This window comes from Bacteroides sp. An322, assembly GCF_002161765.1.
Classification (GTDB): domain Bacteria; phylum Bacteroidota; class Bacteroidia; order Bacteroidales; family Bacteroidaceae; genus Phocaeicola; species Phocaeicola merdavium.
In genome coordinates this window covers 1-57,671 of record NZ_NFIN01000010.1, presented here as the reverse complement: position 1 = coordinate 57,671, position 57,671 = coordinate 1, and the positions used below count along the sequence as shown (strand labels likewise).

The following is a 57,671-nucleotide window of genomic DNA, read 5'->3' as shown; positions in this document are numbered from 1 at the left end:
GCTATAGCCGACGGAATTACATTAAATACAGAAGCGTTTGCCAAAGCGATAGATGCTGTTGCGCAACAAGGAGGAGGAACCGTAACAGTACCTGCAGGATTGTGGCTAACCGGTCCGATTGTGCTGAAAAGCAATATTAATTTGCATTTGGAAGAAAATGCATTGGTACTCTTTACAGCCGACCATACACAATATCCCATTATCAAAACTTCATTCGAAGGACTAGAGACACGCCGTTGCCAATCGCCTGTATCTGCCAACGGGGCTGAAAACATTGCCATTACCGGTAAAGGCGTAATGGACGGAAACGGTGATACCTGGCGTCCGGTAAAAAAAGGGAAAATGACTTCAAGCCAATGGAAAAAGCTGGTCGCTTCGGGCGGGGTGCTTAATGAAAAAGGCGATGTTTGGTATCCCAGCGAAGGGTCTATCAAAGGGGCAAATGCTTGCAAAGAATTCAATGTACCCGAAGGCATCGAAACCGAAGAAGAATGGAACAGCATCCGAGACTGGCTCCGCCCTGTATTGCTGAGTTTCATTAAATGCAAAAAAGTATTACTCGAAGGCGTAACTTTTAAAAATTCACCCAGCTGGTGCCTTCATCCGCTTTCATGCGAAGACCTTACCATATATAATATAAGTGTATCGAATCCTTGGTATTCGCAAAACGGCGATGCCCTCGATATCGAGTCTTGCAACCGTGTATTGGTACTTGATAGCAGCTTTGATGCCGGAGATGATGGTATATGCATCAAATCGGGCAAAGATGAAAGCGGACGATTGCGCGGTGAACCTTGCCAAAATGTCATTATCCGTAACAATGTGGTGCTTCACGGACATGGCGGATTTGTGGTAGGTAGCGAAATGTCGGGAGGCGTGAAGAATATCTATGTAGATAATTGTACGTTCTTGGGAACCGATGTAGGTTTACGTTTCAAGAGTACACGTGGACGTGGTGGAGTTGTGGAAAACATTCACATCAACAACATCAATATGATTAACATCCCGAACGAAGCCCTCATCTTCGACTTGTTCTATGGTGGAAATGCACCGGGTGAAGGAGATGCTCCGGGCGCACCGAAAGAAGAAGCCGTTCCGCCTGTTACCGAAGAGACTCCGGCTTTCCGTGATATATTCATCAAGAATGTTACCGCAAAAAATGTGGGACGTGCCATACTTTTCAACGGACTCCCCGAAATGCCTATCAAAAACATTTTCCTTGAAAACGTAACGATTTCCGATGCAAAGGACGGTGTAACCTTAAACCGTGCCGAAAATGCGACTCTGAAAAATGTGAAAGTTATTACTACGAAAGGAGAAAATAACTTGAAAATGATGGGTGTAACCAATATTACCATAGGAAACAAGAAATATGCTAAAATCGGAAACAAAACCGAATCATATAAATTCTAACCTAACAATTGAGTAAATTTGTCAGTTCGAGCGTATAAATAATCAAACTATTTCAAAGGACACAGGATATTATAGGGATAATAACTCAATGTATTCTGCGTCCTTTGCATTATATACAATCTTACTATCATGAAAACATTTACGACCCTCTGTCTGGCATTACTGGCGGGAAGTTTTTCCGCTTTTGCCCAAAACAATATAGGAAAAAAAATACAGGTTATTATAGAAAACCCTTGGCTAATAGAGAAAACCGATGAACCCGTCGTAATAGACTTGCATACCTTAAAAACAGATTTTACGGTAAAATCAGCCTTCGTATCCGACGGCACTTCAGAAGTGCCGTCCCAACTGGATGATATGAACGGCGATACCCGTGCCGATGAATTGGCATTCGTTATCAACATGCCTGCAAAAAGCAAGAAAACGCTTACCGTTACCCTCTCTCCCCAAAAGAGCGATAAGAAATATCCCGCACGTGTTTATGCTGAAATGCTTTTCCGTACTTCCAAGAAAAATAAATACGCCAAAGGGTATGCTATCTATGCTGACGGAAATGCCAACACCTATAATATACAACATCACCACGGCGTAGCTTTTGAAAGTGAATTAGTGGCATACCGCATTTACTTCAATGAAAAGCAAACCACCGATCTTTACGGCAAATTCCATAAAGGGCTGGAAATCGAAGAAAGCCAATTCTATCCCACCGATAAGCAACTGAAGCAAGGCTTTGGCGATGATGTCATTAAAGTAAATAATAGTTGCGGATCCGGAGCACTTCGGGGCTGGAATGGCACACAGACCACGATGATTCAACCCGTAGCCATCCGTGGGCAACGGATTCTTGCCAACGGACCTATACGTACTGTAGTAGATGCCGAAGTAAAAGGCTGGCAATACCAAGGCAAAGAATTGAACATGATAAACCGCTATACCCTGTATGCCGGACACCGTAATGCACAGGTGGATGTGATTTTCGATGCTCCGCTTACGGATGAAGTATTTGCCACCGGTGTGCAAAACATTACCGGACATGCTGATATGTTTTCGGACCATGAAGGCCTCGTGGCTAGTTGGGGAACAGATTGGCCCGTAAACGACACCGTTAAATATAAAAAAGAGACCGTAGGACTTGCCACTTATATCCCTAAGAAACTGGTGATAAAAGAAACCGCTGATAAAGAAAATTTCCTCTATACCGTAAGTGCCCCCGGACAAAGTTCATTCCGCTATTATACGACATTCACTTCGTGTAAAGAGACTTTTGGATATCCCACCAAAGAAAAATGGTTCGCTTATGTACAGGAATGGAAGAAATATTTGGAACAGCCTATTAAAATACAAATAATCGAATAATCAAAAAAAATAAATCCATGAAAACGATTTTACTCTCAATTCTGTTAGGAAGTTGTATGCTTCCTACGCTACAAGCTCAAGACAATTATGTATCGAAAGTATGGGTGGCAGATCAAGGAGACGGGACGTATAAGAATCCCGTACTTTATGCCGACTATTCCGACCCTGACGTTATCCGCGTAGGTGAAGATTATTATCTCACTTCATCCAGCTTCGGATGTTTGCCCGGACTTCAAGTGCTTCACTCGAAAGACCTTGTAAACTGGAGTATTGTAGGTGCTGCGATACCTCACTCATTACCTCCTGTTTCTGATACAACTCCTCAACATGGGAATCGTGTATGGGCTCCTTGCATCCGTCATCATAACGGTGAGTTCTACATCTTTTGGGGTGACCCCGACCAAGGCATTTTTATGGTGAAAGCCAAAGACGTGAAAGGTCCATGGAGCGAACCTGTATTGGTGAAAGCCGCAAAGGGAATCATCGATACAACTCCGCTTTGGGATGAAGACGGACGGGTCTATTTGGCACATGCATACGCCGGAAGCCGTGCCGGACTGAAAAGTGTCATTGCCGTGTGTGAATTAAGTGCCGATGCTACCCGCACGATAAGTCCCTCACGTATCGTATTCGACGGACACGAAGCTCACGAAACTTGCGAAGGTCCTAAGTTCTATAAACGAAACGGATATTATTACATGTTCTTCCCTGCTGGAGGAGTGCCTACCGGTTGGCAAGTGGTAGCTCGTTCGAAAAACGTATATGGTCCATACGAATGGCGCACCGTAATGGCGCAAGGCGATAGCCCTGTTAACGGGCCTCACCAAGGCGGATGGGTAGATACTCCTTCGGGCGAAGATTGGTTTATGCATTTCCAAGATGTAGGTGCCGCCGGACGTTTGGTTCATCTCCAGCCTATGAAATGGGTAAACGATTGGCCCGTTATCGGTGAAGATAAAGACGGAGACGGATGTGGCGACCCTGTATTGACATGGAAAAAGCCGAACGTGGGAAAGACCTACCCGGTTTGCACTCCGCAAGAAAGTGATGAGTTCAATACCAATATTCTTGGCTTGCAATGGCAATGGAATGCAAATATCAACGATAAATGGCATTTCTGCGATGCAGAACACGGACACTTGCGCCTCTATTCTTATCCGGTAATAGAAAACTACAAGAGTCTGTGGGATGTTCCCAATATGTTGCTTCAAAAGTTCCCTGCTCCAAGTTTCAAGGCAACCATGAAACTGAAGTTTGCTCCTATCGCCAAATACAAAGGCGAACGCACTGGGCTGGTGGTTATGGGTATGGACTATGCCGGGCTCATTCTTGAAAATACGGAAAACGGATTGGTGCTCTCGCAAGTAGAATGCAAAAAGGCAGACCGTGGAGGAACGGAAACCGTCAATGCTACTATACCTTTAAAAGAAAACGAAATATACTTACGTGCTGAAATCACTTCTACTGGTGAAAAAATCAGCAAAAGCGAAGGCGGACATGACCTTGTCGTAATGTGCCAAATGAGTTATAGCACGAACGGAAAGAAATTCCAAAAACTAGGCAAACCGTTCCAAGTAAAAGAAGGCAAATGGATAGGTGCCAAAATCGGTACTTTCTGTACCCGCCCCGCTATCGTAACCAATGACGGAGGATGGGCAGACATCGACTGGTTCCGAATCGAAAAATAGCAAATAATTAAGAAGAGGCTGTCTCAAAATAGAAATAAGCTTTCATTTTGAGACAGCCTCTTCTTTTTCATCACTCAAACAATGATTTATACCAAATTATAGCTTCATTAAATACGCTTTAAACGAAGTGAAGTCTTTCGACATCGGTATGCTTTGCTTCGTGCCGCGCATAAATGCTTGAAGTTTTTCAGGGATGCTTACCTGAGTGCCGATGATAGATTCTACCGTTTGCAAGAACTTGGCGGGATGAGCCGTTTCGAGGAACACGCCCGTTTCACCCGGCTTCAGGCCTTCAGCCAACGCACGATAACCACACGCTCCATGAGGGTCGAGCAGATAACCGGTCTCTTCGTATGCTTTCTGCACCGTCTCGCGGATTTGCTCGTCAGTATAAGTCTCACCGCTGATTTCACTCGAAATAGCTTCATGACTCCCTCCGTATAGGTCAAGGATGCGGGCGAAATTGCTGGGATCTCCTACGTCCATGGCATTGGCAATAGTAGCTATTGAAGGACGGGGAGTGTACACGCCGGTCTTCAGATACTGGTAGAAAATATCGTTGCGGTTATTGGCTGCAATGAAACGCTTGACGGGAAGTCCCATCCGCTTGCCGAAAAGTCCTGCGGTGATGTTCCCGAAATTCCCGCTGGGCACACAGATAACCAGATTATCTGCCTTGCCCAACTTCTTCATCTGAGCATAAGCATAGAAATAATAGAACGCCTGAGGCAAAAAGCGCGCCACATTAATAGAGTTAGCCGAAGTGAGTTGCATGTGCGCTTTCAGTTCTTCGTCCATGAAGGCATTCTTCACCAACGCCTGGCAATCGTCGAACGTGCCGTCCACTTCAATAGCGGTGATATTCCGCCCCAAAGTGGTGAATTGCTTCTCTTGTATCTCGCTCACTTTTCCCTTCGGATAAAGCACATACACATGGATGCCTTCCACACCGAGGAAACCATTTGCCACTGCGCTTCCCGTATCACCCGAAGTAGCGACCAACACATTGACCTGCTTCTTTCCTTCCTTGCGGATGAAATAGCCCAAGAGGCGCGCCATAAAGCGTCCGCCCACATCCTTGAATGCCAACGTGGGTCCGTGGAAAAGTTCCAATGAATAGATGTTATCCTTCACCTTCACCACTGGAGTATCGAAACTCAAGGTGTCGTACACAATTTGCTTCAACACATCTGCGGGCACATCTTCGCCGAAGAAAGCATCCGCCACGCGGTAGGCTATCTCCTGAAACGAAAGGTTTTCTATCTCCTCGTAAAACGATGCGGGCAAAGGTTTGATTTCGCGGGGCATATAAAGACCTTTATCGCCAGCCAGCCCGCGTACTACGGCTTCTTCTAAAGTAGCATCGGAAGCCTGCTTATTCGTACTGTAATATTTCATATTGTTATTGATTACGATTTAAACTAACGCAGAGGCGCAAAAGCGCAAAGGATAATTTTTTAAGAGAAGGCAAAGCACACAGAGTAAAAGCAAACGTCTTAGCGTACTTTGCTTACTCTAAAATAAATACTTTGCGTTTTTGCGTCTCTGCGTTTGATTATTGATTCATAAATAGATTCATAAACTCGTCTTTCTCTAACATACCATATCCGCCCTTTTGGCACGATACCTCATCGTATGCCTGTACCTCGTCCGGCTCGATGCCCGGATAATAAATGAGGAACGGTATCGGCTCTGCCGTATGCGTGCGAAGCTCGCAAGGAGTCGGATGATCGGGAAGCACGGCTATCGCCACCGGCTCGTCCCAGTCCTTCACCGCTTCCCAAATGGGCTTTATGGCACGCTGGTCTAAGTATTCGATGGTCTTTAGCTTCAAGGGGATATCGCCTTCGTGTCCTGCTTCATCGCTCGCCTCGATATGCAGATATACAAAATCATCGGTCTTCAAGGCATCAATGGCGGCTTGCGCCTTGCCTTCGTAATTGGTGGTATAAAGTCCCGTAGCGCCTTCTACATCGATGCAACGCAATCCGGCATAGCGTCCGATGCCTCGGATAAGGTCGACCGCCGTAATCACCGAACCTTTGCGGATAGCAGGGTACTTATTCGATAAAGCCTCCATCTTCGGGCGATAACCGGGACTCCAGGGCCAAATGCTGTTAGCCGGATCTTTACCTTCGCTCACCCGTTTCAGATTAAGCGGATGTTCCGCCAATAATTCTTGCGACTTCAAAATCAAACCGTTCAATAAATCGGCGGTTTCTTGCGCTTCGGGAACCAATGCCTTTACTAAATTCGAACGGAAAGGTTGCAACGGAATGTCGTGCGGAGGCACACAAGCCACGTGCTTGTTCCCGCCTTTCACCACCAACAAGTGGCGGTATTGCACGCCAGTATAGAAATGGATGCGGTCATTGCCCAAACGTTCTTCCAAGAAATGAATCAGTACATCCGCTTCTTCGGTGGTGATATGTCCTGCCGAGTGATTCTTCAACATATCCCCTTCAACACAGACCAAGTTGCAACGCATCGCCATGTCATCGGGAGCCAAATCGACTCCGATGCTTGCGGCTTCCAATACACCACGCCCTTCGTACACCGTAGGGAGGTCATATCCCATTACCGACATATTCGCCACTTCGCTTCCCGGATGGAAGCCGTCGGCTACGGTCTTCAGCATACCCGTGCGTCCCATCCGCGCTAACATATCCATATAAGGCGTATGGGCATATTGCAATAAAGTCTTGTTTCCCAAGGAAGGAACAGCCCAGTCCGCCATTCCGTCTCCCAATATAATCAGATGTTTCATGTTGCTTTTTTAAATATTAGCAATGCTCATAATATCGGCAAACACACCGGCAGCGGTCACACCCGCACCTGCTCCATAGCCTTGGATGAGCATCGGATATTCATTATATCGTTCGGTGGTCAAAAGGATGATGTTGTTGCTTCCGGCTAATTCGAAGAACGGATGATGACGGTCCACCTCCATCAATTCCACCACGCCTTTACCGTCCTCGAAACGTGCCACGAAACGCCAACGCTTGCCTTCACGCTCCACCACCTTGCGGCGTTCCTCAAAGTCTGCATCGAGCGAAGGAATCTTGCGCCAGAAATCATCTAATGAACCTTCGAAGAAGCTATCGGGGATAAAGAGATGTTTCTCTACATCTTCCTGATTCAGGCGATAACCTGCCTCACGTGCCAAAATAACCAACTTGCGCACCACGTCGGTCCCGCTCAGATCGATGCGCGGGTCAGGTTCGGAATAGCCTTGTTCCTTTGCGTTCCGTATGGTTTGGCTCAAAGGCACGTCAGCACTGATTTCGTTGAAGATATAGTTCAGCGTGCCGCTCAATACGGCTTCTATCTTCAGTATCTTGTCTCCGCTATTAATCAAGTCGTTAATCGTATTGATGACCGGAAGCCCCGCTCCCACATTGGTTTCGAAAAGGAACTTCACGCCCCGATGGCGGGCTATCTGCTTCAGCTCGGCATAAAGCTCATAATCCGAAGAAGCCGCTATCTTGTTTGCCGCCACCACCGAGATGTTATGCCCCAAGAAGTCTTTATACAAGGAAGCGATTTCCTCGCTTGCGGTACAATCCACAAAGACCGAATTGAAGATGTTCATCCCGATTATCTCATCGTGCAACACCTGGGTCGATGAAGGCATGCCCTTCTCTTCCAAGTCTTCGCGATAATGGTCTAAGTCGATTCCCGCACGGGTAAACATCGCCTTGTGGCCATTGGCTATCCCCACGATTTTCAGGTTCAGCCCGCGTTCTTGTTTCAAGCGTTCCTGCTGGCTATGTATCTGGTCTATCAAGCTACGCCCCACCGTACCGATACCGCAAATGAAGAGATTCAGCACTTGGTATTCGGAAAGAAAGAACGAGTCGTGTATCACGTTCAAGGTCTTACGGAGCGAACCGCCTTCCACTACAAATGAAATATTCGTTTCCGAAGCGCCTTGTGCACAAGCTATCACGTTGATGCCGTTCCGTCCCAAGGTGCCGAAAAGCTTTCCGGCAATACCCGGTGTATGCTTCATGTTCTCGCCTACGATAGCCACCGTGGCAAGTCCGCCTTCGGCTTTCATCGGACTGATTTCGCCCATTTCGATTTCTTTAGCAAACTCTTCATCGAGCACCTTGCAAGCCAATGCCGCATCTTCATTGCGCACGCCGATAGAAGTGGAGTTTTCCGAAGAAGCCTGAGAAACGAGGAACACACTGATGCCGTTCTCCGCCAAGGTCTTGAAAATACGATAGTTCACGCCGATAACGCCTACCATACCCAACCCCGTCATCGTGATAAGGCACGTATTGTTAATAGACGAAATACCTTTGATAGCTTTCGAAGAATGGTCGGCCTCTTGCTTCACGATAGTGCCCGGAGCATCGGGATTGAACGTATTCTTTATTAATATAGGTATATTCTTATGACACACAGGATAAATCGTAGGCGGATAAACCACCTTCGCACCGAAGTTACAAAGCTCCATCGCCTCTACATAACTCAGTTCGGTAATGGGATAAGCGGTGCTGATGACACGTGGGTCGGCGGTCATAAATCCGTCCACATCGGTCCAGATTTCCAACACATCGGCATCCAGTGCCGCGGCAATGATAGAAGCGGTATAGTCCGAACCGCCCCGTCCCAAATTGGTCACCTCACCCGTCTCCTTATCAGTCGAGATAAATCCCGGCACCAAAGACACACGCGGAATTTCGCGGAACGTTTCACGTACCAAGCGATTGGTCAGTTCCGAGTCGAGAATATGCTTGTTATGTTTCTTCTCGGTCTTGATGAACTGGCGCGAATCGAACCATTGCGCCCCCTCGATAAGTGTAGCCACAATGATAGAAGACAAACGCTCGCCATAGCTCACGATAGTAGCCGAAGTCTTGGGCGAAAGGTCGCGTATCAGGTAAATGCCTTGGAAAATGTCCTTCAATTCACTCAGTAACTCGTTCACACAATCAAGAAGCAGCTCGCGCTTCTCGCCCGCGGGAATCACCGTATATACCATTTCGATGTGGCGGTTCACGATTTCCTTCATCTCCTTCTCGTAGCCCGAATCGCCCGATGCCGCCATGTTCGATGTCTTTATCAGCTTGTCGGTGATGCCTCCCAACGCCGAAACCACTACGATTACCTTATCATCTATCGCCTCAACGATTTTCTTTACATTCAACATGCTATTGACGGACCCTACCGATGTTCCGCCGAATTTCAATACTTTCATACGATTTGTTTCGATATAATTAATAATCGCACACAGATGACACTGATAAGACAGATTTTCACGGATTTAAATTATATCTGCGACCATCCTTTGAAATCCGTGTCATCTGTGTGCGATGAATGATGAACATTTATTTATTGAATTATAAAACACGAAGAAATGCCTGAGTCCACAGGCGTGTATCACGTAGAAACACATATATACAATCACTCAACCCCGAGGGGTCATCCCTGTGGCGGATGTATAAAGGGACATACGCCCCGTGGCACACATCAGATTGATATGAAGATTGTTTCGATTCATGTATAAATGTTTTGTCGTTCGCAAATATAGTAACATTTTTCCATAAACAAGCATATTCGGCGTTTTTTTTGCAATAATCTGTCAAAGTTCCCGTCTGCAAGAGAGAAATCAACTGATAATCCTCCCAGTCCTACCCTAGCAGGACTGGAGTTTTCACCTAGTCAGGACTCGAATTTCATCCGGGTAAGATTGCAATCCTACCCTAGTAGGATTAGAGAAGAACCTAGAAGCAATCGGTTCATGAAGCATATCTCCTTATTTACACAACAAATAAAACAAGTAAAATATCATATCAAATCGCAAAAAGAAGGATGTTTTCAGAAAATTATTTACCTTTGAAGAAATAATACTCATCAAACAGAGCGTCATATTGAACAAAAACGTTATCTTTGCATTGTCTTGGTCGGATGAAAAGACCGGACAGACATATAGAAAGCGTTTTTGCTTTATCCTAAAATCGAAATCTGGAAAATTTTGCACTTAGAAGGATGAAGACAATATGACGCTCATTCTGTTTGCATGTTAACGGTACAGCCTATGTTGTATCCGATTGCATAGCATACGGCGTGAGTATTGTTTCTTTATTCATTTCTAAGTAGGCTTTTTCCAGATGCCCGATTTTGATGAATGCGGACAAGTCCTCACGCCTTTCTTTTGTTTATTTTTTCGCTGACTTCGGAGGATTTATAAGCATCCTTATCTCACCTATGAAACCCAAAGTATGGCTGCTTATGTCGCTGATAGCCTTAGGCATCACGGCATGCGAGTATGACGACAGTGCCCTGAAAGCAGATGTAAACGACTTGAAAGACCGCATCTCAGCCCTTGAAGAGCAAGTGAACCAAATGAACGAAGACATCGTATCTCTACAAGACATTATCCATGCCTTAGACCAAAACATCAGCATTTCGCAAGTAGAGCAAACGGATGAAGGATATATCCTGCATCTGACCGACGGAACCAGCATCAATTTATATAACGGGAAAGAGGGAAGCAGTGGAGCCAATGCACCTATCATCGGCATAGCCCAAGAAAACGGAATCTACTATTGGACATTAACGACCGATGAAAAAACTACTTGGCTAACCGATGAAGCAGGAAACAAACTTCCCGTAAGCGGAGCTTCAGGCATCACACCGCTTTTAAGCATAGACGAAAAAATAATCCTCTGGAAATTGTGTATTTGCCCTCTTCTTCACAAGAATATTTTGGCAAGTACGATCAAAGAAATAAATTCACATTTTGGGGCGAACAAGATTTTTATGGAAAATATCCAAGACCTTATCACATAGATGGATACCAATACCCCGAATTCATCTACAAATAAAGTAGCCTTCTAACCAAGCAATCCTCCCGAAAGCATCCGCATCAGACACTTTCGGGAGGATTTGTTTTTATAAGCGTATTACTATTACAACGGATAAAGCTTGATAAGACGAAACATATAGCTGCGTTCCCAAAGTAATATAAGTGCATCGGCGGTACGATTAGTAATCGTCATGCGAAGTAAGCTATATATACGTCAAAGAACCTACCTATTCATTCTGACTTTTATCACGTCCATATCGCACACATGATTGGATTACCTCCCCTAATCTCGTCAAAATATGACGAGATTAGCTTACGTATTCATATCAAACAACACCCTAACGGGTATAATGCATATAAGTTTTATTGATTTTATACCCGAAAAGGTGTAAAGCAAGAAACTTTTCTTATATTTGCACCTTAAAGGGTATAATTTATGAAACAAACGACTTTATCTGTATTCGTAAAGGCAATGCGCAAGCAATACAACCTTACGCAAGTAGACTTGTCCGAAAAATCAGGGGTGGGCTTGCGCTTTGTACGCGAACTGGAACAAGGCAAGCAAACCATCCGACTGGACAAAGCAAACCAAATACTAAATCTTTTCGGTTACGAAATAGGCGCAGTGCCGATAAATAAAAATGAAGAGCAATGAAACAAGCTATTGTATTTTTACGTAATATCAAAGCCGGCATACTGACAGAGGACGAAAACGGCTACACTTTTCAGTATGATGCAAGTTTCTTAACATCGGATAAAGCGGAGGCCATCAGCCTCACTTTACCATTAAGCGACAAACCATTTCAAGATAAAGTGCTCTTCCCGTTTTTCGATGGTCTGATTCCAGAAGGCTGGCTACTGGATATTGCAGAAAAGAACTGGAAAATTAATGTCCGAGACCGAATGGCACTGCTTTTAGCTTGTTGTAAAGATTGTATAGGAGCAGTAGGTGTTGAACCTCTAACCATTGAAGAAATATAATTATGGCGAAATGTCTATATTGTTATAAAGAATTGGAAGAAGGTGAACTGGATTTCCATAAATCTTGTTCAATAAAAATATTCGGAAGCCCTATCGCCCCGAAATTGCCATACACACGCGAGAATCTGACCGATCTTGCCAAACAAGTCATACGTAGCCAAACGACACTGACCGGAGTACAAGCCAAACTTTCATTAGACATCAATAAAGGCGGGAAAAACGAAGAAGAACGTTTTACTATTGTCGGATTATGGGGACGTTATATATTAAAACCTCAAACCGACCGTTTTGAATGTCTGCCCGAAACGGAAGACTTGACTATGCATTTAGCCGAACTTGCCAGAATAAAAGTCGTGCCTCATAGCCTGATCCGTTTTGCCGATGGAGAACTTTGCTACATTACCCGACGGATAGACCGTACCGACAAAGGAGATAAATTAGCCATGGAAGATATGTGCCAACTTACGGAACGCCTAACCGAATATAAATACAAAGGTTCATACGAACAAATAGCCAAGACCATACAAAAGTATTCATCTGTAGCCAAATTAGACCTGATCAATTACTGGGAACAAGTCATATTCTCATGGATTACGGGAAATGCCGATATGCACTTGAAAAACTTTTCTTTATACAGCAAAGAACGAGGCATTTATAACCTTACCCCTGCATACGACCTGATTTCCACAGCTTTGGTCATGCCGGAAGATACTGAAGAGTTAGCTTTGACCTTAAATGGGAAAAAACGGAGACTTAAGAAATCCGACTTTATAACAGCAATGCGGGCATCCGGTCTGGAAGACAAAGTCATAGAAAATGTCTTCCACAAATTCCAAAAAACACAAGACAAATGGATGAAATTCATCAACATTTCGTTTCTACCTGATGAGATGAAAGAAAAGTACAAAGATATTATAAACCGGAAATTAGAAATAGCCAATTCTCCCAATTAGATTGCACCCTTTCCTACGAAAATCTGCACAAACTATTGCAAGAGAATAAAAAATCTCCTATTTTTGTTCACAAAACGTATTGATAAACATTTAAAAGCAACAAGAATATGGCAGATTCTAAAACAATCCTCAGCGCAGCTGAAGAGAAAATGGATATGGCAATCATGTATCTGGAAGACGCATTGGCACATATCCGCGCAGGAAAAGCCGATGTTCGTCTGCTGGACGGCATCCGTGTAGATTCTTACGGAAGTATGGTTCCTATTAATAATGTAGCGGCGGTCACTACCCCCGATGCGAGAAGCATTGCTATCAAGCCGTGGGATAAGAGCATGTTCCGCATTATCGAAAAGGCAATTATCGACTCTGACCTGGGCATTATGCCCGAAAACAACGGCGAGATTATCCGTATCGGTATTCCCCCGTTGACCGAAGAACGCCGTAAACAACTCGCCAAGCAATGCAAAGGCGAAGGAGAAACGGCTAAGGTGAGTGTGCGTAACGCACGCCGCGACGCTATCGATGCCCTGAAAAAGGCAGTAAAGGAAGGCATGGCGGAAGATGAACAGAAGAACTCGGAAGCCAAACTCCAAAAGACGCACGACAAGTATATCAAGCAAATCGAGGACTTGCTTGCCGCTAAGGATAAAGAAATCATGACGGTATAATTCCCTATTGGAGAATATGACAAAATAAAAAATTGAACACAGAGACACAAAGACACAGAGAAAAAATTTTCTTATAAATCAACGGATAATAAAACTCCGTACCTCTGTGTCTCTGTGTTTTTTAAAAAACATTTCACTTGGAAAAAGGATTAGTCATTAAAAACACAGGAAGCTGGTATGTGGTGAAGACCGAAGACGGAAGGCAAATCGAATGCAAGATTAAAGGCAACTTCCGCCTGAAAGGAATCCGCAGCACCAATCCAATTGCTGTAGGAGACCGTGTGCGTATCGTTCTGAACCCCGAAGGCACCGCTTTCATTACCGAAATAGAAGACCGCAAGAATTACATCATCCGCCGGGCTTCGAACCTCTCCAAGCAATCGCACATCATTGCTGCCAACCTTGACTTATGTATGCTGGTGGTGACCGTCAATTATCCCGAAACATCCACGATCTTCATCGACCGTTTTCTGGCTTCCGCCGAAGCCTATCGAGTGCCTGTGGCATTGGTATTCAATAAAACAGACCTTTACTCGGAAGATGAATTACGGTATCTTGATGGATTAATCAACCTTTACACACACATCGGATACCCTTGCTTCCGCATTTCCGCTCTGAATAACGAAGGCATCAATGAAATAAAGGAAGAACTGAAAGGAAAAATCACACTCTTTTCCGGACATTCGGGTGTAGGCAAATCTACACTTATCAACGCCATTCTGCCCGAAGCCAACCTAAAGACCGGAGAAATATCCACGGCTCACAACAAAGGGATGCACACCACGACTTTTTCCGAAATGTTCCCCGTAGAAGGCGAAGGATACATCATCGACACACCGGGCATCAAAGGATTCGGCACCTTCGACATGAAAGACGAGGAAGTGGGACATTACTTCAAAGAGATTTTCGAGTTCTCCGCACATTGCAAATACGGGAACTGTACCCACCGGCATGAACCGGGATGCGCCGTACGCGAAGCCGTAGAGAACCATTACATCAGCGAATCGCGCTATGCATCCTACCTTAATATATTGGAAGACAAGGAAGAAGGGAAATACCGTGCAGCCTATTAAGTCAAGCAGGCTGTTCTGTTTCCAACTTAATCGGTGTAGTGTTTTCTTTATAAGCAGCAAATCCTTTCACTTTCACCCGTTCTTTCTTTTCCTCTTCACCAATAGCCGCATTGCCCAATTGGTTCATATTATCTTTAATAGCATTATGTGTATCAAAGAAAAAGTCGAGCAACATCTTCAGATGGTCTTCCAATTCCCCTTCATTGGGAGTGAAATACGTGTGGCATCGCGAATGAAGCCCAATGGTTTTCCCATCTTCATCCGCCATATAGACCGTAGTGATTAAAGAATTCACATTCACCAGATTAATGATTTCTTTCAATACCGGAAACGCTTCATTATCTGCATTAATAGAGCCCCACCACGGATTCCATATCATAATGAACCGGTTTTCTTCTTCAGCTGCAATATAAAAATCATCCCCTTGATACTTGAAAGCTATTTGCCCTTCTTCGTTCACTTCGGGTTGGCACCCTATCTTTCTCAAAATATTAAGCACTAAATCTTTTGTACTGATTTCATCCAGTTCATCCTTAGTCATTTGGTCTAAACGTTCCATACGTTTCCGACGTTCGTGCATAGCACGCAAAAGAAACAATACAATAGGCCATAATGCCAATGCAATAACGGCTATCAAAAAGGTAATTTCAGTAATGTTGTTCATAAAGCATACAGATTTGAAGTTGACACACCTAAAGATACGAATAATCTTGATAAAGATTAAGTTTCGGACTTCTTTTATACTTTTTTAATTCAAAAACATGCAGCAAAAGAGCAATGGATTTGTTTTATAGATGTAAATTTGAAAAAAGGAGGAAATTATGAAAAAGATTTTTTCAGGCATAATGCTATTTATGCTATTGTTTGTAACAAATGTTGCACAAGCCCAAGAAACAGAACGTGAACTTACCCGTGAAGAGAAAAAAGCAATGCAAGCGAAATTGGACAGCCTGCTTTTCGAAGAAGCCAAACAAGCCTTGAACAACAAACAGTTCACTTTGGAAGCCGACCAAGTCGTATTCAAATACGGACAGACAGCTTATGTCAATTCGAATACCAATTTCGTATCTGTTGATGGTGAAAATGCAGTGGTTCAAGTTGCATTTAACATTCCCATAAGTGGTCCGAACGGATTGGGAGGCGTAACTGTTGACGGAAAAGTATCATCTTACGAAGTAAAAACCGATAAACGCGGCAACTTGCATTTAAGTATGAATGTAATGGGAGTAGGCATCTCGGCAAGAGTAGATATTGACCTAATGGCAAATTCAAACAATGCCGTAGTGAATATCTTACCCAATTTCAACTCAAACCGCTTAACCCTAAACGGGACATTACTTCCATTGCATAAGAGCAATGTGTTTAAAGGACGTTCAATTTGAATTTTAACAACAAGTGACAGATTATGAAAAAGAAAAGTTTATTATTAACAGGCATAGCCGCACTCATGCTGGCGGCATGCGAAAAAGAACCCGATATGGGACAACTGGACGCCGACTTAGTGGTATATACAGACCATGACAATGGCGCGGATTTTAACCAATATGCTACTTATTATTTGCCGGACAGCATTCTGGAGGCAGGCGAGGTACGCGCTTCCTATTGGACTGACGAAAATGCACAAGCACTTATCAGCGTAGTGGAAAATCAAATGAACCGCTTAGGATATACACGCATTACTGACCCTTCTCTGAAAAACAAGGCAGATATAGGCGTGCAACTATCTTATCTTGCACAAACCAATACCGTAATTTCCAGCGGATATTGGAATGGTTGGTGGGACCCTTTCTACTGGGGAGGCTATTGGGGCGGATGGTATTATCCGTATCCGGTGACATATAGTTACGATACACAAGCCTTAATCCTTGAAATGGCAGACCTGACCGGACGTGAAGATGAAAACCAACGTTCGATACCGGTAATATGGTATGCCAGTGCTTCAGGATTCCAATTCGGAAACAACCGTGTAAACATGCAATTACTGACAGACGGAATAAACCAAGCGTTTAACCAATCGGCTTATTTGGGCACAGACAAATGATAGGAGGGAAATAATATGAAAACATTTTTAAAAAAGATAGCGTTTACATTCTGTATATTTTCGATGTTCGCTTTACAAAGCCGGGCACAATGGGATGCGGAGAAGATGCATCTCCAAATCGACTGGCAAATGAATGCACCTTATTCTACAGACTTTGCAGATAAAATCAGCGGCTGGGGCATGAACTTTGAAGCGGTTTACGATGTTGCCCCACGCTGGGCTGTAGGAGCTTTTATCAATTTTCATACCAACCATAAATACGTAGGCAGACAAACCTTACAACTTTCATCCACCGAATCGCTTACAACCGACCAGCAACGTTCTGCTTATCAGCTACCTTTCGGTATCACCACTTCGTATAATCTCTACAACGGTAAAGTAGTCAAACCTTATTTTGGTGTAAAATTGGGTGCAGCTTACACCCGCTACACAACGTATTATGGCACCGGAGGCGTATACGACAATCCATGGGGATTTTATGCTTCGCCTGAAATTGGATTGAAAATATTTCCATTCAAAAGCAGGCGGCTCGGTTTTCATGTAGCAGGCTATTACAGCTACATGACCAATCAAGCCCAAACTTTAACGGGTGAAGGAATAGACGGACAAAACAATGCGGGCTTCCGCCTCGGTGTAATCTTCTAAGCGATGAACGGTTAATAGTTAATAATGAATAGTTAATAGCGAAGCTTTCGATTAGAGGAAGGAATACCCGTTATAACTATTCATTATTAACTATTCATTCTCTGACGCAGGAGTCATGTCACCTTCTACGTAAAGGCGGATAACTTCTTGTTTAGCATTGGTGCGCAAAGTAATACTTTTGCGGAAGTGTCCCGGAAACTTGCCTGCACCGTTATATGTAACAGTAATTTCCCCACTTTCACCCGGTTTAATGGGCTCTTTAGGATATTGAGGAACAGTACATCCACATGAAGCAATGGCCTGATGAATCACCAAGGGGCCGTTTCCCGTATTCGTAAACTTGAATTTGCAAGTCACTTTCGGACTATCAGCCGAGAAAGAGCCAAAGCTATGTGAAGTCCGGTCGAATTTGATTTCGGCAGTACCAGCCGCATAAGCAACCAACATAACCACTGCCAAAAGAAAAGTTGTAAAAATCTTTTTCATATATGATTTTCTTTTAAACTTCTCCAAAGGTACAGTTTTTTCAACTATCCTATTGCATCGCATTGCCAATTTTCAAGTTTTTTAGTATGTGAGATAAAATATTCAGCAAAAAACTTGCATATTTAAAACAAAACCTCTACCTTTGCACTCGATTTAAGAAAATAGTGATTAACATCGCGGAGTGGAGCAGTTGGTAGCTCGTTGGGCTCATAACCCAAAGGTCGTCTGTTCGAGTCAGGCCTCCGCAACCATTTGATTTAACATCGCGGAGTGGAGCAGTTGGTAGCTCGTTGGGCTCATAACCCAAAGGTCGTCTGTTCGAGTCAGGCCTCCGCAACAAGGGAAAGGGAAAACGAAAGTTTTCTCTTTTTTACTTTTATAAAACAGTAAGTCAATATGACTTCCTTTTATTACCCTTCTATTAATCATTAACCATTTAATTATTATGGCACGGATTTACAATCAATTAACCGAACTTATCGGTCACACTCCCCTACTGAGACTAAACCGACTGAATGAAAAATACCAAACCAAAGCTTTTATACTAGCCAAACTAGAATACTTTAATCCGGGCGGTAGCGTCAAAGACCGTGCAGCATTAGCCATGATAGAAGATGCAGAACAAAGAGGGCTTCTTCAGCCTGGAGCCACCCTTATCGAACCAACAAGCGGAAATACAGGCGTAGGCATGGCATGGATTGCTTCGATAAAAGGATATAAAACCATACTTACCATGCCCGAAACCATGAGCATAGAACGAAGAATGCTATTGAAAGCAATGGGTGCGCAATTGATATTAACTCCTGGAAACGAAGGTATGAACGGAGCTATCCGAAAAGCCAATGAATTACAACAAGAAATTCCCGGCTCTATCATCTTAAAACAATTTGAAAACCCCGCAAATCCAGCAGCACATTTACACACTACAGCAGAAGAAATATGGAAAGACACTGACGGGAAAGTAGATGTATTTATTGCCGGAGTAGGCACAGGAGGTACTTTGAGCGGCGTAGGAAAAGGTCTGAAGGTACATAACCCACAAATAGAAATCATTGCTATAGAGCCAGACTCTTCTGCTGTCCTTTCGGGAGATAAAGCCGGAAGTCACAGCATCCAAGGTATTGGAGCCGGATTTATTCCCAAAACATACAATTCAGATGTAGTAGACAAAATCATCCGAGTAAAAAATGAAGATGCCCTCCAAACCGAAAAAGAATTAGCAGCTACAGAAGGATTATTAGTAGGAATTTCATCAGGTGCAGCCATTTATGCAGCTATCCAATTGGCAACCCAATCAGAATATGCAGGTAAAAACATTATTGCCTTATTGCCTGATACAGGAGAAAGATACCTTTCTGTAATTAATAGTTGATAGTTTATAGTTGATAATTGAAAGTTGGAATTAATAGCCCGCAAAATAAATACTATAAACTATCAACTCTCAATTATCAACTACTTAAAGAGTTTTTCAATATCTTCTTCTTTTACAACCGCAAGCACCACTTTCCCGTCTGGTGTATAAGTAGGAGCAGAAAGTGCAAATAGTCTATCCACAAGATCGTTCATTTCTTCAGCAGTCAAGACCTGACCCGGAACAATTGCAGAAGCTTTTGCTAATGAAAGTGCCAGTGCCTCTTGAACGGCTTCCTTAACATGCCCCCCCTTTTCAATAGCCGATTGTACCAATTCCATAACTAATTTTTCAGGATTCAACCCTTCAATGCCAGCAGGAACACCATTAATAGCATAAGAGCCTCCACCCAAATTGCTCAAATCGAAACCTAATGCTTGCAAATCATCTTTAATTTCCTCCAATACAGGGACTTCTGAAGTTGAGAAATGCACCATTTCCGGGAAAAGCAAACGTTGTGAAACATATTGTTTATCAGTTAATTGATGCATATATTGTTCATACAAAATACGAATATGAGCCCGCTGTTGGTCTATAATCATCAACCCAGATTTTACTGAAGTCAAAATATAACATCCCTTATACTGATAGTGTTGAGTTATATTTTCCTTAACACTCTCCTCAGGATGTGCATCATAAAGTGTTGTCTCTTCAACAGGTTGCTCAACAACCTCTTGCCCTCCTTCATGTTTCCGTTCCAAACCTGTAAAAAGAGGTTCCCAATCGGCTGAATGCTTCCGGTATGACGAAGCAGCTGAATAAGAAGATGGAGGTACGGAAGACGAAACGTTAAAGGGATTATACGAAGGATCGAACGATGTAGAAGGAGGCACAACTCCTCCTTGTTGCATAGGTTCAAACGTAGGTATTTCTGGCATTCCTTCCGTATCGAAATCAATGGAAGGCACAGCATTGAAACGCCCTAAGGTCTCTTTTACAGCAGCAGAAAGGATTTGCCAAACAGCTTGCTCGTTTTCGAATTTGATTTCAGTCTTAGTAGGATGAATGTTTACGTCAATATGCGCCGGTTCTATTTCAAAATAAATAAAATAAGACACTTGTTCACCCACAGGAATCAAATGCTCATACGCATCAGCTATTGCCTTATGAAAATAAGGATGACGCATATATCTTCCATTTACAAAAAAATATTGGCGGGCTCCTTTCTTGCGTGCTGTTTCAGGTCTACCAATAAACCCGTATATTCGAATCATACTGGTAGTTACATCCAACGAAAGCAATTCCTGATTCAGCTTTTTACCAAATACATTCATAATGCGTTGCCGCAATTGGATAGCAGGCAAATTCAACATTTCCGTTCCGTTGTGGTGAAGCGTAAAAGATATATCCGGATTAACCAACGCAATACGTTCAAATTCAACCAGAATATTACTCAATTCCGTCTGGTTTGATTTCAAGAACTTACGTCGCGCAGGCACATTATAAAACAGATTTTTTACACTGAAATTACTTCCGCATGGACATGCTACCGCCTCTTGGCTTTCCACTTTCGAACCAGCTATAGTTAGTTGAGTCCCTAAAGCTTCCCCTTCCTGACAAGTGCGCAATTCCACCTGTGCCACAGCAGCAATGGAAGCTAAAGCTTCTCCTCGGAACCCCATCGTATGAAGAGCAAACAAATCAGAGGCTTCCCGTATTTTTGACGTTGCATGACGCTCAAAAGCCAAACGTGCATCAGTCTCCGACATGCCTTTCCCGTCATCAATGACTTGAATACATGTTTTTCCAGCATCTGTAATCAACACATCAATATGATGTGCACCTGCATCTACTGCATTCTCCACTAATTCTTTTACCACAGACGCAGGACGTTGTATCACTTCACCTGCCGCAATCTGATTAGCTACCGAATCGGGCAACAAACGTATGACATCACTCATATAGTCTTTTGTTTAAAACGAAAATTCACCTGTCACTAAATAATGCAATATAGAGTAACACCACAAATATATTCATGGTGATAGGCACACGGTTTTCTTATTATAAACAGTCCCATACGCTATTCTTTCTTTTCATCAAACAGATGTTGGTTAGGCAATTCTACCGGTCCACGGACATTCTTCTTCAATTGGTCTTCTGCTTTCTTGCTTCGCCAATTGAAAATATCTGCTTTATTCAACGGACGTATATAATCGAACCATACAAAGTTCTCCAATTTATCTTTTCCTTTTGGAATCTGAAGCATCGGATACAAAGTCCCATTTGATTGCGGACTCATCACCATACGTTCCAACTTCTGGTTCTCCAAATAAATTTCCAATTTACTGGTTTCAGATACGTTCATCCCAATCAGAGTACTATCCGAATCCATCGGATAATAAACCAAACGTACAGAACCGATTACTTCGGTCTTATACATTTCTCCATCACGGAAATAAGCTTTCATTTCTTTTCCGGTTACCTGATTATACATAGTTGAATCAAGTTCTTCCACCGACAATGACTGATTGATAATATGTGCCCAATCAATTGTGCTATCATTCATATAAATACAAATCTTCTCGCCTACCAATTGCTGGTTCTTATTCCAAAGAATCGGATCATGATACATCGTCAGACAACTGTCTTTTGTGGAAAATACCAACGAATCTGCAACTCCTTGTACATCTGTACGGTAAAAACGTACTTTATGGAATGCCTGCATTTCACGGAACATTGTATCTGTCTCCAAATAAAAGGTACGCATCATCAACGTATCACCATGCAAAAACAAACTATCTCCTTGGGAATAATCAATACCTACTGCCTTATCGGTGGCAAAAGCAAACTTAGTCTTTTCATTATAAAAGCCGTATTCGCCCGTCATCATATTCTTATTAATCGTATCAGTCATCACCATGTTCCGGAAAGCTTCTCCTGTACCGGCATCACGGTCATAATAAAGCGTATCTCCGGTCAGTTGTTTCCCTTCATTGGTCAAAATTGAACGATTATATAAGTAAGCCTTACCAGTAACCGTATTATAAGTGCCTAATTCCGAATAAATATGATTATTGTCACTATCAATATCCGACGGACCTACGATATCCGCTATCTTTGTTGCCGTATTATATTCCAACGTATCTGAAGTAAGAGTAAATTGGGGATTAACCAATTGGACGTCATAGTTGAATACCGATTGCTTAGTACTAGGGCTATATTGTCCCCATTCTGAAGTCAATACATTTTGTTCATCCATCAATGTCCCTCCATCAAAGAAATAACCTAAATTATACACCCGATCGTAATTCAAGCTATCGGTCAACAAGGTCGTATTCTTATTCTCCATCCGCACATTCATGCGCACTTCGGCTATTTGTGTATTCCCGTCATAATACAAACGGTCTCCATACAAGAAGAGCGTATCTCCTTGATTCATTTTTACATTACTGAATGCTTCAAATGAACTGATTTTATCGTAATAGTAAGCACTGTCACAATACATATATACACTATCATGACGGAAAACCACATTGCCCACTACCACTTGTGCATCGGGATGACGGGAATCTTTACGCAAGATATCCGAATGAATCAAATAGACTTTACTTTTTGCCTGTTGTTTTTTAGGAACCGGTTGTTTTTGTGCTATCGAATCATTCTGACGTGAAACGGTTTGTTTCTGAACAGGCTTTTGTGCCAACAGACAAAAGCCGAAAAGGCATAAGGCACACATTAAAAGTGCCCTATGCCCATTAAGCGTATGTTTTTGGTTTCTCTTTTTCTGCATAATCTACGTTTCCGTATCATTGTTTAATCCATCCCGGATATTTGAAATCACATTTCCGCCAGTTGGGATTGATGCGCACGTATGTATTCTTTTGCTTGTCTACAATCCATTTTTGAAGTTTTTCTTCACTTCGCTTGGCGGTTACCATACTTTTCAGCCGCTGATAATCTTCGGTAATGGTAGCCTTATGTCCGTCAATCCGGTTCTTCAATTTCACAATGGCACACACTTGCTTTCCTTTCGAATTAATCATCGTAAAAGGTTTTGAAATCTCACCGATTTGCATGTCTTCTACCACTTTGGCTACATCTTGTGAAATTAAACCTGCTAATTGCTGCATCTCGAAACGGGAAGTATTCGATTGAGGATTGGCAAGCAATCCGTGATTGTTACGCGTATCCTTGTCTTGCGAAATCCATGTCGCTGCATCATCAAACGTAAACTTCTCTTTCCGGATATCATCCGCTATCGAATCCAAACGAGCCAAAGAAGCGTCAATGGCTTTCTGGTCTACTTTCGGACGCAACAGAATATGACGGTAATTCACACGGTCGCCCCGTTTCTCTATCAACTGGGCAATATGAAAGCCAAATTCCGTTTCAAACACTTTGGACACTTTCTTTGTATCGGTCAGGTTAAATACCACATTGGCAAATTCAGGAACCAATTCACCACGCCCGGTAAATCCTCCTTCCCCTCCACGGCGTGCCGTTCCAGGGTCTTCCGAATAAAAACGAGCCAACGTAGAGAAAGAAGTTTCGCCTTTATTCACACGGTCGGCATATTCACGCAATTGCGCTTTCACCCGTTCTATTTCAGCTTCCGGTATTTTAGGCTCTTGCGTAATAATCTGCACTTCTACCTGTGTAGGCACGAATGGAATACTGTCTTGCGGCAACTTATTGAAATAATTGCGCACCTCAGCCGGAGTCAGTTTAATATCACCGACAATTTCCTGTTGCATCTGCTGTACTGTCAACCCGTCACGGATATTCTCACGCAACATCTCGCGTATCTGCGTATAGGTCTTATTGTAATATTCCTCCATTTTTTCTCTGGAGCCAATCTGTTCAGTCAACCAAGCAATCTGCTGTTCCACTTTTTGAATGACATCTTGGTCGGATACAAAAATACTATCCAACTCCGCTTGATGCAAAAACAATTTCTGTACAGCCAATTCCTCAGGTATCACACAATAAGGGTCTCCATCAAAATGCCGGTTCTCATATTGTGCGTTCAATCGTTCGTTCTCTACATCCGATTTTAAAATGGCTTCGTCACCTACCACCCAAACCACTTCATCGATGACATTGTCCTGCGCAAAAGCAGAAACACCCGCCAACGAAAGAAGCATACATACATAACACTTAATCAACTTAAACTTACTCATTGTCCGGTTTATAATAAATTATGTCATTATTTTCTGAAGCTTCTCGATACAAATCATTTTTCATTTGATTAATGAATGCCACCCGCTTCAGATTAATTATCATTTCTTTAATCTCATTTTTCGCATATTCTAACGGAAGCGGATCTCCTTTCGGCAAAAACTGTTCTACATGCAAAAAATAGCAATAGACAGTATCGCGGACTTCCACGTTTTTATTCCGTTTTAAATAATCCATATCTGTTTCCAATGCCTCTAACGGCATCTTTAATGCAAATTCAGACACAGGCCGCCAACGGTCATAAAAATACTCATAACTCACAGCATGAGCGATACTGAACTTTTCCAAACCGTCTATCGCATCTTGTGTATTCCGTTTATACCAATTGCGTACCCGGTTCAGATTCCGTGTTTGAACAGGCACTTTCATGAACAAACCTTGAATATAAGGCTGTTCTGCCCGGAATTGTGCAGCATGAGCTTCATAATAAGCTTCAATTTCTTCTTCCGACACTTCAGTTCCCAACTTTTGCCTTACCAATTCTTCTTGATAAGTATGCATAATCAAAGCACGCCTATAAGCAGCAACTTGTTGGTCTATCTTCTCATTATCCGGAATATTGCCTTCCGCTTTTCCGTAAAGCAACACATCTTCCACCCAATTCCGAATATAGTCTTCGGCAAACCGTACACTATCCTTATCGTGAATGCCAACTGGCAAAGCTGCATCCAAATCTTCTTTATACAAGAATGCATCGCCTACTTCCACCAACGGCGTTTTCCCTTGATGGTTGAACGAACCAGAACATCCGCTCATGACTAGCAAACCGATAATCAAGCAACCTATTCTATTCATCAGCTATTTTGTCTGAATTGGCGAACGAAGATACATTATTAATTAATTACTTCCGCTACAATTAACGGTTTTTATATGTCAATTGAGAGAAATTCGAATTTTCTTCCTGTAATTTTTTGAATTGTTCCAATTTCTGCACCCGATGATAATCCTTTTCCACCCGTTCACGCACATCCTTATAATCTTCCGGACCTTTTTTCAAACGCTTGCCCATAACAAACACATACGGATAACGGATATCCCGAGGAAGTTCTCCACATTTGAACGCCAATTTATCAACATAAACATTCTTGCCTATCTGAAACAGCCCCATTTCCATTACGGCGTCCGATTCCGGATTTTCTTGTTTCCATAGGCTAAAAGCCTTTGTCCACTGTGCTTGCGGGAGTTTCTTCAAACGTTTACGGATACGCGAAGCCATTTTCTTATTTTGACACCGGATTACCGCCCCTTTATAATGCGGAAGTTCCCAAGCATATTCTTCTTTATTCGCATCAAAATAGGATTCTAAATCCTTTTCATTAACAACAGGTATCGGATTATGCTCATCCCAATATGCTATCAGCAAACGGTCTTTTACCCCCTGTAAATGTGTTTTCAGCAAAACATCATCAACATTTCCTGCTTTCCATTGGGCATACAAATCTGTTTTTAATGCCGGATTCCTTTTCCCTAATTTATCTACGTACAAAACCAGATAAGGATAAGCTTCTTCATAACTCACCGCAGGCTTCCGGTCTACCAATCTGACAATATGTACGCCTAATGGAGACAAAAACGGTTGAGTATAATCCCCTTTGTTTAAATCTGCCAAACGCGAAGAAAATTCTTGCAACAGCCCTACCAAAGGACGCCATGTAAGATTGGAAGTTTTTTTCATGAACAATTCAAAAGGAGTGCCCTGACGCAAGCACGCATAAATTGAATCCATCCGCTGACAAGCATCTTTCACATCCCGCCTCGTCGCATGTTGGGGAAGATTAATTGAAATCTTTTCCACCTTTACCCAACCTTTCATTGAATAACGCTCTACGCTTTCCCGATAAAGTGTATGAAGCAAAACATCCATCCGATTGGCATCTACCATTAAATCTTTCAACATCTTTCCTTGCATCACCCTGCAATAATGCCGGAATTCCGGAAGGGTATCCCATCCACGACGTTCAGCATCAGCTACTTTTAGACGAGCTAACTCTTCATCCAATTTATCGGCATAAACGCTTAAAGCGGTAAACAGGAAAAAGACAGAAAGAAAAAAACAGCGGAATCGGTCCATGCGTTATCAAAATAAAAGAGACTATTTCTAAACAGAAAATGATTATCAAAAAGAAATGTCATTCTGAACGTAGTAAAAAATCTCGTGTACATCAGCTTGTGTATCCGAGATCCTTCACTACGTTCAGGATGACAAAATGAAAGTGGATTTTTTTAATACACCCTCATACGAAATCAATCTTATCCTTTATACCGGACGGCTATAGTTAGGAGCCTCACTGGTAATCGTCACATCGTGCGGATGGCTCTCCAATACACCGGCATTGGTGATACGGGTAAACTTCGCGTTGTGCAACTCCATAATGTTATGCGCACCGCAATAACCCATACCCGAACGCAAACCGCCGACCAACTGGTAAATCACTTCATACAAAGTACCTTTATAAGGCACACGTCCTGAAATGCCTTCCGGAACCAGCTTCTTCACATCCGTAGTCGTGCTTTGGAAATAACGGTCTTTCGAACCGTTTTCCATTGCTTCCAGCGAACCCATACCACGGTATGATTTAAATTTACGTCCGTTGAAGATAATGGTATCGCCCGGAGATTCTTCAGTACCTGCCACCAGCGAACCAATCATCACGCAATATCCTCCTGCAGCCAAAGCCTTCACGATATCGCCTGAATAACGCAAACCACCGTCTGCAATCAAAGGCACGCCTGTTCCTTCCAATGCTTTAGCTACGTCATAAACGGCACTCAATTGAGGCACGCCGACTCCTGCAACCACACGGGTCGTACAAATAGAACCCGGACCGATACCTACTTTTACCGCATCTGCTCCAGCTTCTACCAAAGCCTTAGCAGCTTCACCTGTAGCGATGTTTCCTACTACGATATCAATATCAGGGAATGCCTTCTTAGCTTCTTTTAATTTCTCAATCACGTATTTCGAATGTCCGTGAGCCGTATCAATCACAATGGCATCGGCACCCGCCTTTACCAAAGCCTCCATACGTTGAAGCGTATCATTGGTCACACCTACACCTGCAGCTACACGCAAACGGCCTTTCGAATCCTTGCAAGCCATCGGTTTGTCTTTTGCTTTCGTGATATCCTTGTAAGTAATCAAGCCGATTAACTTGCCATTCTCGTCTACAACCGGCAATTTCTCAATCTTGTTCTGCTGAAGAATATCCGATGCCGTTTCCATATCCGTACCCGGAGCAGTAGTCACGATATTTTCCTTAGTCATCACTTCATCGATACGCTTGTTCATATCGCGTTCAAAACGAAGGTCACGGTTGGTCACGATGCCCACCAGGTAATTTTCGTCATCCACTACAGGAATACCTCCGATTTTATATTCCGCCATGATACCCAGCGCATCTTTTACGGTAGAACCGCGTTTGATAGTCACCGGATCATAAATCATACCGTTTTCAGCACGCTTCACAATAGCCACCTGACGTGCCTGTTCTTCGATAGGCATGTTCTTGTGAATAACGCCGATACCGCCTTCGCGTGCAATAGCAATAGCCATTTGCGCTTCGGTAACCGTATCCATCGCCGCCGTTACAAACGGGATTTTCAATTCAATGTTGCGTGAAAACTTAGTCGAGAGTTCGACTGTTTTGGGTAATACTTCTGAATAAGCCGGAATCAACAGTACATCATCGTAAGTCAATCCGTCCATTACAACTTTATCTGCAATAAATGACATAGAATAAAAATACTTTAGATTTTATTGCGTGCAAATGTACACATTTTTTTTGAATTAGAAAAGAAACCGTCCTTTTTTAAGGAAGAATTAAGAATGAATAACTTCTTCCGCTGCTTGTGGACGGTTTTTCCCTTTCTTTAGCCTACCGCTTTTACGTAAAGCTTCGGTAATAATCCACTGTAATTGTCCGTTCGTACTACGAAACTCATCAGCTGCCCATTTTTCTATGGCATCCATCGTTTCCGCATCCACTCGCAAGACAAAACTTTTAGTCGTGCTTTCTTTCTTTGCCATAGGATTCCAATCATAAAATAAAGTTTTTATCCAGCAGATTAATGATTCAATGTACCGGCGTTCAATACGGGCTGGGCAGATTCGTCAGCACATAGAACTACCAACAAATTACTTACCATCGCTGCTTTCTTGTCATCATCCAATTCTACAATCTGGTCTTTTTCCAATTTGTCAAGTGCCATGTGCACCATAGACACCGCCCCTTCCACAATTTTTTCGCGTGCACTAATAATAGCAGAAGCCTGTTGACGGCGAAGCATCACTGCCGCAATTTCAGGAGCATAAGCAAGGTAATTAATACGTGCCTCTACTACTTCCATTCCTGCCATAGCCAAACGTTCATTTAATTTTTGTTCCAACTGTTCGTTAATTTCCTCACCTCCCGAGCGCAAAGTCAATTCTTCCGTTTCGCCTTCATTATTATCGTAAGCATATTGCCCTGCCACTTGACGTAAAGCCGCATCACTTTGTATTTTCACAAAGTTTTCAAAAGCATTCATCCGGCTGGCAATGGCATTTCCAGCATTGGTTGCCGCTTCTTTCCCGCTTGAAGCCATGGTTTGCGAATCAATTTCAAACATTGCCCTATAAGTGTCTTTCAATTTCCACACCAACACCAGCCCGATCAGTATCGGATTACCTATCTTATCATTCACTTTAATAGGTTCTATATCCAAGTTACGTGCACGAAGTGAAAGTTTTTTCTTATTAAGGAACGGATTAACCCAAAAGAACCCTGTCTCTTTGAAAGTCCCTTTATATTTTCCGAAGAAAACCATAGCACGTGCCTCGTTGGGTTCCAATTGCATATAACCAGCAAATAAAATGCACCATACTATAAAAAGTAAGACTCCGACAGCATACATCACTTCACTAGTTTGCATAAAACAAGCAATAATAGCCGCGCAGACAACAACCAAATGAATAAACAGCATAACAAAACCGTTCATCTTAAAACCACAGAAGAGCTTTTCCTTTGTTTCCATAATAGCATATTTAAGTTGATATTATTTTGATATCACAAAGATATGCATTTCTATTAAAATTTACAAGAGACAAGCATGCTTTTTTTTAATAAAAATAAGTCCATAAAAAAATGAGTCATAGCAGAAAGATTATATTTCCGCCATGACTCATTTTATCTAAGAATAAAGTATTCTATGTTACAATCAATTAGCCATTTCTGAGATAAACTTGATACGTACCAAACGGATTTCTTCTTCCGTATAGTCTCCGCCAAGTTCGCTCATGGCATCGTCAATCTTGTCCGTAGTTGACTCTTTGAAATAATCGTAAATATCAAGCATGTGGTCTTCGTCCATTACATCTTCCAAGAAGTAATCGATATTCAACTTGGTGCCTGAGTAAACGATAGCTTCGATTTCGTCCAACAACTCATTGAACTCTATGCCTTTTGCTACCGCAATATCATCAAGGGCAACTTTACGGTCGATGCTTTGGATAATAGACACTTTCAATTTCGATTTATTTGCCACCGTACGTACACGCAAATCTTCCGGACGGTCGATTTCGTTTTCTTCGCAATGCTTCTTAATCAAATCGCAGAACTCTTGCCCGTAGCGTTTTGCTTTTCCGGCACCTACTCCCGGAATATTCTGCAATTCTTCCAACGTAATCGGATAGATAGTAGCCATTGCCTCCAACGAAGGATCTTGGAAGATAACGTAGGGCGGTACGTCCAGTTTCTTCGACATCTTTTTGCGCAAGTCTTTCAGCATCGAGAACAATCCCGGATCGACCGCACACGAAGCACCACCACGCATCGGCACTTCTTCCATTTCATCCTCATCAAAATCGTTATCCTCTACAATCTTGAATGATTTAGGTTTCTTCAGGAATTTCCGTCCTTCTGGAGTCACTTTTAGCAAGCCGTAGTTTTCTACATCCTTACTTAAATAACCGGCAATCAACGCTTGGCGGATTACAGCGTTCCACAAGCGTTCTTCTTCGCCCATACCCGAGCCGAACACTTCCAGATCTTCGTGCTTATGCGCCAGCACTTCACTTGTTTCCTTACCTAAAAGAATATCAATAATATAATCTTGTTTAAAATTCTCTTTAACCGCAATGATTGTTTCAATCACTGCGCACAATGAATCCTGAGCCTCCACTTGTTTCTTCGGATTTAAACAGTTATCACAATTACCACAATTTTCTTCTGTATATTCTTCTCCGAAGTAATGCAACAATACCTTTCTACGGCATAAAGATGATTCAGCGTATGCAGCCGTTTCTAAAAGCAATTGCTTGCCGATTTCTTGTTCGGAAATGGGTTTGCCCTTCATAAACTTCTCCAGTTTCTGCAAATCCTTGTTCGAATAGAACGTTATGCACTGACCTTCCCCTCCGTCACGTCCCGCGCGTCCGGTCTCCTGATAATAGCCTTCCAGACTTTTCGGCATATCGTAGTGGATTACAAAACGTACATCCGGCTTATCAATACCCATACCAAAAGCAATGGTTGCTACAATCACATCAATATCCTCTTTCAAAAAAGCATCTTGATTGGCGTTCCGTGTTGCCGAATCCATTCCGGCATGATAAGGGCGTGCCTTAATCCCATTCGCCTGAAGAATTTCCGCCAACTCTTCCACCTTTTTCCGGCTCAAGCAATAAATGATGCCCGATTTTTCGGGATTCTGCTTAATGAACCGGATGATATCTTTATCGACATTGGCAGTCTTCGAACGTACTTCATAATACAAGTTCGGACGGTTAAACGAAGACTTAAACTCGACCGCATCCGTCATGCCCAAGTTCTTCTGAATATCCATCTTCACCTTTGGAGTAGCCGTAGCCGTCAAAGCGATTACCGGAGCTTTTCCTATTTCATTTATAATAGGCCGTATACGACGGTACTCGGGACGGAAATCATGTCCCCATTCCGAAATACAATGTGCTTCATCTACGGCATAGAAAGATATTTTCACATGCTTCAGAAATTCCACATTTTCCTCTTTCGTCAATGATTCGGGAGCCACATACAACAGCTTGGTCTTGCCAGCCAAAATATCCGACTTCACTTGGTCAATTGCCGATTTGGTCAATGAGGAATTGATAAAATGCGCCACTCCGTCTTCTTCACTATAGTTGCGCATCGCATCCACTTGATTTTTCATCAAGGCAATGAGCGGAGATATTACAATAGCCGTACCCTCCATCAATAACGAGGGTAATTGATAACACAAAGATTTCCCACCGCCGGTAGGCATTAACACAAATGTATCTTTTCCTGCCAGCAGATTCCGAATAATCGCTTCCTGGTTTCCCTTAAAAGTATCGAAACCGAAATACTTTTTCAATTGTGCCGCTAAATTGATGTTTTCCGTCATTGTCTCTTTGTTTTTAAGTGATGTTACTTTTTTACATTCAAGGAAAATTCCTTTTTCTCCTTAACAAAGTTATAAACAACTTTTGATATTATGCAAATTTATCAGGAAGAATTTCAACGAAAAACAACTTTTTCCCTTACTTTCCCGTTTTTAAGCCATCTGCAAACGCGAAATATTGGCTTTTCCCATCTGTTCTTTTGCATAATCCAGCGTCACCGTAAAGGTATCTACTTTATGCGACGGAACTTCGAACATCGTATCCATCATGATGGTTTCTACGATGGAGCGGAGCCCACGTGCACCCAGTTTATATTCGATGGCTTTATCCACAATATATTCGAACACTTCCGGCTCGAACTCCAGTTTGACTCCGTCCATTTCGAACAATTTAATGTATTGTCTGATGATAGAGTTCTTCGGTTCGGTCAGAATGTTACGCAATGCCGTACGGTCCAGCGGGTTCAGATAAGTCAATATCGGAAGACGCCCGATGATTTCCGGAATCAAGCCGAATGACTTCAAGTCTTGCGGGGCAATGTATTGCATCAGGTTCTTACGGTCGATATTCACCGTTTCCTTTGCCGCACTATATCCCACCACATGTGTATTCAAGCGTTGGGCAATCTTGCGTTCAATGCCGTCGAAGGCTCCACCGCAAATGAACAAGATGTTCTTGGTATTAACCGGAATCAACTTTTGTTCGGGATGCTTACGTCCGCCCTGAGGAGGAACATTCACTACAGAACCTTCCAAAAGCTTGAGCAAACCTTGTTGCACTCCCTCGCCGCTCACATCGCGGGTAATAGAAGGATTATCCCCTTTGCGGGCTATCTTGTCGATTTCATCAATGAACACGATGCCGCGCTCAGCCTCTTCTACATTATAGTCCGCAACTTGAAGCAAACGGGTCAAGATGCTTTCGATGTCCTCGCCCACATAACCGGCTTCGGTCAAGACCGTAGCATCGACAATGGTAAAAGGAACGTGCAAAAGCTTGGCTATGGTACGTGCCAACAACGTTTTTCCCGTTCCGGTGCTTCCTACCATAATTATATTAGACTTCTCAATCTCTACATCATCTTTCGATTCGGGCTGGAGCAAACGTTTGTAGTGGTTATACACCGCTACCGAGAGATAACGTTTCGCACTATCCTGACCGATAACGTATTGGTCGAGAAAATCTTTGATTTCTTTCGGCTTGGGCAGGTCTGCCAAGTTCAGGTTCAGCCCTCCCTTCCTCTGGCGGGTAGCTTCTTGCACGATTTCATGCGCCTGTTCGGCACAATTATCGCAGATACATCCGTTGACTCCCGTAATCAGGAAACCCACTTCCGTCTCCGAACGTCCGCAAAAGCTACAACGCCGCTTATTTCTCTGATTTGTCTTGTCTTCCAATGTCTTATCGTTTTATTAATACTTCGTCAATCATGCCATATTCTTTCGCTTCCTGAGCCGTCATCCAATAATCACGGTCTGAGTCCGCCCATACCTTATCGAAATCGGTATGAGAATGTTCAGCAATGATGCTATAAAGTTCTTTCTTCAACTTTTGAATCTCGCGTGCCGTAATCTCGATATCAGATGCTTGTCCTTGTGCGCCTCCCATCGGCTGGTGAATCATCACCCGCGAATGGGTAAGTGCCGAACGTTTGCCTTCTTTCCCGGCTACGAGCAATACAGCAGCCATCGAAGCCGCCATTCCGGTACAGATAGTAGCTACATCACTCCCGATAAACTGCATCGTATCGTAAATGCCTAAACCGGCATAAACCGAACCGCCCGGCGAGTTGATATAAATAGAGATGTCTTTCCCCGAATCTACCGAGTCCAAATACAACAATTGCGCCTGCAAGGTATTTGCGGTGTAATCATCAATTTGTGTGCCGAGGAAGATGATGCGGTCCATCATCAAACGTGAAAACACATCGAGTTGGGTCACGTTCAACTGGCGTTCTTCCAAAATATAAGGGTTCAGATAGCTTTGCGACTTAATGACGTCATCAAGTACCATGCTGCTCATACCCAAATGCTTGACAGCATATTTTCTAAAATCATCCATTCGTCTTATCTTTTTTAGTTGTGAATAAAAAGAGAAGCTTTTAAGCTGGCTTCCTCTTCCGATTGAGCAAAAGTACAAAAACTTCCACTCACTTAACGGAATGCCAAATTAAAAGCTCCTCTTTTAGCATGTTTTAGCAATTCAATTCTGCTCTAAGGAACGGAATTACTCGAACATCTTATTGAATTCCTCTGCTGATACGGCTTTGTGATTCAATGTAACCTGAGCTTTAAGCGCTTCAGACAATTTAGCCTCAACGGCACGGTTCACCAATGCTTCTACGCTTTCGCGTTTCTTCAGCATTTCCTTCGAATAGTTTTCTAATAATTCATCGGGCACGTTAATCATACCGTATTGAGCGAATTGAGCACGGGTAGCTTCTTTTGCCATTTCGGTAATGTCGGCTTGTTCAACCTTAATGCCGTGTGCAGCAACCAGTTTTTCTTTAATCAGGTGCCAAGTCAGTTCTTCGAGGCTCTTTTCGTAGTGTTCCGACACGAACTCTTCGCCTTTATCCTTGTTATTTTCCAACATGATGCGCTTCATCAATTCATCGGCAAATTGCAGCTTGCCAATCTTATTGCATACATACGAACGAACGTCAATCAAGAACTTATAATCGCTATCCGCTTCGTATTGTTTTGCGATAGTTTCCTTGATTTGCGCACGGAACTCTTCTTCGTTATGCGCTTTTCCTTCTCCCAATACCTGGTCGAACAATTCCTGATTCAGGTCGCCCGGAATCATGCGGGTGATTTCTTCAATCTGGAAGCTGAAGTTTCCGGTGTGGGCAGCCACTTCTTCTTTCTTGATTTTCAAGAGAGAAGCCAATTCTGCTTCATTGTTATCAAATGCAGCCGACGGGTTGAATACCAATACCGTATTGGTCTTCGAGCCGTTGAAGATAGCTTTCTGGTCATCGTTCTTCATGTAAGCAGGCATCATTACGGCACCTTCTACCTGAAGTCCGCCTTCTTTTGTATTGCCGTTTTCATCCAGTTCGGCAAGCAGACCTTTCAGCAAATCATTGTCTTGATAATCTTCTACTTTCTCATATTTAGCTGTACGTTGCGTGTACATCTTCACTTGTTGGTCTACCATTTCATCGGTTACGTTGATATCGTAATAATCAATGGTATCGTTAGCCGAGAGGTCTACCGTAAATTCAGGAGCCAAAGCGATATCGAAAGCGAATTCAAAGTTTTCGTCTTTCGTGAAATCTACGTTGCTTTCTTTCGGAAGCGGAGCACCCAACATATCCACTTTGTTTTCACGGATATATTCGTTCACTTTATCCTGCATCAGTTTGTCAACTTCTTCTACCAATACAGATGTACCGTATTGTTTCTTCACCAAACTCATGGGCACCATTCCCGGACGGAAACCCGGCATATTCACTCTCTTGCGGAGTTCCTTCAACGCTTTTTCTACTTTTTCCTGATAGTCAGCTTTTTCAATCTGAACGGTAAGCACCGCGCTCACCTTGTCTACATTTTGCAATGAAATATTCATTTCCGACTTATTGTTTTAATTACTACTATATTTCGAATTTACTAATGCGGCTGCAAAAATAGTGTTTTATCTTGCAATAACCAAAATGTCACACCAAAATTTCAATAAAAGACGATTTCCCTACCCTCTTATCTCCATTGATTTATACATATAGGTGCATCGCCCGATGAAGCCTGCTTCGTTGCCCAACGCATACGGCTTCGCAAGCCGATGAAGCCGTATGCATTTTCCGCCCTATCCCGAAAGGCTGGAAAAGCTATTCGCGCACCTCTTTCAACTGGAAATCCTTCCGGCGGAGCACAAAACTATTACTCAAGTATTTTTCGCGCACAATCTTGTTGGCGGCAAGTTCTTCGGGCGTGCCTTGAAACAGGATTTTCCCTTCGAACAACAGATAAGCCCGGTCGGTGATACTCAATGTCTCCTGCACATTGTGGTCGGTGATGAGGATACCGATATTCTTGTCCTTCAGCCTCCAAACGATGTGCTGGATGTCTTCCACCGCAATCGGGTCGACCCCTGCAAATGGCTCGTCCAGCATGATGAACTTCGGGTCAATAGCCAGGCATCGGGCAATCTCCGTCCTTCGGCGCTCGCCTCCCGAAAGCTGGTCACCCAAGTTCTTGCGCACTTTTTCCAAGCGGAACTCGGCGATAAGGCTTTCCAGCTTTTCTTTCTGATATTCTTTCGAGGTCTTGGTCAGTTCCAATACCGACGCGATGTTGTCTTCTACGCTCATCTTGCGGAACACCGAAGCCTCCTGAGCCAGATAGCCGATACCGTTTTGCGCCCGCTTGTACACCGGATAGCTGGTAATATCCTGATTATTCAGATAGATATGCCCCTCGTTGGGCACAATCAAGCCCGTGGTCATATAGAAAGAGGTAGTCTTTCCCGCACCGTTCGGACCCAAAAGCCCGACGATTTCTCCTTGCTTCACGTTGATAGAAACATGACTCACCACCGTACGCTTGCCATACTTCTTCACCAAGTTCTCCGTGCGGAGCACCATACGTCCGTCTTCCGGAAGTTCAAACGTTTCCGCGGTCTGTTGCTGGTTTTCCTGTTCTGCCATATCGTTTAAATTTCGTTCCGTGATAAAAATCTCCGGCAAAAGTAGTAAAAAACTTGGGTTATGTGGTCATTCGTCCGAATTTCCTCCCTCCTTTTATTATAATATAGCTAAAAAACCGTACTTTTGCATCAAAATTAGACTTGAATAAGATTATGGTAAAGCCAATTTCAACTTTAGGAAAATACATGATACTGATGGGAAGGGTTTTCTCCCGTCCCGAACGAGTGCGCATGTATTTCAAGCAATACGTCAATGAAATGGCGCAATTGGGCATCAATTCCATCGGAATTGTCTTGCTTATTTCTTTTTTCATCGGTGCCGTTATCTGTATTCAGATAAAACTGAACATCGAAAGCCCGTGGATGCCCCGCTTTGTCGTAGGATACACCACTCGTGAAATCCTTTTGTTAGAGTTCTCCTCCTCTATTATGTGTTTGATTCTAGCTGGAAAAGTAGGCTCGAATATCGCTTCCGAATTGGGCACGATGCGTGTCACCCAGCAAATCGACGCCCTTGAGATTATGGGGGTCAACTCGGCTTCCTACCTGATTCTGCCTAAGATATTGGGACTTGTCACCATGATACCTATCTTAGTGACATTCAGTATCTTTGCCGGTGTTATCGGTGCATTTTGCACCGCCTGGTTTGCCGGAATCATGAACGCAACCGATTTGGAATACGGTATCCAGTATTGTTTCGTGGAGTGGTACGTATGGTGCAGTTTCATCAAATCGCTGTTTTTTGCCTTCATCATCTCCAGCGTATCGGCATTCTTCGGCTATACGGTAGAAGGAGGTTCGATTGCGGTGGGTAAGGCAAGTACCGATGCCGTGGTGTCGAGCAGCGTATTGATTTTGTTTTCCGATTTAATCCTGACCAAATTACTTAGCTAACCGACATGATAGAAATTAAATCCGTCTATAAATCATTCGAAGACCGCAATGTGCTGGATGACATCAGCTTTACATTCGAGAATGGAAAAACCAACCTGATTATCGGGCAAAGCGGTTCGGGCAAAACCGTCTTAATGAAGTGTCTCGTAGGGCTTCTCACTCCAGAGAAAGGCGAAGTGCTTTACGACGGGCGAGACTTTATCGCCATGGATAAGCATGAAAAGAAAGCCCTAAGACGTGAAATGGGCATGATTTTCCAAAGTGCAGCCCTCTTCGATTCGCTTTCCGTGCTGGAAAACGTGATGTTTCCGCTCGATATGTTCTCGAATAAGACATACCGCGAACGGGTGAAGCGGGCACAATTCTGCCTGGACCGTGTAAACTTGCTTGATGCTCAAAATAAATATCCGGGCGAAATCAGTGGGGGTATGCAGAAACGTGTAGCCATTGCACGTGCCATAGCCCTTCAACCCCAATACTTGTTTTGCGATGAACCGAATTCGGGACTAGACCCCAAGACATCGTTGGTTATTGATGATTTGGTGCATAGCATTACGGCTGAATACAACATGACCACGATTATCAATACGCACGACATGAACTCGGTATTGGGCATCGGCGAAAGCATCTTATACATCTATCAAGGACACAAAGAGTGGGAAGGCACAAAAGATGATGTATTCACTTCCACCAATAAACGGTTGAATGACTTTATCTTTGCTTCGGACTTGCTGAAAAAAGTGAAGGAAGAAGGAGGGAAATGAACAATTAATAGTTAATAATTAAGAGTTAATAACGGTGCGTGTTCATTCGCCGTTATTAACTCTTAATTATCAACTATTAACTTAAAGGTATCAATCCTTCTTCGCTTCCCAACCCAATGCGCTGGCACCTAATACCGCAGCATCGGCATCTTTCAATTGAGAAAGAAGCAATTTAGTCTTGCCTTTGTAGATATTCAATACATTATCGTCCATTGCTTTTTGAATAGGCTTCATGATGTAATCGCCCGACTTAGCCAAACCTCCGAACAAGATAATCGCTTCGGGGCTTGAGAAAGCGATAAAGTTGGCAAGAGCACGGCCAAGGATATCGCCCGTAAATTGGAAGATGTCTTGAGCCAGTTTATCGCCTTTTACCGCTGCATCATATACGTCTTTCGACTGGATTTCCTCTGCCGGCACATTACGCAACAAGCTGGGTTCGGAACGTGCTACAAGAAACTCGCGTGCAGTACGCGCCACACCTGTAGCCGAACAATAAGTTTCCAAACATCCTTTGCGCCCGCATCCGCAGATACGCCCGTCTTTTTCTACCATGACGTGTCCTAACTCACCGGCAAAGCCATCGTGGCCATAAACCAACTGGCCATTAATCACAATACCGCTTCCTACACCGGTACCAAGAGTAATCATGATAAAGTCTTTCATGCCACGGGCTGCACCATACGTCATTTCGCCGATAGCCGCTGCATTGGCATCATTGGTCAATGCGGTAGGGATGCCCAAGCGTTCTTCGAACATAGCTGCCAAAGGAATAACGCCTTTCCAAGGCAAATTCGGAGCAAATTCGATGGTTCCGCTATAATAATTGCCGTTAGGAGCTCCTACGCCCATGCCTTTAATCTTATCCGGACCTCCGAATTGTTCTACCATGGGAAGCAGTTTGGCGCATACTGCTTCTACATATTCGTTTACATCTTCATGTTGTTGTGTTTTAATAGAATCGGATGCCAATACGTTTCCACGTGAATCTACAATACCGAACACCGTATTTGTTCCGCCGATGTCCATACCCACTACATAGAGTTTTTCCATGTTTTCTGCCATGTTATTAAATCGTTTAAAGGTTAGTTATACTAGGGCAAAAGTAAACATTCGACTACAATGGAACAAATTTTTTACGAATTTATTTAAGTTGTAATGTAACTTTTTATAGCTTTGTGACGTCTAAAGAGACAGAAATCAAAGTTAACGACATGATACAGCTAAAAGATATAAACAAAACATACCACAACGGGGCACCGCTCCATGTGTTGAAAGGCATCGATCTGACTATCGAAAAAGGTGAATTTGTTTCCATTATGGGAGCATCGGGTTCGGGAAAGTCTACCTTATTAAATATATTAGGCATCTTGGATAATTACGATTCAGGCGAATATTACCTGAACGATGTACTTATCAAAGACCTGAGCGAAACCCGTGCGGCGGAATACCGGAACCGGATGATTGGGTTCATCTTCCAGTCATTTAATCTGATTTCGTTCAAGAATGCCATGGAAAACGTGGCATTGCCTTTGTTCTATCAGGGCGTAGGACGCAAGAAGCGGAACGAGCTTGCCATGGAATACCTCGATAAGTTGGGATTGAAAGAATGGGCACACCACATGCCCAACGAGCTTTCCGGAGGACAAAAGCAACGTGTAGCTATTGCCCGTGCCTTGATATCGAAACCCGAAATCATCCTTGCCGATGAGCCAACCGGGGCTTTAGATAGCAAGACTTCGGTGGAAGTGATGAACATCTTAAAAGACTTGCACGACCGAGAAGGGCTGACCATAGTCGTGGTGACCCACGAAAGCGGAGTAGCTAACCAAACCAATAAGATTATCCATATCAAGGACGGCATCATCGAGCGGATAGAAGACAACATCGACCACAACGCATCTCCATTCGGAAAAGGCGGATTCATGAAATAGCAAGACAATGATTGATTTAATAGAAGAAATATACGGCACCATTATGCGCAACAAATTGCGCACGGCATTGACGGGCTTTTCCGTGGCATGGGGCATCTTTATGCTTATCGTCCTGCTGGGTGCGGGCAACGGATTGATTCATGCGTTCGAAGGGCAATCGAAAGACATGAAAATGAATTCGATGAAAATCTATCCCGGATATACTTCGAAAGTGTATAAAGGCATGCAAGAAGGGCGGAGCATTTCGTTGGACAACCGGGACCGGGAACTAAGCGCTACGGCTTTTCCTGAACATGTCATTACCACCGGAGCTACAATTAGCCAAAGCAATGTGACCTTAATCAATGGAAAAGAATTCCTGTCAATCAGCATCGACGGTGTATTCCCGAATTATCCCGAACTGGAGGCTGTCAAGTTAAAAGAAGGACGTTTCATCAACGAACGCGATATGCAGGAACAACGTAAAATATTGGTCTTGCATCAGAAAACGGTTGAAACCTTGTTCCCTCACCAACGTGCTATCGGGAAATACATAAATGCCAACGGAGTGGTTTATCAAATCGTAGGCATCTACGAAGACCAAAACAGCTTTTCTCCTTCGGCACTGGCTCCCTTTACCACCATACAAGCGGTATATGCCAAAGGGGATAGCATCGACAATATCACGTTTACCACACAAGGATTGACAAGCGAAGAAGACAATGACGTATTTGAATCCAATTACCGCCGGATGCTGGGAGAACAAAAACAATTCGACCCCACCGATGACGGAGCTATCTGGATATGGAACCGCTTTTCGCAATACCTCCAGCAACAGACCGCCACACAAATCTTGCATATCGCCATTTGGGTTATCGGCATTTTTACGTTATTGAGCGGTATTGTAGGTGTAAGCAACATCATGCTGATTACGGTGCGCGAGCGGACTCATGAGTTCGGCATCCGAAAAGCATTGGGAGCCAAGCCGATGTCTATCCTTTGGCTGATTATCTCGGAAAGTGTCACCATTACGACTTTCTTCGGATACCTCGGTATGGTGGCAGGCATTGCCGTGACCGAATATATGAATGTAGTAGCGGGCAAGCAGACCATGGATATGGGTGTATTTTCGATGACTTTCTTCGAGAATCCGACCGTAGACTTGTCTATTGCCATCGAAGCGACATTAACTTTAATTATCGCCGGAACATTAGCCGGACTCTTCCCTGCCCTTAAAGCGGTAAGAATCCGTCCGATAGAGGCATTAAGAGCAGAATGATATGAAACTTTTCGATTTAGACGTTTGGGAAGAAATACTGGTTACCATAACCCGGAACAAGACCCGAAGCCTCTTGACGGCTTTCGGTATCTTTTGGGGCATCTTTATGCTGATAGCCCTCATGGGCGGGGCACAAGGCATGCAAGACATGCTTTCACGCGAATTTGAAGGCTTTGCTACGAACTCCGGATTTATGGGTTCCAACAAGACCGGCAAGGCTTACAAGGGATTCCAGCAAGGACGCTATTGGGATTTGGAGAATAGCGATGTAGACCGCATCCGCCGGAGTGTGAGTGAAATAGACATCATCACTCCCAGTCTTGCCAAATGGGGACTGGACATAATCTATAACGAACAAAAGATATCCGGCACTTTAAAAGGGCTATATCCAGAATATGGGAAAATCGAAGAACCTCTGATTACGTATGGCAGATACTTAAACGACATGGATATACAAGAACGCCGGAGAGTATGCATCATCGGGAAGCGTATCTATGAATCATTATTCCCAGGCGGAGAAGACCCTTGCGGAAAATACATCAAGATTAATGGCATCTATTATCAAGTAATTGGAGTAAGCATGTCTACCGGAAATATTTCCATACAAGGACGTTCGGAGACTTCGGTCATTATCCCTTTCTCTACCATGCAACAAAATTATAACTTCGGGCAGAAAGTGCAATTGTTGTGCTATACTGCCAAGAAAGGATATTCCATTAGCGAAGTGGAAAAGAAGGTAGACCAAGTAGTGAAACAAGCCCATTACATCCATCCCGATGATAGCCAAGCGACTATTTTAGTGAATGCCGAAGCGATATTCAGCATGATGGACAATTTGTTTTCGGGCATCCGCATCTTGGGCTGGATGGTCGGATTGGGCACTTTGCTTGCCGGAGCCATTGGTGTAAGTAATATTATGATGGTTACGGTGAAAGAGCGGACTACGGAAATCGGTATCCGGCGTGCCATAGGTGCCAAGCCCAATGACATATTGCAGCAAATCTTATCGGAAAGTATGGTATTGACAATCATAGCCGGAATGGCAGGCATCGCTTTTGCGGTCTTCCTGTTGAATGCAGTAGAAGTCGGGACTTCCGAGCCTACTGCGCCGACCCATTTCCTCATCAGTTTTGGAGAAGCCATAGGGGCTTGCCTGTTATTATTGGTATTGGGATTGCTTGCCGGACTTGCCCCTGCCTACCGTGCCATGTCGGTCAAGCCGATTGATGCCATCCGTGATGAATGAAAAAGAAACAAATAAAAAAAGAAAGCTATATGAAGAAGTTTATGAAAATAGCGGTATTGGTATTGATAGCCGCTATATTTATCGGAACCTTCGTGTTCCTCTATCAAAAGTCCCAACCGGAAGTGGTTAGTTATCAGATTCTGAAAGCCGAGACAAAAGATTTGGTGCAAACCACGGTTGCTACAGGTAAAATAGAGCCGCGCGATGAAGTGGAAATCAAGCCGCAAATATCCGGAATCATTGCCGAAGTGTATAAAGAAGCCGGACAAACCGTACAACAAGGAGAAGTGATAGCCAAAGTCAAAGTGATTCCCGAATTGGGTACGCTCAACTCGGCAGAAAGCCGCGTGCGCCTGGCTGAGATGAACGGGAAGCAAGCCGAAATCGACTTGGAACGCATGGAGAAATTATACAACGACAAATTGGTGAGCAACGAGGAATATGAAAAAACCTTGCTTGCAGCCAAACAAGCCCGCGAAGAACTTCAAGCGGCAAAAGACAATCTGGAAATCGTGAAGGAAGGCATCACCAAGAGCAGTGCCTCATTCAGCAGCACCTTAATCCGTTCCACTATCACCGGATTGATTTTGGATGTGCCTATCAAAGTCGGAAATTCCGTAATCATGAGCAACACGTTCAATGACGGTACGACCATAGCCACCGTAGCCGATATGAGCGATCTGATATTCCGAGGCAATGTAGACGAAACGGAAGTAGGGCGCATCCGCGAAGGCATCCCTGTAAAAATAACCCTAGGAGCCTTGCAAAATATGAAATTCGATGCCGTACTGGAATATATTTCTCCTAAGAGCATTGAAAACAACGGCGCCAACCAGTTCGAAATCAAAGCTGCTATTACCGTACCCGATAGCGTAACCATCCGTTCGGGCTATAGTGCCAATGCCGAAATGGTCTTGCAACAAGCAAATGATGCACTGACCATACCCGAAAGTGCAGTAGAGTTTAGCAATGATTCCACCTTTGTATATGTCCTGACCGATAGTGTTCCTACACAAACATTTGAACGCCGTTTGATTGCTACAGGCATCAGCAATGGTATTGATACCGAAGTAAAACAAGGCTTAAAAGCCGGAGAATCTGTACGTGGACTTAAGATTGAAAAATAAACTTCGCATAAATATGAAACCGAAATATCTACTTATATTCACCTCAATGGTATGCCTTCCCTTACATGCCCAACAGGAATGGACATTAAAGCAATGCATCGACTATGCCATTGAACATAACCTGACTATCAAGCAACAAGAAGCCAATGCCGAACAAAGCCGGGTAGAACTGAGTACGGCTAAGAACAGCCGCTTGCCCAACTTGAGCGGAAGTGCTTCCCATTCATTCAGCTTTGGACGAAGCTTGCAGGCGGATAATACGTACAATAGTATCAATACGCAAAACACAAGTTTCAACCTCTCTACCAGTGTCCCGCTTTTCACCGGTTTGCAAATCCCCAATAACATTGCTCTTTCCAAATTAAATTTAAAGGCGGCTCTTGAAGATTTGAATGCAGCCAAAGAAAACATCAGCATTCAGGTAGCATCCAATTACCTTCAAGTACTTTTCAATAAAGAACTTGCCCAGGTGGCTCACAAACAAGTGGATTTAAGTAAAGAAATGTTGACGCAAAAGGAAGCATTCTTTCAAAACGGGAAAGCTTCGGAATCGGAACTTTATGAAGCCAAGTCCCGCGTAGCGCAAGATGAATTTTCAGCAGTGCAAGCCGATAATAATTACCAATTATCCTTACTCGACCTCAGTCAATTACTTGAACTTTCATCGCCTGATAGCTTCGCTATCGCTTCTCCTCAAGCGGATATCATCGAAAACTTAGGTACGCCGCTTCCTCCAGCCGATATCTATTCCGAAGCATTATTGATAAAACCTACGATTAAAGCTGCCCAATACCGTTTAGAAGGCGCACAAAAGAGCATCCGCATAGCTCAAAGCGCTTATTATCCGCAATTAAGCCTAGGTGCAGGGCTAAGTACCAATTATTATAACATGTCGGGAAGAGAAAACAACAGCTTCAGTTCACAATTGCGTGATAACTTTAGCCAATATGTAGGATTGACGTTGAGTGTCCCGATTTTCAACCGTCTTGCTACACGAAACCGAGTACGGAGCGCACGTATCCAACAGACTACACTAGGCTGGCAATTGGAAGACAGCAAAAAAAACTTGTATAAAGAAATTCAACAGGCATATTATAACACGTTGAGTGCTCAGACACAATATACCAGCAGCCAGACCGCAACCGAAGCTGCACAAGCCTCGTTCGACCTGATGAAGGAGAAATACCTGAACGGAAAAGCCAATGCTACGGAATACAACGAGTCGCGAACGGCATGGATGAAAGCGGTGTCCGACCAACTTCAAGCCAAATACAATTACCTGTTCCGCTTCAAGATTTTGGATTTCTACCGAGGCATTCCGCTAGAGTTGAAATAAAAATAAAATAAATAGTTTACAATGAATAGTGAACAGTTTATAACGGTTAACTGAAAAATCCATCGTTATTAACTGTTCACTAGAAACTATCCACTAATAAATTTGCTTCCTTTATTCCAAGTGCAGATACACTTTTAGCGTATCGACATACTCTTCGAAAGCAGCCTTCCCTTCAGGAGTGATGCGGCAAGTGGTACGGGGGCGTTTCCCTTCAAATCCTTTTTCAATAATGATGTAACCCGCCCCCGACAGCTTATCAAGCTGCACACTCAGATTGCCGGCGGTAGATTCGGTCTTTTCTTTCAAGTAAACGAAATCAGCTTCCTCTTTCACCATCAGGATAGACATCACGCCAAGCCTTAGCTGGGAATGCAGTAGGGGATTCAGTTCTTTCGGCATAACTTCTTGGCTTTACGGTTAATGATATGCCCCGGAATGATGGTCATCAGGGTAAAACTAAGAATATATAGAGGTATTGCCCAAACCACATAAAGCGGAATGTCACAAATAGCACAACTTGCCACAATACCGCCTGCGACTATACTGAATAGCCCTCCGAACGTCAAGCTTCGTTCACGGATAATAATCCCTTCCGCCACGCTTCCGAATCCGACAATGATGAAGGCGTATGCAAACATCAATACCCAGCAGTTGTATCCGTAAAACATGAAAACCACACAAATAGCTACAAATAAGCAAGCGATAATGCCCACACTCTTCCAAATTCCAGCAGAAATCTTATCAATGTAGCTAGACGAAAGCGGCTTTATGTTAGTTTCTTTTCTTTTTTGTTTTTGCATAACCGGATACCCGATAAGAGGTATCAGAAACCAAAGCCAGTTAACCAAGGGATTATTTCCGGTCAGCATTATCATGACATAGACAAGAATAGCCGTACATACCGATACATATCCCCATATCAAGAGGACATTCCCGTCGCCCACTTCCAGTTTATTTTTCGTCTCCTGAATCATCCGAGTGATGAGCTCCAAGCTTTCTCTTTCGTTTAATTTCTTTTCTTCCATAATTACAAAATGGTTTATATTATAAACTAAATAGGTTAAATGAAAGCAGGAATGCGCGCTTCTTCCTGCTTTCATCTGCAAATATAGAATAGTTTATATTATAAACCAAATAAAAATGAAAAATTTTGCATCTGTTATGCTTTTAGATATAAACGAGGCTGTCTCAAAATATAAATAAGCTTTCATTTTGTCATCCTGAACGTAGTGAAGGATCTCGAATACACAAGCTAATGCACACGAGATTCTTCGCTATGCTCAGAATGACATTACTTTTTGATAGGCTATTCTCATTTAAGACAACCTCTTTAATGCTTTATACACCACTGAATGCACTGAAACCACCGTCTACAGCCAATACAGCACCTGTAATGAAACTTGCAGCATCGCTACACAAGAACTGTACTGCACCATTCAATTCAGAAATATCTCCGAAACGGCGCATCGGAGTCTTGGCAATGACTTTCTTGCTACGGTCGGTAAGCGAACCGTCCGGATTAATCAGGATGGCACGGTTTTGGTTTCCAATGAAGAAGCCCGGAGCAATGGCGTTCACACGAATCTTTTCACTGAACTTAATTGCCATTTCTTGAGCCATCCAGCGAGTGAAATTCTCTACAGCACTCTTAGCCATCGAATAACCCGGAACACGGGTAATAGACTCATAAGCCGCCATTGAAGATACATTCACAATAGCACCGCTTTGTTGCTTAGCCATAATTTCACCGAATACCAGACACGGATATACCGTACCGTTTAAGTTCAAATCAACAACCTTATCCAAATCTTCAACTTTCATATCAAAGATATTTTGGTCTACCGTTAATGTACCGCCCGGAATATTACCTCCTGCTGCATTAACCAAAATATCGACACGCCCCCATTGAGCCAGCACTTCATCCTTAACCGCATTCAGGCTTGCTATGTCAAGCACATTACAAACGGTACCTTTTACATCACTTCCTGCCGCTTTCAGGCGTTCTACTGCTGCATCTACACGGTCTTTATGCGCACCGATAATAATCACCTTAGCACCTGCACGCAAAAAACCTTCTGCAATATTACTTCCTAACACTCCGGAACCACCAGTTACAACTGCCACTTTTCCGGCAATACTGAAAATTTCATTCATACTATTTTATTTAAATTTAAAATGGATATTTACACTATTTATTCTCTAACTTACTGGAGCACTCCCTGCAAACGCCCTTTACCATATAATTGATGCCATGCATGTCAAAACCTTCCGGCAAATGGACAACAGGTACATGGATTCCCCGGAAACAGAATGTACGATGACATTTTTCACAATAAAAATGTATGTGCATATCATCCACACTACACGTTTCTTCATTCGAACACACTTCATATTTCAATGAACCGCTACCATCTTCTATATCATGTATCAAATGATGTGACAAGAACACATTCAAAGTACGGAATATCGTTGATTTATCCACTGTTTCCAACAGGTTCTCCAAATCAAGCAACGATACCGGACGTTGTGCGTCTTCCAATGCTTTAAACACTAAAATACGGACCGCAGTAGGTTTCACTCCCTTTTTCTCTAACCGGGTGATATGATATTGATTCATCTCTATAAAAATGTTTTCCCTTTCATGCTTTCAGGTTTAGAATGCAAATTAAACAAAAAAACAGAAACCTGCATCATAAAACCGACAATTGTTTAAATAAAAAGGATTATTTTCCCCCGCCCAAGGTTTTCCAAGCCAATGAACTGAACGCTGCCCCTATAAACGGAGCCACAATGAAGAGCCAAAGCTGGTCGAGAGCTTGTCCGCCTTCGACCAATGCCGGACCAATACTCCGCGCCGGATTGACCGAAGTGCCCGTTATCGGAATGCAAACGATGTGAATCAAGACCAAAGCCAAACCAATAGCCAGACCGGCAAAGTTGCCTGCCCCTTTCTTTTTATCAGTAGCACCTAATACAACCAATACAAAAATAAAAGTAAACACCGCTTCGGCAATAAATGCTTGAGCCATTTCGCCTTGGTCGAACGAATTGGCACCTGATATAGTCGGTCCTCCATGCCCGCCCGTAGAAATCAGCAATACCAAAATCAACGAACCGATAATACCGCCTATAACCTGAAAAACCATATACATCAGCGCATCACGGTTCGTCATACGTCCCGACATCCATACCCCCAAAGTGATAGCCGGATTGATATGGCATCCCGAAACATTCCCTATCGTATAAGCCATAGCCACTACCGACAAGCCAAAAGCCAAGGCAACTCCGATTGTACCTACTCCTGTACCTAATGCATCTGCCGCATTTCCGGCAAATACCGCACTTCCGCATCCCATCAGGACAAGCACCATTGTCCCAATCATTTCTGCTAAATACTTTCTCATAAACACAACGATTTAGGTTAAACATCTAATTAATCGCCTCTAATTTACAAAAAAATATTGGGATTTATCATAATTTGAAGTATATTTGTAACGAAGTTTAGGTAAAGAGTCTTTTCGAAAAGACAATTTACAATTTATAATTGAACTGTTACACCTAAAAAACATACAACTATGAACATGCAAAGTATTGGCGAAAGCGCAGGCATCATCTGGAAATTACTGGATGGTGACAACAGAAAATGGGAATACCAAGAACTGAAAAATGCAACGGGATTGCGTGACCGTGAATTGAATGCTGCTATCGGATGGCTGGCAAGAGAAGGTAAAATCCAATTTGAAGAAGGCGACCAACAACATCCAAGCGCATTGTACATCGAATTAAGTTATTATATCGGATGAAAATTGCTGAAAAGAAAAAAGCGCGATGAATAAAGAAACCTTTCTTCAACGCGCTTTTTCAGTTTGCAAGATTTTACTTATTTCAACTTAAAACACAATTCATCTTCTTTTTCACTTGCTTCAATCTTGTCTTCTCTCAACAACCAACCCAATCCTAAAAACAGGTCTTTATCTGCTTTCAGTTTAGCTGCTTTCTTCAGCTCTTTTTGAGTCATTCCTTTTTCTTTTCCATTCAGTGCTTCCCAGATTTGTCCGGCAATAACACCTGCTTTTTCTTTTAACATAATCTTTTGCTTTTAAATCGTAAAACTATTCTAACTCAGAAAAGTCTGTATAATCCGGCGCAAAAGTACAGAAAAAAACATCTTCTTGTACATTTTATGAAAGAAACTTTCACGTTATCTCGCAAAAAATGAACGGAAAACACTATTTTTCCCCTTTTTCTTGTAACATTTATTTAACAAGTTTTCCTTCTTCTTCCAAAAAATCACCAAAAATACGTGCAGCCAACTCAATCATGCGAGGACAAGGACGTTTGGCATAATATTGTGGCGTACGTTCTTCGGGAAGGGCAGTTATCGGCTCTTTCTTCGATAAGCCTAACAATTCTCCGCAAATCAACGTGCCGGTTTGTTCCTTGAATTTTGCGGCAAGTTCTTGTACCAAAGCATAATTGGCAGACTTGCTTGCACGGTCTGCCCCTACCACTGCACTACGTTCCAAGCCTGCAAGCAAAAACATGCCACATGCCGCCCCACACGTCATACGCATCCGTCCGATTCCGGCTCCAAACGAAGCCGACATCCGGAACGCTTGCTCTGGAGTAAAGCCATACAGGTCGGCGTATGCGCCTACCACCGATTGCGAACAATTATACCCTTCCTTAAACAATGCCACCGCTTTCGCTATCCGTTCTTCTTTTGTCATACTCAATCCTCCAATACATTATTAATAGGTGTACCGTTCATCCATGCCTTCAGATTCTCTACCACTTGCGCCATCAGCCTTTCGCGGGCTTCATGAGTTGCCCAGGCGATATGAGGTGTAATAAAACAGTTCTTCAGTTTTAGAAGCGGATTTCCCGATGAAGGAGGTTCAGATGAAAGCACATCCAGCCCTGCTCCGAGCAACTTACCGCTCAACAAAGCACGCTCCAAAGCTTTCTCGTCTATCAGCCCTCCCCTGCCTGTATTAATCAAAATTGCTCCTTGTTTCATCAGGGACAGGCGGAACGAGTTTACCATTTCTTTGGTTTCGGGAGTCAGCGGACAATGCAGGCTCACGATATCACATGTAGAGAACACATCATTCAGCTTCGCTTTCTCGTATTCTCTCGGCAATTTTGTATCCATCTTGTGCGGACAAACCACCACTTTCATGCCAAATGCCAAAGCCACCTTAGCCATAGCCTGACCGATATGGCCGAAACCTACCAATCCGATGCGCTTGCCTTTCAATTCAATCAAAGGCGTATCGCGATACGAAAAATCTGACTGGGCACTCCATACACCGTTATGCACCTCGTGCGCATAATGACCTACCCGAAGCGTAATGTTCAGAATATGGGCAAAAGCCATCTGCACCACCGAATCGGTACTATATGCAGGAATATTGGTCACTACAATCCCCCGTTCGCGGGCAGCATTCAAGTCGATAATGTTATACCCTGTAGCCAACACGCCAATGTATTTCAAGTCGGGCAGATGTTCGATTGTAGAACGGTCGAGCACCACTTTGTTGGTCAATACCACCTCAGCTCCCTCGGCTCTTCTGATCACTTCATCAGGCTCCGTACGGTCGTGCACCGTCACCTCTCCCAATTCATTCAACTCTTCCCAATCCCTTTCGCCTTGATTCAAGGTATATCCGTCTAATACTACTATTTTCATACGCTTTATTTTAATTTATTCTTTAAACCGTTCACCCCATAATTGCACCATGCGGTCTTTCAACTTCTGCTCTGCCGGATTCTCTTGCGCATGCCAGAAACGTTGCGCCTGAATCCCGTCGGGCAAGAATTGTTGCACCACAAAATGGTCTTTATAATCATGGGCATATTTATAATTTTGGGCATATCCCAATTGCTTCATCAACTTGGTAGGAGCGTTGCGCAAGTGCAAAGGCACGGGCAGATTCCCCGTATTGCGCACGGTTTCGAGTGCCGAATTAATGCCCATGTATGCCGAATTGCTCTTCGGGCTTGTGGCAAGATAAACCGTAGCCTCAGCCAAGGGAATACGTCCTTCGGGCCAGCCTATCTTCATCACGGCATCGAACGCGGCATTCGCCAAGAGCAAGGCATTGGGATTAGCCAACCCGATGTCTTCGGATGCCGAAATAACCAGACGCCGGGCAATGAACGCAGGGTCTTCGCCTCCCTCCACCATGCGGGCAAGCCAATAGAGCGCCCCGTCGGGATCACTTCCCCTTATCGACTTGATGAAAGCCGAAATGATATCGTAATGCATTTCCCCGTCTTTATCGTATGCCAACGGGTTCTGCTGCAAGCGTTCCACCACCTTTTCATCCGTAATCACAATCGGGTCCGAATCGTCCGCTTCTACCACTAATTCTAAAATGTTAAGCAATTTGCGCGCGTCACCTCCCGAATAGCGAAGCATCGCATCGGTCTCTTTTAATTCGATGTGCTTCTCCTTTAATATACTATCCTTCTCTAACGCATGATGAAGCAACTCTAATAAATCATCTTTTTCGAGCGATTTCAATACATAGAGCTGGCAACGCGAAAGCAAAGGACGGATGACTTCGAACGAAGGATTCTCCGTAGTAGCCCCTATCAGGGTCACCACTCCCGTCTCTACCGCCCCCAACAATGAATCTTGCTGGGACTTGCTGAACCGATGGATTTCATCAATAAACAAAATCGGGCTTTGACTGGAAAAGAAACGCCCGTTACGAGCCTTCTCGATAACATCGCGCACTTCTTTTACTCCCGAAGTGACCGCACTCAGCGTATAGAAAGGAACTTCTAATCGATTGGCTATGATTTGAGCCAACGTGGTCTTCCCTACTCCCGGAGGCCCCCATAAGATAAAAGAGGATATGCGGCCCGCATCAATCATCCGCCTCAACACAGCCCCTTCTCCCACCAAATGCTTTTGTCCTATATAGTCGTCCAACGTCCTCGGACGCATCCGTTCTGCCAATGGTTGTGCCATAATCCAAATATTTAGTCCGTACAAAAGTAACGAATTTCATGAATCAATGAAGAAGCAAAAAGATAAATTTATAAAAAACGCAAACGTACGGGCAATAAAAAAAGCCTCTTTTCACAAAGAAGCTTTTTTAAGTTTTCAATAGGTATTAGTTTTTTTTTTAAGGTAAAAAGATTGTTTTCAGGATAACGCTACAAAGATGAGGCCTTTTTTCGAACTAAACAAATAAAAAAGTATGTCTTTAAACATGTTTTTCTATTTCGTTTCATTTCTCTTTCTTTGCATTCTTTAAAGGCTTCAGCCTGTAATCGCGTTCCAAAGATAATCAAAATTCCTAAAAAACGAACAAAAGCGACGCTATTTTCCCGCAATACATTTCATAGCGAAAAAATCTTCTTCTCCACGATTAAGTCTTCTTCCGTCATCCGAGGCGAAGGAATGTTGCACATCCGGATAATATCTTCCGCCTGGCAGGTATAATCGTAATACATCTTTTCTTTTTCGTCCAGCGCCTCCAAAGCCTTCAATTCTCCCTTCAATTTCAGAAATTCATCGCGCGCAACGCTATCCGAATGTTTTACAAAAAGAATGCGCCGCGCCACAGGGTTATAATTGTAATCAAAACATAGGTAAAGCCCGCGCAGGAAAGGCGGACGGTCGTACATCGGGAGCTTCAGGCAGATGTAAAACAAAGAGAGTTGGGGCGAAGGGTTTTCATTGAACATCAGGTACAGATGATTGAACCCGTTCATCAGAGCCGTGCCCCAATGGGTCACCCCGTATGCATTGTTATGCCCCACCTCCACGTAATTCCCGCTTTCGGAAGGAGCAATGAGGTAAGGCTCTATCTTCAGGCTCCGGCTCCCCGAAGAAATGCTATAACTGGTGTAAATGCCACTAAAATTAAAGATACGCCCCATCGTCTCCTGCATATTGTTTTCCAGTTGGGCAAGAAACGGGCATCAGGTGTCTTCATGAACCGCCTTCGCCTGGTAATCCGTCGAGAACAAAGAGTCCTTCAACCGGGCAAGCGACCCGAGCAATTTCTTCTTCGATACGTTGTTCACCCATACAAGGGCATTATGCAAGGCTTCTTCCTCACTCATCCCTTTCTCAAGGTTCTTGAAATAAGCGGGAAGCACCGTCGAGTAAATAGCGGACAAGACGCTGGGCGAGAAACCTGCCCGCTCCGCCATGTCCTTCATCTTGATGCCTTTCTGGCGCAAGAAAGTCATGCGCTCGTATATTTCTTTCAATTCCTCCATAAACACGATATGCTTTGAGCACGAAGTTAAACAAAATTCTTCAAATATCTGCCCCGAAGCACGCATATAGTTGCGTTGCCCGATGCATATAGCCGCATCGGACAACGCAACTATATGCATTCACCATTCCTCATATTACAAACCTGTTTCATTCCTGTGTAAGTTTTATGTCTATATTGTAAAAGAATCGTTTCAGGAATGTTTCTGAATTATTACGCGGATATGATTCCTGCTTTATTCATTTTTCACCTGCGGGCAAGGCTCTACTTTTGCACCGGAATCAAAAAACGGAAAGATAAACATGAAAACTCAAACACAAACCATACCCGGAAGAAAAAGCCCGATGCCCGACTGGCTTTTCGTGCTTTGGGCAGGAGGAACGGCGTTGCTCTCCTATTCCTTGGTCTACGCCCTGCGCAAGCCTTTCACGGCGGCAGAGTTCGAAGGGCTTCAGGTGTACGGAATGGATTACAAGATAGCCGTAAGCATCATCCAATTGTTAGGCTATGTAAGCGCAAAATTATTAGGCATCAAGTACATCTCCGAACTGAGACCCGAAGGACGGTTGAAGTTCATCATCGGTTCGGCTGCCCTATCCGAACTCTCGCTCATCGCCTTCGGTATGCTCCCTATACCTTATAATATAGTAGCGCTCTACTTCAACGGGCTTTCCTTGGGCTGCATGTGGGGCGTGATATTCAGTTTCCTCGAAGGAAGGCGCACCACCGACATCCTTGCCAGCATCATGGGAGTAAGCATGGCACTCAGTTCGGGCGTGGCGAAATCTTTGGGGCTTTACGCGCTCAACCAGCTTCATGTAAGCGAGTTCTGGATGCCTGCCCTTATCGGAGCCGCGGCTTTCCCTTTGCTTTGCTTCATGGGCTTTCGCGCAAATCGACTCGATAGCCACCTTTGTCCTGTTGGCGGTATTCGCCTTATTGGCAACAACTTACAACCACCTGAAAGTGCTCTGCATGCTTCTGATGCTCTCTACGGTCGGAATGGGAACCTTGGCTTTCTTAGGAGCGACCGAAGGGAATGAAACTATCCCTACCACCATTTGGCTCTTCCTTCAAAGCCTCTGCCTGGACATCGCCTACCTGAGCTTCCAAACCATCTTCTTCGAACGCTTTATCGCTTGCTTCAAGATAAAAGGGAATGTGAGATTCTTCATCATCACCATCGACTTTGTGGGCTATTTAGGCACACTCGGCCTGTTGCTCTTCAAAGAGTTCTGCGCTTCCCACATCGACTGGACATCCTTCTACAACCACATGAGCCTATACATCGGCGTGGCATGTTGCTTTGCCTTTATCGCTTCGTTGGTCTACATGATTCATGTCCGCAACCGCAAGCAAGGACCTCTGCCCGAGAAAGCGGAAGAGGCGGAGATAGAAGAAACTGAAAAAGAAAATACTATCTACTTAACAACTACTGCTATATGAAAAAGATTGAATGTGTGATTTTAGACTGGGCGGGAACCGCCGTTGACTATGGATGTTTTGCACCGGTATCGGCTTTCATCGAAAGCTTCCGTACATTGGGACTCGAAGTGAGTGCGGCAGAGACCCGCGCCCACATGGGATTGACCAAAATTGAAGAAATCCGCGCTTTATTCCGCATTGACCACGTGAGCCAAGCCTTCCGTGAGAAATACGGACGCAACTATAACGAAAACGATATTCAGGCTTGCTATGCCGAGTTCCAACGCTTGCTCTTCAGCACCTTGCGCAACTATTCGGGACCAATAGCCCATGTAGTTGAAACCATCGATACGTTACGCGGCATGGGTATCCTGATTGGCTCCACCACAGGATATACCCAAGAAATGATGGACATCGTGATTCCTTCCGCCGCCGAACAAGGATATAAGGTAGATAATTGCGTCACTTCGGACAACCTGCCCGCCGGACGTCCTTATCCATATATGATATACAAGAACATGTGCGACCTCGCCATCCCTTCACGCTTCTCGGTATTGAAATACGGCGATACGATTTCCGACATCAAGGAAGGAGTAAATGCCGGAGTATGGAGCGTGGGCGTTATCTTGGGAAGCAATGAATTGGGATTGACCGAAGAAGAAGTACGGAACATGCCCGAAGAAGAACTGAAAGCACGTATGCTCGAAGTGAGATACCGCATGTATGCCGCCGGAGCGCACTATGTAGTAGATTCCATCAAAGAGCTGCCCGCACTGATTGAAGCCATCAACACACGCATGAACAACGAAACACTTTAATAACAAATTACAAACGCAGAGACGCAAAGACGCGGAGGAATATTTAGAAGCAGATAAAGGGAGTTAGAAGAAGTTATGCCTTCGGCAGGAGTTAAATGCCAATACTCTTGTGGTGTTGGCTTCTAACTCCCTATAACTCCCTGAAATAACTCCTTTTTACTCCTTAAATTAAAATCTTTGCGCTTTCGCGTCTCTGCGTTCAAATTATACCAAACATTTTTAGAACTTTAATACTTAACCAATATGAGATTGACCCCCGGACCGTTAACCACAAGTGAAACCGTAAAAGAAGCCATGATGAGCGATTGGTGCACGTGGGACGAAGACTATAACGTAGGCATTGTAGAAGTAATCCGCAAGGAATTGGTAGAATTAGCAAGCAGCCGTCCCGAAGAATATACCGCCGTATTGATGCAAGGAAGCGGAAGCTTTTGCGTAGAAGCGACATTGGGTTCGGTTATCCGCCCCGAAGACCATCTGTTAGTAGCCGCCAACGGAGCCTACGGAAAACGTATGGGCGTAATCGCCGATTATTATCACTTGAATTATCACCTGATGAAGTTCGAGGAAACCCAGCAGGTAGACCCGGCACAAGTAGATGCCTATCTGAACGAACATCCCGAAGTGACACACGTATCTGTAGTGCATTGCGAAACCACCACAGGTGTGCTCAATCCGTTAGAAGCGATAGCCGAAGTGGTAAAACGCCACGGTAAAGTATTAATCGTAGATGCTATGAGCAGCTTCGGAGGCGTGCCTATCGACATGGCAAAATTGGGCATCGACTTCATGATTAGTTCCGCCAACAAGTGCATCCAAGGAGTTCCCGGATTCGGCTTCATCTTGGCACGCCGCTCCCTCTTGGAACAATGCAAAGGCGTAGCACGCTCGCTCTCGCTCGACCTCTACGACCAATGGGAAACCATGGAAAAAGGACACGGCAAATGGCGTTTCACCTCGCCTACCCACGTGGTACGCGCCTTCATGCAAGCCCTTAAGGAACTGAAAGCAGAAGGAGGCATCTCCGCCCGTCATGCCCGTTATAGTGAAAACCACCGTACACTGGTAGAAGGCATGCGCTCACTGGGATTCCGTACCCTGCTGCCCGATGAAGCACAATCGCCTGTCATCACCTCATTCTATTATCCCTCGGCAGATTTCAACTTCAAGGATTTCTATCAGAAGCTGAAAGCGAAAGGCTTTGTCATCTATCCGGGTAAAATCTCTCAAGCTGATACCTTCCGCATCGGAAACATCGGCGATGTATTCCCCGCCGACTTTACCCGCCTGATTGAAGCGATTAAGGAAATACGATAAAAGTATAAAATTAAATGAATGTCCGCATTCACCAAATTAATTGTAGTTTCAAAGCGTATACGACACGCCCCTACTTTGACTCTTTGCGGACATTCATTAAGAATTACACACTATTTATAATCCACAAAATAAAAGATGAAAATTCCAACCTTCAAATGTACTATGATTAATAGCATAATAAGAATTCACACCTATAGATGATAAATCTAAAGATTGATTATGTATTTCTTCTCGCTTATTTTTTATTCTTCGAGATATAGCTTTCAAAATCAGATGCGAATTATATTCACTATATTCTTTATTCATTTTCAAATATAAAACGACAGAATCTATATCTTTCTTACTTATATTCGTTTTTTGTATAAAAGTTTGTACATCAATTATTTTTTTATCAGATACAATCTTCTCTTTAATATAATCATTTTTTCTTTTTTGAATGATATTATCATAAGTCGAATAAAACTTAGAAGCTGTTTTGATTTCATTCGATAAATCTGTTAAGCATGATTTGGATGAATGCAATCTGTACCATAGCTTCTGCGGTTTCAGCAAGGAATTCATAATCGATGGT

52 protein-coding genes, 2 tRNA genes and 2 pseudogenes (1 of these 56 running past the window's edge) are annotated in these 57,671 nt (G+C 43.5%); 26 read left to right on the top strand and 30 right to left on the bottom strand.

Annotation, left to right across the window (positions count from 1 at the left end):
* From B5F91_RS07315 to B5F91_RS07305, 3 genes are all read left to right on the top strand, one after another.
* A protein-coding gene (locus tag B5F91_RS07315; RefSeq protein WP_087428434.1) for a glycoside hydrolase family 28 protein crosses the window boundary here: on the top strand, positions 1 to 1,413 show its 3' portion. 195 nt of this gene lie to the left of the window's left edge; only the last 1,413 of its 1,608 coding nucleotides appear in the window; its start codon lies off the left edge, out of view; it ends in the stop codon at positions 1,411 to 1,413.
* Between the two features lie 129 nt (positions 1,414 to 1,542).
* Positions 1,543 to 2,769 (top strand): DUF4861 domain-containing protein, encoded by a 1,227-nt coding sequence (locus B5F91_RS07310; protein ID WP_087428433.1) that lies wholly within the window; start codon positions 1,543 to 1,545, stop codon positions 2,767 to 2,769.
* A gap of 17 nt (positions 2,770 to 2,786) precedes the next feature.
* Complete coding sequence (locus tag B5F91_RS07305; RefSeq protein ID WP_087428432.1) at positions 2,787 to 4,457, top strand: glycoside hydrolase 43 family protein; 1,671 nt, start codon at positions 2,787 to 2,789, stop codon at positions 4,455 to 4,457.
* Positions 4,458 to 4,553: 96 nt separating this feature from the next.
* Here the strand turns inward: B5F91_RS07305 and thrC are convergent, their stop codons facing one another.
* The 3 genes from thrC to thrA all read right to left on the bottom strand — a co-directional run bounded on the left by thrC (position 4,554) and on the right by thrA (position 9,666).
* A complete protein-coding gene (gene thrC / locus B5F91_RS07300; RefSeq protein ID WP_087428431.1) occupies positions 4,554 to 5,855 on the bottom strand; it encodes a threonine synthase in 1,302 nt (433 codons plus the stop codon).
* A gap of 157 nt (positions 5,856 to 6,012) precedes the next feature.
* Positions 6,013 to 7,224 carry a cofactor-independent phosphoglycerate mutase gene (locus tag B5F91_RS07295; RefSeq protein ID WP_087428430.1) on the bottom strand — a complete coding sequence of 404 codons (1,212 nt, stop codon included), beginning with the start codon at positions 7,222 to 7,224 and terminating at the stop codon, positions 6,013 to 6,015.
* A gap of 9 nt (positions 7,225 to 7,233) precedes the next feature.
* The gene (thrA, locus tag B5F91_RS07290; RefSeq protein ID WP_087428429.1) at positions 7,234 to 9,666 is read right to left on the bottom strand and encodes a bifunctional aspartate kinase/homoserine dehydrogenase I; all 2,433 of its coding nucleotides are present in this window, start codon (positions 9,664 to 9,666) and stop codon (positions 7,234 to 7,236) included.
* Positions 9,667 to 10,676: 1,010 nt separating this feature from the next.
* Here thrA and B5F91_RS07285 point away from each other — a divergent pair.
* The 6 genes from B5F91_RS07285 (at position 10,677) to rsgA (ending at position 14,952) form a co-directional block, all read left to right on the top strand.
* Complete coding sequence (locus B5F91_RS07285) at positions 10,677 to 11,261, top strand: PL29 family lyase N-terminal domain-containing protein (protein ID WP_158099899.1); 585 nt, start codon at positions 10,677 to 10,679, stop codon at positions 11,259 to 11,261.
* Positions 11,262 to 11,713: 452 nt separating this feature from the next.
* On the top strand, positions 11,714 to 11,932 hold the full coding sequence (locus B5F91_RS07280; RefSeq protein WP_087428427.1) for a helix-turn-helix transcriptional regulator: 219 nt from the start codon (positions 11,714 to 11,716) through the stop codon (positions 11,930 to 11,932).
* A complete protein-coding gene (locus tag B5F91_RS07275; protein WP_087428426.1) occupies positions 11,929 to 12,258 on the top strand; it encodes a HipA N-terminal domain-containing protein in 330 nt (109 codons plus the stop codon). Before B5F91_RS07280 ends, B5F91_RS07275 begins: the two co-directional genes overlap by 4 nt.
* A gap of 2 nt (positions 12,259 to 12,260) precedes the next feature.
* Positions 12,261 to 13,211, top strand: a complete 951-nt coding sequence (locus B5F91_RS07270; RefSeq protein WP_087428425.1) for a HipA domain-containing protein — start codon at positions 12,261 to 12,263, stop codon at positions 13,209 to 13,211.
* Between the two features lie 107 nt (positions 13,212 to 13,318).
* A complete protein-coding gene (frr, locus tag B5F91_RS07265; protein ID WP_087428424.1) occupies positions 13,319 to 13,879 on the top strand; it encodes a ribosome recycling factor in 561 nt (186 codons plus the stop codon).
* A gap of 137 nt (positions 13,880 to 14,016) precedes the next feature.
* A complete protein-coding gene (gene rsgA, locus B5F91_RS07260) occupies positions 14,017 to 14,952 on the top strand; it encodes a ribosome small subunit-dependent GTPase A (protein WP_087428423.1) in 936 nt (311 codons plus the stop codon).
* A 1-nt stretch (position 14,953) separates the two neighbouring features.
* Here the strand turns inward: rsgA and B5F91_RS07255 are convergent, their stop codons facing one another.
* Complete coding sequence (locus B5F91_RS07255) at positions 14,954 to 15,607, bottom strand: YbjN domain-containing protein (RefSeq protein ID WP_162611702.1); 654 nt, start codon at positions 15,605 to 15,607, stop codon at positions 14,954 to 14,956.
* Positions 15,608 to 15,773: 166 nt separating this feature from the next.
* Between B5F91_RS07255 and B5F91_RS07250 the strand changes: the two genes are divergently transcribed.
* The 3 genes from B5F91_RS07250 to B5F91_RS07240 are packed head-to-tail and all read left to right on the top strand — an operon-like array spanning position 15,774 to position 17,638.
* Positions 15,774 to 16,334: a DUF4251 domain-containing protein gene (locus B5F91_RS07250; protein WP_087428421.1), complete on the top strand. Its 561-nt coding sequence runs from the start codon at positions 15,774 to 15,776 to the stop codon at positions 16,332 to 16,334.
* 23 nt (positions 16,335 to 16,357) lie between these two features.
* Positions 16,358 to 16,993, top strand: a complete 636-nt coding sequence (locus B5F91_RS07245; protein WP_087428420.1) for a DUF4136 domain-containing protein — start codon at positions 16,358 to 16,360, stop codon at positions 16,991 to 16,993.
* 15 nt (positions 16,994 to 17,008) lie between these two features.
* Positions 17,009 to 17,638 (top strand): outer membrane beta-barrel protein, encoded by a 630-nt coding sequence (locus B5F91_RS07240; RefSeq protein ID WP_087428419.1) that lies wholly within the window; start codon positions 17,009 to 17,011, stop codon positions 17,636 to 17,638.
* A gap of 90 nt (positions 17,639 to 17,728) precedes the next feature.
* On the opposite strand, the gene B5F91_RS07235 is transcribed toward B5F91_RS07240, so the two are convergent.
* Positions 17,729 to 18,124 (bottom strand): DUF1573 domain-containing protein, encoded by a 396-nt coding sequence (locus B5F91_RS07235; RefSeq protein ID WP_087428418.1) that lies wholly within the window; start codon positions 18,122 to 18,124, stop codon positions 17,729 to 17,731.
* Positions 18,125 to 18,299: 175 nt separating this feature from the next.
* On the opposite strand from B5F91_RS07235, the gene B5F91_RS07230 reads away from it, so the two are divergent.
* The 3 genes from B5F91_RS07230 to cysK all read left to right on the top strand — a co-directional run bounded on the left by B5F91_RS07230 (position 18,300) and on the right by cysK (position 19,496).
* Positions 18,300 to 18,375, top strand: a tRNA-Met gene (locus B5F91_RS07230).
* A 13-nt stretch (positions 18,376 to 18,388) separates the two neighbouring features.
* Positions 18,389 to 18,461 (top strand) — tRNA-Met (locus tag B5F91_RS07225).
* Positions 18,462 to 18,569: 108 nt separating this feature from the next.
* The gene (gene cysK, locus B5F91_RS07220; RefSeq protein WP_087428417.1) at positions 18,570 to 19,496 is read left to right on the top strand and encodes a cysteine synthase A; all 927 of its coding nucleotides are present in this window, start codon (positions 18,570 to 18,572) and stop codon (positions 19,494 to 19,496) included.
* 80 nt (positions 19,497 to 19,576) lie between these two features.
* Here cysK and mutL read toward each other — a convergent pair whose 3' ends face one another.
* The 13 genes from mutL to lptB form a co-directional block, all read right to left on the bottom strand.
* A complete protein-coding gene (mutL, locus tag B5F91_RS07215) occupies positions 19,577 to 21,436 on the bottom strand; it encodes a DNA mismatch repair endonuclease MutL (protein ID WP_087428416.1) in 1,860 nt (619 codons plus the stop codon).
* A gap of 119 nt (positions 21,437 to 21,555) precedes the next feature.
* The gene (locus tag B5F91_RS07210; protein WP_087428415.1) at positions 21,556 to 23,265 is read right to left on the bottom strand and encodes an OstA-like protein; all 1,710 of its coding nucleotides are present in this window, start codon (positions 23,263 to 23,265) and stop codon (positions 21,556 to 21,558) included.
* A 16-nt stretch (positions 23,266 to 23,281) separates the two neighbouring features.
* Complete coding sequence (locus B5F91_RS07205) at positions 23,282 to 24,655, bottom strand: peptidylprolyl isomerase (RefSeq protein WP_087428414.1); 1,374 nt, start codon at positions 24,653 to 24,655, stop codon at positions 23,282 to 23,284.
* A complete protein-coding gene (locus B5F91_RS07200) occupies positions 24,648 to 25,508 on the bottom strand; it encodes a peptidyl-prolyl cis-trans isomerase (RefSeq protein WP_087428413.1) in 861 nt (286 codons plus the stop codon). The genes B5F91_RS07205 and B5F91_RS07200 overlap by 8 nt, the downstream gene beginning before the upstream one ends.
* Positions 25,509 to 25,569: 61 nt before the next feature.
* Positions 25,570 to 26,784, bottom strand: coding sequence for a peptidylprolyl isomerase (locus B5F91_RS07195; protein WP_087428412.1), 1,215 nt, complete (start codon positions 26,782 to 26,784; stop codon positions 25,570 to 25,572).
* A gap of 186 nt (positions 26,785 to 26,970) precedes the next feature.
* Entirely contained in the window at positions 26,971 to 28,446 is a 1,476-nt protein-coding gene (gene guaB / locus B5F91_RS07190) for an IMP dehydrogenase (RefSeq protein ID WP_087428411.1), read from the bottom strand.
* A gap of 87 nt (positions 28,447 to 28,533) precedes the next feature.
* The gene (locus B5F91_RS07185; protein ID WP_087428410.1) at positions 28,534 to 28,740 is read right to left on the bottom strand and encodes an Arc family DNA-binding protein; all 207 of its coding nucleotides are present in this window, start codon (positions 28,738 to 28,740) and stop codon (positions 28,534 to 28,536) included.
* Positions 28,741 to 28,778: 38 nt separating this feature from the next.
* Positions 28,779 to 29,726, bottom strand: a complete 948-nt coding sequence (locus B5F91_RS07180) for an SPFH domain-containing protein (protein WP_087428409.1) — start codon at positions 29,724 to 29,726, stop codon at positions 28,779 to 28,781.
* A 183-nt stretch (positions 29,727 to 29,909) separates the two neighbouring features.
* Complete coding sequence (gene recQ, locus B5F91_RS07175) at positions 29,910 to 32,093, bottom strand: DNA helicase RecQ (RefSeq protein WP_087428408.1); 2,184 nt, start codon at positions 32,091 to 32,093, stop codon at positions 29,910 to 29,912.
* Positions 32,094 to 32,243: 150 nt separating this feature from the next.
* The gene (gene clpX, locus B5F91_RS07170; protein ID WP_087428407.1) at positions 32,244 to 33,488 is read right to left on the bottom strand and encodes an ATP-dependent Clp protease ATP-binding subunit ClpX; all 1,245 of its coding nucleotides are present in this window, start codon (positions 33,486 to 33,488) and stop codon (positions 32,244 to 32,246) included.
* A 4-nt stretch (positions 33,489 to 33,492) separates the two neighbouring features.
* Positions 33,493 to 34,152: an ATP-dependent Clp endopeptidase proteolytic subunit ClpP gene (gene clpP, locus B5F91_RS07165; RefSeq protein ID WP_087428406.1), complete on the bottom strand. Its 660-nt coding sequence runs from the start codon at positions 34,150 to 34,152 to the stop codon at positions 33,493 to 33,495.
* Positions 34,153 to 34,317: 165 nt separating this feature from the next.
* A complete protein-coding gene (tig, locus tag B5F91_RS07160) occupies positions 34,318 to 35,664 on the bottom strand; it encodes a trigger factor (protein WP_087428405.1) in 1,347 nt (448 codons plus the stop codon).
* A gap of 256 nt (positions 35,665 to 35,920) precedes the next feature.
* Positions 35,921 to 36,739 (bottom strand): LPS export ABC transporter ATP-binding protein, encoded by an 819-nt coding sequence (lptB, locus tag B5F91_RS07155; RefSeq protein ID WP_087428404.1) that lies wholly within the window; start codon positions 36,737 to 36,739, stop codon positions 35,921 to 35,923.
* Positions 36,740 to 36,891: 152 nt separating this feature from the next.
* Between lptB and B5F91_RS07150 the strand changes: the two genes are divergently transcribed.
* Both B5F91_RS07150 and B5F91_RS07145 read left to right on the top strand, forming a co-directional pair.
* Positions 36,892 to 37,632 (top strand): ABC transporter permease, encoded by a 741-nt coding sequence (locus tag B5F91_RS07150; protein WP_087428403.1) that lies wholly within the window; start codon positions 36,892 to 36,894, stop codon positions 37,630 to 37,632.
* A 5-nt stretch (positions 37,633 to 37,637) separates the two neighbouring features.
* Complete coding sequence (locus tag B5F91_RS07145; RefSeq protein ID WP_087428402.1) at positions 37,638 to 38,396, top strand: ABC transporter ATP-binding protein; 759 nt, start codon at positions 37,638 to 37,640, stop codon at positions 38,394 to 38,396.
* A 90-nt stretch (positions 38,397 to 38,486) separates the two neighbouring features.
* On the opposite strand, the gene B5F91_RS07140 is transcribed toward B5F91_RS07145, so the two are convergent.
* Positions 38,487 to 39,461 (bottom strand): ROK family protein, encoded by a 975-nt coding sequence (locus tag B5F91_RS07140; protein ID WP_087428401.1) that lies wholly within the window; start codon positions 39,459 to 39,461, stop codon positions 38,487 to 38,489.
* A 149-nt stretch (positions 39,462 to 39,610) separates the two neighbouring features.
* Here B5F91_RS07140 and B5F91_RS07135 point away from each other — a divergent pair, with 149 nt between their 5' ends.
* From B5F91_RS07135 to B5F91_RS07115, 5 genes are read left to right on the top strand one after another with little or no spacing between them, the layout of a single operon-like run.
* On the top strand, positions 39,611 to 40,330 hold the full coding sequence (locus B5F91_RS07135; RefSeq protein ID WP_087428400.1) for an ABC transporter ATP-binding protein: 720 nt from the start codon (positions 39,611 to 39,613) through the stop codon (positions 40,328 to 40,330).
* 7 nt (positions 40,331 to 40,337) lie between these two features.
* On the top strand, positions 40,338 to 41,588 hold the full coding sequence (locus B5F91_RS07130) for an ABC transporter permease (RefSeq protein WP_087428399.1): 1,251 nt from the start codon (positions 40,338 to 40,340) through the stop codon (positions 41,586 to 41,588).
* Position 41,589: 1 nt separating this feature from the next.
* The gene (locus tag B5F91_RS07125; RefSeq protein ID WP_087428398.1) at positions 41,590 to 42,834 is read left to right on the top strand and encodes an ABC transporter permease; all 1,245 of its coding nucleotides are present in this window, start codon (positions 41,590 to 41,592) and stop codon (positions 42,832 to 42,834) included.
* 29 nt (positions 42,835 to 42,863) lie between these two features.
* Positions 42,864 to 43,961, top strand: coding sequence for an efflux RND transporter periplasmic adaptor subunit (locus tag B5F91_RS07120; RefSeq protein WP_087428480.1), 1,098 nt, complete (start codon positions 42,864 to 42,866; stop codon positions 43,959 to 43,961).
* A gap of 13 nt (positions 43,962 to 43,974) precedes the next feature.
* A complete protein-coding gene (locus B5F91_RS07115; protein ID WP_087428479.1) occupies positions 43,975 to 45,297 on the top strand; it encodes a TolC family protein in 1,323 nt (440 codons plus the stop codon).
* A gap of 111 nt (positions 45,298 to 45,408) precedes the next feature.
* Here the strand turns inward: B5F91_RS07115 and B5F91_RS07110 are convergent, their stop codons facing one another.
* From B5F91_RS07110 to B5F91_RS07090, 5 genes are all read right to left on the bottom strand, one after another.
* Positions 45,409 to 45,696 carry a transcriptional regulator gene (locus B5F91_RS07110; RefSeq protein WP_087428397.1) on the bottom strand — a complete coding sequence of 96 codons (288 nt, stop codon included), beginning with the start codon at positions 45,694 to 45,696 and terminating at the stop codon, positions 45,409 to 45,411.
* Entirely contained in the window at positions 45,681 to 46,322 is a 642-nt protein-coding gene (locus tag B5F91_RS07105) for a hypothetical protein (RefSeq protein WP_087428396.1), read from the bottom strand. The genes B5F91_RS07110 and B5F91_RS07105 overlap by 16 nt, the downstream gene beginning before the upstream one ends.
* Before the next feature lie 313 nt (positions 46,323 to 46,635).
* Positions 46,636 to 47,451 carry an SDR family oxidoreductase gene (locus B5F91_RS07100; RefSeq protein ID WP_087428395.1) on the bottom strand — a complete coding sequence of 272 codons (816 nt, stop codon included), beginning with the start codon at positions 47,449 to 47,451 and terminating at the stop codon, positions 46,636 to 46,638.
* 34 nt (positions 47,452 to 47,485) lie between these two features.
* Positions 47,486 to 47,920, bottom strand: coding sequence for a transcriptional repressor (locus B5F91_RS07095; RefSeq protein WP_162611701.1), 435 nt, complete (start codon positions 47,918 to 47,920; stop codon positions 47,486 to 47,488).
* 100 nt (positions 47,921 to 48,020) lie between these two features.
* On the bottom strand, positions 48,021 to 48,701 hold the full coding sequence (locus B5F91_RS07090; protein WP_087428393.1) for an MIP family channel protein: 681 nt from the start codon (positions 48,699 to 48,701) through the stop codon (positions 48,021 to 48,023).
* 171 nt (positions 48,702 to 48,872) lie between these two features.
* Here B5F91_RS07090 and B5F91_RS07085 point away from each other — a divergent pair, with 171 nt between their 5' ends.
* Complete coding sequence (locus B5F91_RS07085) at positions 48,873 to 49,100, top strand: winged helix-turn-helix domain-containing protein (RefSeq protein ID WP_087428392.1); 228 nt, start codon at positions 48,873 to 48,875, stop codon at positions 49,098 to 49,100.
* A gap of 77 nt (positions 49,101 to 49,177) precedes the next feature.
* Here the strand turns inward: B5F91_RS07085 and B5F91_RS07080 are convergent, their stop codons facing one another.
* The 5 genes and pseudogenes from B5F91_RS07080 to B5F91_RS07060 form a co-directional block, all read right to left on the bottom strand.
* Complete coding sequence (locus tag B5F91_RS07080) at positions 49,178 to 49,384, bottom strand: winged helix-turn-helix domain-containing protein (protein WP_087428391.1); 207 nt, start codon at positions 49,382 to 49,384, stop codon at positions 49,178 to 49,180.
* A 169-nt stretch (positions 49,385 to 49,553) separates the two neighbouring features.
* Positions 49,554 to 50,027 (bottom strand): C-GCAxxG-C-C family protein, encoded by a 474-nt coding sequence (locus B5F91_RS07075; protein ID WP_087428390.1) that lies wholly within the window; start codon positions 50,025 to 50,027, stop codon positions 49,554 to 49,556.
* Positions 50,028 to 50,029: 2 nt separating this feature from the next.
* Positions 50,030 to 50,989, bottom strand: a complete 960-nt coding sequence (locus B5F91_RS07070) for a D-2-hydroxyacid dehydrogenase (RefSeq protein ID WP_087428389.1) — start codon at positions 50,987 to 50,989, stop codon at positions 50,030 to 50,032.
* A 15-nt stretch (positions 50,990 to 51,004) separates the two neighbouring features.
* A complete protein-coding gene (locus B5F91_RS07065; RefSeq protein WP_087428388.1) occupies positions 51,005 to 52,279 on the bottom strand; it encodes a replication-associated recombination protein A in 1,275 nt (424 codons plus the stop codon).
* Positions 52,280 to 52,653: 374 nt separating this feature from the next.
* Positions 52,654 to 53,541, bottom strand: a pseudogene (locus tag B5F91_RS07060) (hypothetical protein).
* A 301-nt stretch (positions 53,542 to 53,842) separates the two neighbouring features.
* Between B5F91_RS07060 and B5F91_RS07055 the strand changes: the two are divergent.
* From B5F91_RS07055 to phnW, 3 genes and pseudogenes are all read left to right on the top strand, one after another.
* Positions 53,843 to 54,986, top strand: a pseudogene (locus tag B5F91_RS07055) (DUF5690 family protein).
* Positions 54,983 to 55,783: a phosphonoacetaldehyde hydrolase gene (phnX, locus tag B5F91_RS07050; RefSeq protein ID WP_087428387.1), complete on the top strand. Its 801-nt coding sequence runs from the start codon at positions 54,983 to 54,985 to the stop codon at positions 55,781 to 55,783. Before B5F91_RS07055 ends, phnX begins: the two are co-directional and overlap by 4 nt.
* Before the next feature lie 243 nt (positions 55,784 to 56,026).
* Positions 56,027 to 57,100 (top strand): 2-aminoethylphosphonate--pyruvate transaminase, encoded by a 1,074-nt coding sequence (phnW, locus tag B5F91_RS07045; RefSeq protein WP_087428386.1) that lies wholly within the window; start codon positions 56,027 to 56,029, stop codon positions 57,098 to 57,100.
* A gap of 114 nt (positions 57,101 to 57,214) precedes the next feature.
* Here the strand turns inward: phnW and B5F91_RS15175 are convergent.
* Positions 57,215 to 57,671 (bottom strand): hypothetical protein (locus tag B5F91_RS15175; protein WP_204244669.1); only part of this gene is annotated, 457 nt, incomplete at its 5' end.

What these genes read in the sequence shown, in the direction of transcription:
- B5F91_RS07140 (WP_087428401.1), bottom strand. Translation starts at nt 39,461, where the DNA reads ATGGCAGAAAACATGGAAAAACTCTATGTAGTGGGTATGGACATCGGC.
- B5F91_RS07105 (WP_087428396.1), bottom strand. Translation starts at nt 46,322, where the DNA reads ATGGAAGAAAAGAAATTAAACGAAAGAGAAAGCTTGGAGCTCATCACT.
- cysK (WP_087428417.1), top strand. Translation starts at nt 18,570, where the DNA reads ATGGCACGGATTTACAATCAATTAACCGAACTTATCGGTCACACTCCC.
- frr (WP_087428424.1), top strand. Translation starts at nt 13,319, where the DNA reads ATGGCAGATTCTAAAACAATCCTCAGCGCAGCTGAAGAGAAAATGGAT.
- B5F91_RS07085 (WP_087428392.1), top strand. Translation starts at nt 48,873, where the DNA reads ATGAACATGCAAAGTATTGGCGAAAGCGCAGGCATCATCTGGAAATTA.
- phnW (WP_087428386.1), top strand. Translation starts at nt 56,027, where the DNA reads ATGAGATTGACCCCCGGACCGTTAACCACAAGTGAAACCGTAAAAGAA.
- B5F91_RS07110 (WP_087428397.1), bottom strand. Translation starts at nt 45,696, where the DNA reads ATGCCGAAAGAACTGAATCCCCTACTGCATTCCCAGCTAAGGCTTGGC.
- B5F91_RS07195 (WP_087428412.1), bottom strand. Translation starts at nt 26,784, where the DNA reads ATGGACCGATTCCGCTGTTTTTTTCTTTCTGTCTTTTTCCTGTTTACC.
- B5F91_RS07235 (WP_087428418.1), bottom strand. Translation starts at nt 18,124, where the DNA reads ATGAAAAAGATTTTTACAACTTTTCTTTTGGCAGTGGTTATGTTGGTT.
- clpP (WP_087428406.1), bottom strand. Translation starts at nt 34,152, where the DNA reads ATGGATGATTTTAGAAAATATGCTGTCAAGCATTTGGGTATGAGCAGC.
- B5F91_RS07280 (WP_087428427.1), top strand. Translation starts at nt 11,714, where the DNA reads ATGAAACAAACGACTTTATCTGTATTCGTAAAGGCAATGCGCAAGCAA.
- B5F91_RS07135 (WP_087428400.1), top strand. Translation starts at nt 39,611, where the DNA reads ATGATACAGCTAAAAGATATAAACAAAACATACCACAACGGGGCACCG.
- B5F91_RS07075 (WP_087428390.1), bottom strand. Translation starts at nt 50,027, where the DNA reads ATGACAAAAGAAGAACGGATAGCGAAAGCGGTGGCATTGTTTAAGGAA.
- B5F91_RS07285 (WP_158099899.1), top strand. Translation starts at nt 10,677, where the DNA reads ATGAAACCCAAAGTATGGCTGCTTATGTCGCTGATAGCCTTAGGCATC.
- B5F91_RS07100 (WP_087428395.1), bottom strand. Translation starts at nt 47,451, where the DNA reads ATGAATGAAATTTTCAGTATTGCCGGAAAAGTGGCAGTTGTAACTGGT.
- B5F91_RS07070 (WP_087428389.1), bottom strand. Translation starts at nt 50,989, where the DNA reads ATGAAAATAGTAGTATTAGACGGATATACCTTGAATCAAGGCGAAAGG.
- lptB (WP_087428404.1), bottom strand. Translation starts at nt 36,739, where the DNA reads ATGGCAGAACAGGAAAACCAGCAACAGACCGCGGAAACGTTTGAACTT.
- phnX (WP_087428387.1), top strand. Translation starts at nt 54,983, where the DNA reads ATGAAAAAGATTGAATGTGTGATTTTAGACTGGGCGGGAACCGCCGTT.
- B5F91_RS07120 (WP_087428480.1), top strand. Translation starts at nt 42,864, where the DNA reads ATGAAGAAGTTTATGAAAATAGCGGTATTGGTATTGATAGCCGCTATA.
- B5F91_RS07270 (WP_087428425.1), top strand. Translation starts at nt 12,261, where the DNA reads ATGGCGAAATGTCTATATTGTTATAAAGAATTGGAAGAAGGTGAACTG.
- B5F91_RS07240 (WP_087428419.1), top strand. Translation starts at nt 17,009, where the DNA reads ATGAAAACATTTTTAAAAAAGATAGCGTTTACATTCTGTATATTTTCG.
- B5F91_RS07200 (WP_087428413.1), bottom strand. Translation starts at nt 25,508, where the DNA reads ATGAATAGAATAGGTTGCTTGATTATCGGTTTGCTAGTCATGAGCGGA.
- B5F91_RS07310 (WP_087428433.1), top strand. Translation starts at nt 1,543, where the DNA reads ATGAAAACATTTACGACCCTCTGTCTGGCATTACTGGCGGGAAGTTTT.
- B5F91_RS07125 (WP_087428398.1), top strand. Translation starts at nt 41,590, where the DNA reads ATGAAACTTTTCGATTTAGACGTTTGGGAAGAAATACTGGTTACCATA.
- B5F91_RS07305 (WP_087428432.1), top strand. Translation starts at nt 2,787, where the DNA reads ATGAAAACGATTTTACTCTCAATTCTGTTAGGAAGTTGTATGCTTCCT.
- mutL (WP_087428416.1), bottom strand. Translation starts at nt 21,436, where the DNA reads ATGAGTGATGTCATACGTTTGTTGCCCGATTCGGTAGCTAATCAGATT.
- B5F91_RS07130 (WP_087428399.1), top strand. Translation starts at nt 40,338, where the DNA reads ATGATTGATTTAATAGAAGAAATATACGGCACCATTATGCGCAACAAA.
- B5F91_RS07145 (WP_087428402.1), top strand. Translation starts at nt 37,638, where the DNA reads ATGATAGAAATTAAATCCGTCTATAAATCATTCGAAGACCGCAATGTG.
- guaB (WP_087428411.1), bottom strand. Translation starts at nt 28,446, where the DNA reads ATGTCATTTATTGCAGATAAAGTTGTAATGGACGGATTGACTTACGAT.
- B5F91_RS07090 (WP_087428393.1), bottom strand. Translation starts at nt 48,701, where the DNA reads ATGAGAAAGTATTTAGCAGAAATGATTGGGACAATGGTGCTTGTCCTG.
- tig (WP_087428405.1), bottom strand. Translation starts at nt 35,664, where the DNA reads ATGAATATTTCATTGCAAAATGTAGACAAGGTGAGCGCGGTGCTTACC.
- B5F91_RS07185 (WP_087428410.1), bottom strand. Translation starts at nt 28,740, where the DNA reads ATGGCAAAGAAAGAAAGCACGACTAAAAGTTTTGTCTTGCGAGTGGAT.
- B5F91_RS07080 (WP_087428391.1), bottom strand. Translation starts at nt 49,384, where the DNA reads ATGTTAAAAGAAAAAGCAGGTGTTATTGCCGGACAAATCTGGGAAGCA.
- B5F91_RS07275 (WP_087428426.1), top strand. Translation starts at nt 11,929, where the DNA reads ATGAAACAAGCTATTGTATTTTTACGTAATATCAAAGCCGGCATACTG.
- thrC (WP_087428431.1), bottom strand. Translation starts at nt 5,855, where the DNA reads ATGAAATATTACAGTACGAATAAGCAGGCTTCCGATGCTACTTTAGAA.
- B5F91_RS07250 (WP_087428421.1), top strand. Translation starts at nt 15,774, where the DNA reads ATGAAAAAGATTTTTTCAGGCATAATGCTATTTATGCTATTGTTTGTA.
- B5F91_RS07150 (WP_087428403.1), top strand. Translation starts at nt 36,892, where the DNA reads ATGGTAAAGCCAATTTCAACTTTAGGAAAATACATGATACTGATGGGA.
- thrA (WP_087428429.1), bottom strand. Translation starts at nt 9,666, where the DNA reads ATGAAAGTATTGAAATTCGGCGGAACATCGGTAGGGTCCGTCAATAGC.
- B5F91_RS07245 (WP_087428420.1), top strand. Translation starts at nt 16,358, where the DNA reads ATGAAAAAGAAAAGTTTATTATTAACAGGCATAGCCGCACTCATGCTG.
- recQ (WP_087428408.1), bottom strand. Translation starts at nt 32,093, where the DNA reads ATGACGGAAAACATCAATTTAGCGGCACAATTGAAAAAGTATTTCGGT.
- B5F91_RS07205 (WP_087428414.1), bottom strand. Translation starts at nt 24,655, where the DNA reads ATGAGTAAGTTTAAGTTGATTAAGTGTTATGTATGTATGCTTCTTTCG.
- B5F91_RS07180 (WP_087428409.1), bottom strand. Translation starts at nt 29,726, where the DNA reads ATGGAAACAAAGGAAAAGCTCTTCTGTGGTTTTAAGATGAACGGTTTT.
- B5F91_RS07210 (WP_087428415.1), bottom strand. Translation starts at nt 23,265, where the DNA reads ATGCAGAAAAAGAGAAACCAAAAACATACGCTTAATGGGCATAGGGCA.
- B5F91_RS07115 (WP_087428479.1), top strand. Translation starts at nt 43,975, where the DNA reads ATGAAACCGAAATATCTACTTATATTCACCTCAATGGTATGCCTTCCC.
- B5F91_RS07295 (WP_087428430.1), bottom strand. Translation starts at nt 7,224, where the DNA reads ATGAAACATCTGATTATATTGGGAGACGGAATGGCGGACTGGGCTGTT.
- B5F91_RS07065 (WP_087428388.1), bottom strand. Translation starts at nt 52,279, where the DNA reads ATGGCACAACCATTGGCAGAACGGATGCGTCCGAGGACGTTGGACGAC.